At 72.1% G+C, this 56,313-nt stretch carries 54 protein-coding genes (1 of these 54 only partly in view); 13 read left to right on the top strand and 41 right to left on the bottom strand.

From position 1 onward, the window contains the following. From ACX6XY_RS01595 to ACX6XY_RS01555, 9 genes are all read right to left on the bottom strand, one after another. Positions 1–710: the 5' portion of an ABC transporter permease gene (locus ACX6XY_RS01595; protein WP_460325435.1), read on the bottom strand. The gene continues 223 nt to the left of window position 1, outside the view; 710 of the gene's 933 nt are visible here — the first part of the coding sequence; its start codon is at positions 708–710; the stop codon falls past the left edge of the window. Further along, a complete protein-coding gene (locus ACX6XY_RS01590) occupies positions 703–1,668 on the bottom strand; it encodes an ABC transporter permease (protein ID WP_460325771.1) in 966 nt (321 codons plus the stop codon). The genes ACX6XY_RS01595 and ACX6XY_RS01590 overlap by 8 nt, the downstream gene beginning before the upstream one ends. Before the next feature lie 47 nt (positions 1,669–1,715). After that, on the bottom strand, positions 1,716–3,317 hold the full coding sequence (locus tag ACX6XY_RS01585) for an ABC transporter substrate-binding protein (RefSeq protein ID WP_460325433.1): 1,602 nt from the start codon (positions 3,315–3,317) through the stop codon (positions 1,716–1,718). Between the two features lie 118 nt (positions 3,318–3,435). Then, positions 3,436–4,578 carry an acyl-CoA dehydrogenase family protein gene (locus ACX6XY_RS01580; protein WP_460325431.1) on the bottom strand — a complete coding sequence of 381 codons (1,143 nt, stop codon included), beginning with the start codon at positions 4,576–4,578 and terminating at the stop codon, positions 3,436–3,438. Next, positions 4,575–5,756 carry an acyl-CoA dehydrogenase family protein gene (locus ACX6XY_RS01575; protein ID WP_460325429.1) on the bottom strand — a complete coding sequence of 394 codons (1,182 nt, stop codon included), beginning with the start codon at positions 5,754–5,756 and terminating at the stop codon, positions 4,575–4,577. Before ACX6XY_RS01575 ends, ACX6XY_RS01580 begins: the two co-directional genes overlap by 4 nt. After that, complete coding sequence (locus tag ACX6XY_RS01570; RefSeq protein WP_460325427.1) at positions 5,753–6,721, bottom strand: NADPH:quinone oxidoreductase family protein; 969 nt, start codon at positions 6,719–6,721, stop codon at positions 5,753–5,755. Before ACX6XY_RS01570 ends, ACX6XY_RS01575 begins: the two co-directional genes overlap by 4 nt. 88 nt (positions 6,722–6,809) lie before the next feature. Further along, positions 6,810–7,406 carry a helix-turn-helix domain-containing protein gene (locus ACX6XY_RS01565; protein WP_460325425.1) on the bottom strand — a complete coding sequence of 199 codons (597 nt, stop codon included), beginning with the start codon at positions 7,404–7,406 and terminating at the stop codon, positions 6,810–6,812. Positions 7,407–7,451: 45 nt separating this feature from the next. After that, complete coding sequence (locus ACX6XY_RS01560; protein ID WP_460325423.1) at positions 7,452–8,183, bottom strand: PIG-L deacetylase family protein; 732 nt, start codon at positions 8,181–8,183, stop codon at positions 7,452–7,454. A gap of 81 nt (positions 8,184–8,264) precedes the next feature. Next, positions 8,265–9,569, bottom strand: coding sequence for an alpha/beta fold hydrolase (locus ACX6XY_RS01555; protein WP_460325422.1), 1,305 nt, complete (start codon positions 9,567–9,569; stop codon positions 8,265–8,267). A gap of 123 nt (positions 9,570–9,692) precedes the next feature. Between ACX6XY_RS01555 and ACX6XY_RS01550 the strand changes: the two genes are divergently transcribed. Next, on the top strand, positions 9,693–10,658 hold the full coding sequence (locus ACX6XY_RS01550; RefSeq protein WP_460325420.1) for a pirin family protein: 966 nt from the start codon (positions 9,693–9,695) through the stop codon (positions 10,656–10,658). A gap of 147 nt (positions 10,659–10,805) precedes the next feature. After that, the gene (locus tag ACX6XY_RS01545; RefSeq protein WP_460325418.1) at positions 10,806–11,231 is read left to right on the top strand and encodes a DUF6299 family protein; all 426 of its coding nucleotides are present in this window, start codon (positions 10,806–10,808) and stop codon (positions 11,229–11,231) included. 93 nt (positions 11,232–11,324) lie between these two features. On the opposite strand, the gene ACX6XY_RS01540 is transcribed toward ACX6XY_RS01545, so the two are convergent. Then, a complete protein-coding gene (locus ACX6XY_RS01540) occupies positions 11,325–12,764 on the bottom strand; it encodes a gamma-aminobutyraldehyde dehydrogenase (RefSeq protein ID WP_460325416.1) in 1,440 nt (479 codons plus the stop codon). 182 nt (positions 12,765–12,946) lie between these two features. Between ACX6XY_RS01540 and ACX6XY_RS01535 the strand changes: the two genes are divergently transcribed. From ACX6XY_RS01535 to ACX6XY_RS01495, 9 genes are all read left to right on the top strand, one after another. Next, positions 12,947–13,438 (top strand): Lrp/AsnC family transcriptional regulator, encoded by a 492-nt coding sequence (locus ACX6XY_RS01535; RefSeq protein ID WP_460325414.1) that lies wholly within the window; start codon positions 12,947–12,949, stop codon positions 13,436–13,438. Continuing rightward, positions 13,423–14,802 (top strand): aspartate aminotransferase family protein, encoded by a 1,380-nt coding sequence (locus ACX6XY_RS01530; protein ID WP_460325412.1) that lies wholly within the window; start codon positions 13,423–13,425, stop codon positions 14,800–14,802. Before ACX6XY_RS01535 ends, ACX6XY_RS01530 begins: the two co-directional genes overlap by 16 nt. A gap of 272 nt (positions 14,803–15,074) precedes the next feature. Continuing rightward, positions 15,075–15,881: an ABC transporter ATP-binding protein gene (locus ACX6XY_RS01525; RefSeq protein ID WP_460325410.1), complete on the top strand. Its 807-nt coding sequence runs from the start codon at positions 15,075–15,077 to the stop codon at positions 15,879–15,881. Further along, positions 15,863–17,029: a hypothetical protein gene (locus ACX6XY_RS01520; protein ID WP_460325409.1), complete on the top strand. Its 1,167-nt coding sequence runs from the start codon at positions 15,863–15,865 to the stop codon at positions 17,027–17,029. Before ACX6XY_RS01525 ends, ACX6XY_RS01520 begins: the two co-directional genes overlap by 19 nt. A gap of 146 nt (positions 17,030–17,175) precedes the next feature. Next, positions 17,176–18,066: an FAD binding domain-containing protein gene (locus ACX6XY_RS01515; RefSeq protein ID WP_460325408.1), complete on the top strand. Its 891-nt coding sequence runs from the start codon at positions 17,176–17,178 to the stop codon at positions 18,064–18,066. Next, the gene (locus ACX6XY_RS01510) at positions 18,057–18,635 is read left to right on the top strand and encodes a (2Fe-2S)-binding protein (RefSeq protein WP_460325407.1); all 579 of its coding nucleotides are present in this window, start codon (positions 18,057–18,059) and stop codon (positions 18,633–18,635) included. Before ACX6XY_RS01515 ends, ACX6XY_RS01510 begins: the two co-directional genes overlap by 10 nt. Before the next feature lies 1 nt (position 18,636). Beyond that, positions 18,637–21,021: a xanthine dehydrogenase subunit D gene (pucD, locus tag ACX6XY_RS01505; RefSeq protein WP_460325405.1), complete on the top strand. Its 2,385-nt coding sequence runs from the start codon at positions 18,637–18,639 to the stop codon at positions 21,019–21,021. Between the two features lie 73 nt (positions 21,022–21,094). After that, on the top strand, positions 21,095–22,294 hold the full coding sequence (locus ACX6XY_RS01500; protein ID WP_460325403.1) for an XdhC family protein: 1,200 nt from the start codon (positions 21,095–21,097) through the stop codon (positions 22,292–22,294). 93 nt (positions 22,295–22,387) lie between these two features. Next, entirely contained in the window at positions 22,388–23,467 is a 1,080-nt protein-coding gene (locus ACX6XY_RS01495; protein WP_460325769.1) for an LOG family protein, read from the top strand. A 68-nt stretch (positions 23,468–23,535) separates the two neighbouring features. On the opposite strand, the gene ACX6XY_RS01490 is transcribed toward ACX6XY_RS01495, so the two are convergent. The 10 genes from ACX6XY_RS01490 to rpsB all read right to left on the bottom strand — a co-directional run bounded on the left by ACX6XY_RS01490 (position 23,536) and on the right by rpsB (position 34,327). Beyond that, the gene (locus ACX6XY_RS01490; protein WP_460325401.1) at positions 23,536–24,330 is read right to left on the bottom strand and encodes a maleylpyruvate isomerase family mycothiol-dependent enzyme; all 795 of its coding nucleotides are present in this window, start codon (positions 24,328–24,330) and stop codon (positions 23,536–23,538) included. 110 nt (positions 24,331–24,440) lie between these two features. Beyond that, entirely contained in the window at positions 24,441–25,466 is a 1,026-nt protein-coding gene (locus ACX6XY_RS01485) for an ABC transporter ATP-binding protein (protein ID WP_460325399.1), read from the bottom strand. Further along, complete coding sequence (locus tag ACX6XY_RS01480; protein ID WP_460325767.1) at positions 25,466–27,073, bottom strand: ABC transporter permease; 1,608 nt, start codon at positions 27,071–27,073, stop codon at positions 25,466–25,468. Before ACX6XY_RS01480 ends, ACX6XY_RS01485 begins: the two co-directional genes overlap by 1 nt. 116 nt (positions 27,074–27,189) lie before the next feature. Next, positions 27,190–28,284, bottom strand: a complete 1,095-nt coding sequence (locus ACX6XY_RS01475; RefSeq protein WP_460325397.1) for a thiamine ABC transporter substrate-binding protein — start codon at positions 28,282–28,284, stop codon at positions 27,190–27,192. 210 nt (positions 28,285–28,494) lie between these two features. Further along, entirely contained in the window at positions 28,495–29,601 is a 1,107-nt protein-coding gene (rlmN, locus tag ACX6XY_RS01470; RefSeq protein ID WP_460325395.1) for a dual-specificity RNA methyltransferase RlmN, read from the bottom strand. Between the two features lie 124 nt (positions 29,602–29,725). After that, positions 29,726–30,835, bottom strand: coding sequence for a phosphatidate cytidylyltransferase (locus ACX6XY_RS01465; protein WP_460325393.1), 1,110 nt, complete (start codon positions 30,833–30,835; stop codon positions 29,726–29,728). Continuing rightward, positions 30,835–31,392 (bottom strand): ribosome recycling factor, encoded by a 558-nt coding sequence (gene frr, locus ACX6XY_RS01460; RefSeq protein WP_460325391.1) that lies wholly within the window; start codon positions 31,390–31,392, stop codon positions 30,835–30,837. The genes ACX6XY_RS01465 and frr overlap by 1 nt, the downstream gene beginning before the upstream one ends. Before the next feature lie 122 nt (positions 31,393–31,514). Continuing rightward, positions 31,515–32,270 (bottom strand): UMP kinase, encoded by a 756-nt coding sequence (gene pyrH / locus ACX6XY_RS01455; RefSeq protein ID WP_460325389.1) that lies wholly within the window; start codon positions 32,268–32,270, stop codon positions 31,515–31,517. A 185-nt stretch (positions 32,271–32,455) separates the two neighbouring features. After that, on the bottom strand, positions 32,456–33,292 hold the full coding sequence (gene tsf, locus ACX6XY_RS01450; RefSeq protein WP_460325387.1) for a translation elongation factor Ts: 837 nt from the start codon (positions 33,290–33,292) through the stop codon (positions 32,456–32,458). A gap of 138 nt (positions 33,293–33,430) precedes the next feature. Continuing rightward, positions 33,431–34,327: a 30S ribosomal protein S2 gene (gene rpsB, locus ACX6XY_RS01445; protein ID WP_460325385.1), complete on the bottom strand. Its 897-nt coding sequence runs from the start codon at positions 34,325–34,327 to the stop codon at positions 33,431–33,433. Between the two features lie 308 nt (positions 34,328–34,635). On the opposite strand from rpsB, the gene ACX6XY_RS01440 reads away from it, so the two are divergent. Then, positions 34,636–35,439, top strand: coding sequence for a peptidoglycan DD-metalloendopeptidase family protein (locus ACX6XY_RS01440; RefSeq protein ID WP_460325383.1), 804 nt, complete (start codon positions 34,636–34,638; stop codon positions 35,437–35,439). Here ACX6XY_RS01440 and ACX6XY_RS01435 read toward each other — a convergent pair. From ACX6XY_RS01435 to proS, 18 genes are all read right to left on the bottom strand, one after another. Continuing rightward, entirely contained in the window at positions 35,393–35,950 is a 558-nt protein-coding gene (locus ACX6XY_RS01435) for a TetR/AcrR family transcriptional regulator (protein ID WP_460325765.1), read from the bottom strand. The genes ACX6XY_RS01440 and ACX6XY_RS01435 overlap by 47 nt on opposite strands. 64 nt (positions 35,951–36,014) lie before the next feature. Continuing rightward, on the bottom strand, positions 36,015–36,851 hold the full coding sequence (whiG, locus tag ACX6XY_RS01430; RefSeq protein WP_460325381.1) for an RNA polymerase sigma factor WhiG: 837 nt from the start codon (positions 36,849–36,851) through the stop codon (positions 36,015–36,017). Between the two features lie 274 nt (positions 36,852–37,125). Next, positions 37,126–38,358 (bottom strand): DNA-processing protein DprA, encoded by a 1,233-nt coding sequence (gene dprA / locus ACX6XY_RS01425; protein WP_460325379.1) that lies wholly within the window; start codon positions 38,356–38,358, stop codon positions 37,126–37,128. Next, positions 38,355–39,977: a YifB family Mg chelatase-like AAA ATPase gene (locus ACX6XY_RS01420; protein WP_460325377.1), complete on the bottom strand. Its 1,623-nt coding sequence runs from the start codon at positions 39,975–39,977 to the stop codon at positions 38,355–38,357. Before ACX6XY_RS01420 ends, dprA begins: the two co-directional genes overlap by 4 nt. A 1-nt stretch (position 39,978) precedes the next feature. After that, on the bottom strand, positions 39,979–40,356 hold the full coding sequence (locus tag ACX6XY_RS01415; RefSeq protein WP_460325375.1) for a YraN family protein: 378 nt from the start codon (positions 40,354–40,356) through the stop codon (positions 39,979–39,981). 127 nt (positions 40,357–40,483) lie between these two features. Beyond that, positions 40,484–40,792, bottom strand: a complete 309-nt coding sequence (locus ACX6XY_RS01410) for a DUF2469 domain-containing protein (protein WP_355811750.1) — start codon at positions 40,790–40,792, stop codon at positions 40,484–40,486. Positions 40,793–40,847: 55 nt separating this feature from the next. After that, positions 40,848–41,375: an NUDIX hydrolase gene (locus ACX6XY_RS01405; RefSeq protein WP_460325372.1), complete on the bottom strand. Its 528-nt coding sequence runs from the start codon at positions 41,373–41,375 to the stop codon at positions 40,848–40,850. Further along, entirely contained in the window at positions 41,365–42,117 is a 753-nt protein-coding gene (gene lepB / locus ACX6XY_RS01400) for a signal peptidase I (protein ID WP_460325371.1), read from the bottom strand. The genes ACX6XY_RS01405 and lepB (ACX6XY_RS01400) overlap by 11 nt, the downstream gene beginning before the upstream one ends. A 96-nt stretch (positions 42,118–42,213) precedes the next feature. Then, positions 42,214–43,203, bottom strand: coding sequence for a signal peptidase I (gene lepB / locus ACX6XY_RS01395; protein WP_460325369.1), 990 nt, complete (start codon positions 43,201–43,203; stop codon positions 42,214–42,216). After that, positions 43,151–44,176, bottom strand: coding sequence for a signal peptidase I (gene lepB / locus ACX6XY_RS01390; protein ID WP_460325367.1), 1,026 nt, complete (start codon positions 44,174–44,176; stop codon positions 43,151–43,153). The genes lepB (ACX6XY_RS01395) and lepB (ACX6XY_RS01390) overlap by 53 nt, the downstream gene beginning before the upstream one ends. Next, entirely contained in the window at positions 44,169–44,888 is a 720-nt protein-coding gene (lepB, locus tag ACX6XY_RS01385) for a signal peptidase I (RefSeq protein WP_460325365.1), read from the bottom strand. Before lepB (ACX6XY_RS01385) ends, lepB (ACX6XY_RS01390) begins: the two co-directional genes overlap by 8 nt. A gap of 84 nt (positions 44,889–44,972) precedes the next feature. Next, positions 44,973–45,323, bottom strand: coding sequence for a 50S ribosomal protein L19 (gene rplS, locus ACX6XY_RS01380; RefSeq protein ID WP_460325363.1), 351 nt, complete (start codon positions 45,321–45,323; stop codon positions 44,973–44,975). 132 nt (positions 45,324–45,455) lie between these two features. After that, positions 45,456–46,277, bottom strand: a complete 822-nt coding sequence (gene trmD / locus ACX6XY_RS01375; protein WP_460325361.1) for a tRNA (guanosine(37)-N1)-methyltransferase TrmD — start codon at positions 46,275–46,277, stop codon at positions 45,456–45,458. Further along, complete coding sequence (gene rimM, locus ACX6XY_RS01370) at positions 46,277–46,861, bottom strand: ribosome maturation factor RimM (protein WP_460325359.1); 585 nt, start codon at positions 46,859–46,861, stop codon at positions 46,277–46,279. The genes trmD and rimM overlap by 1 nt, the downstream gene beginning before the upstream one ends. A gap of 93 nt (positions 46,862–46,954) precedes the next feature. Next, complete coding sequence (locus tag ACX6XY_RS01365; protein WP_460325357.1) at positions 46,955–47,194, bottom strand: RNA-binding protein; 240 nt, start codon at positions 47,192–47,194, stop codon at positions 46,955–46,957. A gap of 2 nt (positions 47,195–47,196) precedes the next feature. Further along, on the bottom strand, positions 47,197–47,628 hold the full coding sequence (gene rpsP, locus ACX6XY_RS01360; RefSeq protein WP_460325355.1) for a 30S ribosomal protein S16: 432 nt from the start codon (positions 47,626–47,628) through the stop codon (positions 47,197–47,199). A 204-nt stretch (positions 47,629–47,832) separates the two neighbouring features. Beyond that, positions 47,833–48,426 carry a hypothetical protein gene (locus tag ACX6XY_RS01355; protein WP_460325353.1) on the bottom strand — a complete coding sequence of 198 codons (594 nt, stop codon included), beginning with the start codon at positions 48,424–48,426 and terminating at the stop codon, positions 47,833–47,835. Between the two features lie 258 nt (positions 48,427–48,684). After that, positions 48,685–50,100, bottom strand: coding sequence for a proline--tRNA ligase (gene proS, locus ACX6XY_RS01350; RefSeq protein ID WP_460325351.1), 1,416 nt, complete (start codon positions 50,098–50,100; stop codon positions 48,685–48,687). A 119-nt stretch (positions 50,101–50,219) separates the two neighbouring features. Between proS and ACX6XY_RS01345 the strand changes: the two genes are divergently transcribed. After that, complete coding sequence (locus ACX6XY_RS01345) at positions 50,220–51,101, top strand: SAM-dependent methyltransferase (RefSeq protein WP_460325349.1); 882 nt, start codon at positions 50,220–50,222, stop codon at positions 51,099–51,101. Here ACX6XY_RS01345 and ftsH read toward each other — a convergent pair. The 3 genes from ftsH to ACX6XY_RS01330 all read right to left on the bottom strand — a co-directional run. Beyond that, on the bottom strand, positions 51,085–52,998 hold the full coding sequence (gene ftsH / locus ACX6XY_RS01340) for an ATP-dependent zinc metalloprotease FtsH (protein WP_460325347.1): 1,914 nt from the start codon (positions 52,996–52,998) through the stop codon (positions 51,085–51,087). The two genes, ACX6XY_RS01345 and ftsH, sit on opposite strands and share 17 nt — an antisense overlap. A gap of 145 nt (positions 52,999–53,143) precedes the next feature. Further along, positions 53,144–54,694: a signal recognition particle protein gene (gene ffh / locus ACX6XY_RS01335; RefSeq protein ID WP_460325345.1), complete on the bottom strand. Its 1,551-nt coding sequence runs from the start codon at positions 54,692–54,694 to the stop codon at positions 53,144–53,146. Between the two features lie 222 nt (positions 54,695–54,916). Then, positions 54,917–56,313: ACT domain-containing protein (locus tag ACX6XY_RS01330; protein WP_460325343.1), on the bottom strand; the 1,397-nt coding region annotated here is incomplete at its 5' end.

Raw genomic sequence — 56,313 nt, 5'->3', positions numbered from 1 at the left:
CAGATGGCGTGCGGCACCATCAGCACCGCGGCGAGCCCGGCCTGCGGCAGCACCCCCGGCACCAGGTGCCGTACGGTGACCCGCCACCGCGACGCGCCGCCGGAGACCGCCGCGTCGATGTAGGGCCGGGAGCGCAGCGAGAGCACTTCGGCGCGCACGATACGGGCCGTGGACAGCCAGTGGGTGAGCGCGACGGAGACCACGACGGGCCACACGCCGGGCTGGAACATGGCGACGATGAAGATGCCGAGCAGCAGGTGCGGCACGGACGCGAAGACGTCCACGAGCCGCATCACCACCCGGTCGACCCAGCCGCCGCAGGCCGCGGCGCAGGCGCCGACCGCGGTGCCGATGACGGTCGCGACCACCGCGGCCACCACGCCGACCAGCAGGGAGACCCGCAGCCCGTAGACGCATCGCAGCAGCAGGTCGCGGCCGACGTCGTCGGTCCCGAAGGGGTGCGCGACGGACGGCGGCAGCAGCTTGGCGGACAGGTCGACGGCCTGTTCGTCGAGTTGGACGAGCGGGGGTACGAGGAGGACGGCGAGCACCACGGCCGCCGTGATCGCGGCGGATCCGGTCACCCGCCACGCGCGCGTGGAGCGGCGTACGACTCCGGTGCGCCGCCAGCGCGGCGGCTCGGCGGCGGTGGCCGGGGCCCGCTCGGTCGTCGTCCGCTCGGCCTCAGCCGTCGGAGTCCGGTCAGCCATCGAACCCCACTCTCGGGTCGGCCAGGCCGTACAGCAGGTCGGCCAGGAGGTTGCCGAGCAGCACCGCGACGGTGGCGAGCGCGGTGAGCGCGGCCAGCAGCGGGAAGTCGACGGCGGTCGCGGCCTCGACGGTCGCGGCGGCGATGCCGGGCCAGCTGAAGACGGTCTCCACCAGCAGCGCCCCGGTGATCAGTTCGGGCACGCGGGAGCCGATCAGGGTGAGCACGGGCAGCATGCCGGAGCGCAGCGCGTGTCCGAGCAGCACGGTACGGGGCCGGAGGCCACGCGCGCGTGCCCCGCGTACGGGGTCCTCGTCGAGCGCGTCGGCGACTCCCTGGCGTACGTACAGCACGAACCACGGCAGCTGCGACACGGCCAGCACGGCGGCGGGCAGCATCAGGTGGCTCAGCACCTGGTCCGCGGTGACCTCGCTGCTCCCGGTGTCGGTGAGCCCGCCCGCGGGCAGCACGCCGAGTTTCAGCGCGAACAGCCACACGGCGAGCAGGCCGAGCCAGAACGGCGGCGCAGCTTCGAGGGTGTACGCGAGCGAGGTGACGGCCCGGTCGAGCCAGCCGCCGGTGCGCCGCGCGGCCAGCACGCCGAGCGCGGTGCCGACGAGCACCGCGACGGCGAAGGCGGTCGCGGCGAGCAGCGCCGACCAGCCGAGCCGCTCCCCGATGACCTGGGCGACCGGCTGCCGCAGCACGGTGGAGTCGCCGAGGTCGCCGCTGAGCGCGTGGGTGAGCCACTGCCACCAGCGTTCGACGAGCGGCTGGTCGACGCCGAGGTTGGCGCGCAGCTGGTCCAGGTTCTCCTGCGAGGCGGTGAGTCCGGCCGTGCCCGCGTACGCCTTGACCGGGTCGAACGGCGAGGCGGCGGCGATCGCGAAGGCCCCGAAGGTCACCAGGAGCAGCACCGGGACGGCGAACAGCGTCCGCCGTCCCGTCATCCGGGCCATCGGCCCCCACGGGAGTCCGCGGCGGGCCGTGGCGGTGGTGCCGGGTGTCACTTCGCGGGCTGCCAGTCCTCGATGTTCCACCACGGTCCGGCGGCGAGCCCGTGGTCGTGCGGCTCGACCTGGGTGGTGAGGTCGCCGAACTTCTTGTCGAGCACGTACAGGTGGTCGATGTGGGTGAGGAAGGTGTAGCCGGGGTCCTTCACCAGTTCGCGCTGGACGGTGTCGTAGGCGGCCTTGCGCTCAGCCGGGTCGTTCGTCTTGCGGCCCGCGTCGATCGCCTTGTCGACGGCCGGGTTGTCGTACCAGGCCATGTTGTTGAAGCCGTCGCCCGCGAGCTCGGACTTGAGCAGCGGGTACTGGTCGAAGTCGGGGTCGGCGGGCGCGCCGCCGCCCGCGAGCACGGCGTCGGTCTTCATCCGGGGCTCGATGACCTCCCAGGTGCCCGCCTGGACCTTGATCTCGATCCCGGCTTTCTTGGCGTCCGACGCGTAGGCCAGGGCGTGGTCCTGGCGGAGCTTGTCGCCGGACTTGTACCAGAGCGGGAAGCTGGCCTTGACGCCGTCCTTGACGCGGACGCCGTCCTTGCCGGGCTTCCAGCCCGCGTCGTCGAGGATCTTCTTGGCCCTGGCCAGGTCGTGGGTGCGCTCGGTGCCCTTGGTGAACCACTCGCTGTCGGTGGGCACCGGGCCGTAGGCCTCCTTGCCCGCGCCCTCCAGGATGGCGTCGACCATCGCCTCGCGGTCGACGGCGACGTCCAGCGCGCGGCGTACGGCGGTGTCGCCCGCGACCTTGTTGTGGGTCGGCAGGGTCACCACGCGGTAGTCGAAGCTGGTGGCCGCGTAGGTGGTGCGGTTCTTGTCACCGGCGAAGGTCTTGGCCAGGTTGGGCGGCAGGATCGCGCCGTCCAGGTCTCCGGCGCGCAGCCGGGTGGCGCGGATGTCGTCGTCATCGATGATCGCCATGGTGAGGTCCTTCACCTTCGGCGCGCCGCCCCAGTAGTCGGGGTTGGCCGTGAAGGTGAGCTTCTCGCCCTTGGACCAGTCGACGAGCTTGTACGGTCCGGTGCCGATCGGCTTGGTGGTGAAGTCGCCGGTGTTCACGTCCTGCTCGCCCGCGATGTGCGCGGGGGCGATGGGCAGCACGGTGCGCTCGGCGAACGGGGCGTAGGGGTACTTGAGGCGGAAGACGACGGTGTCGTCGCCCTCGGCCTTGACGCTCTTGACCGCGTCGAGTTCGGCCTTGGAGGCGTTGTTGGTCTTCTCGTCGAGGATCGTCTCGTAGGTGAAGACGACGTCCTTCGCGGTGAAGGGCGTGCCGTCGCTGAACTTCACGCCCTCGCGCAGCTGGTAGGTGTAGGTCAGCCCGTCGTCGCTCACCTGGGGCAGCGCCTTGGCGAGCGCGGGCCGCAGGTTCATGTCGGCGTCGTGGGTGAGCAGGCCGTCGAATATCTTGGAGTTGCCGTCCTTGCCGTAGCCGAGGAGCGGGCTGAGGCTCTCCGGCTCGTACGCGATCCCGACCACGGCCTCGTCGGCGACGCCGCTCCCGGAGCCCGCGGCGCCGTCATCGGGCGCCGAGCAGGCCGAGGCGGCGACCGCCAGTGCGGCGGCCGCCGCCAGTGCGCCGGTTCCCCGTATCGATCGGGCCCTCATGCTCCACACCCCTACTGAAGATCAACTGCTATTGCGAACAGCTCGCAATTATGCCGTAGGCAGTGAGCGTGTCAGACCAGGGGGCCGTACCGGAGGTTCCGGCTCCGCAGGACAGGGCCTAGGGCCCCTGGAGGTCCGCGAGTTCGGCGAGCGTCTCGCGATGGCGGCCCGCGGTGCCGAGCGCGAGGGAGTCGGCCTTGGCGCGCTTGAGGGCGAGGTGGGCGGGGTGCTCCCAGGTCATGCCGATGCCGCCGTGCAGCTGGAGGGCTTCCTCGGCGGCGCGTACGGCCATGGGGGCGCAGTAGGACTGGGCGAGCGCCACGGCCAGCGGCGCTTCCGCGCCGCCGGTCGCCAGGACGTCGGCGGCGTTGCGGGCCGCCGCTCGGGCGTGCACGACGGACAGCCACAGTTCGGCCAGCCGGTGCTTGAGCGCCTGGAAGGAGCCCACCGGGCGGTTGAACTGGTACCGCTGGCGGGTGTGGGCGACGGTCTCGGCCAGGCACCAGTCGGCGAGCCCGAGCTGCTCGGACGCCAGCAGCCCGGCCCCGGCCGTCAGGGCCCGGCGTACGGCGGTGTCCGCGTCGGCGGTCAGGACGCGGCCCCGGGCGTCGTCCAGGGTGACCGCCGCGAGGGGCCTGGTGAGGTCGAGCGGGGTCAGCGGGTCCACGGTGACGCCGTCCTGGGCGGTGTCCACCGCGTACAGGCCGCCGCCGTCCGCCGCGACCAGCAGGACGTCGGCCGCCGCCGCGTCCGCGACGCCGCTGATCGTGCCGTGCAGTCGGCCGCCCTCCTCCTGTACGACGCCGTACGGCGCGCCCGGTGCGAGGGCCAGCGGGAGGGCGAGTGCGGCGACGGTGCGGCCGGAGGCCAGCGCGCTGAGCAGTCCGGCGGCCTCGCCGCTCTCGCTCGCGCCCCTCTCGCCGCTCCCGTCGCACGCGAGCAACGCCTCGGTGGCGATCACCGCGCTGGTCAGATACGGCACGGGGGCGAGGGCCCGCCCCAGCTCCTCCAGGACCACGGCGGCCTCCCGGTGCGAGGCGCCCTGGCCGCCGCGCCGCTCCGGCACCAGGAGACCGGCCAGGCCCATGTCCGCGGCGAGCGTCTTCCACAGTTCCGTGTCGTGCGGCTGACCCGACTCGATCCGGGCCAGTACGGCACGGGCGTCGCAGCGGTCGGCGAGCAGGGCGCGTACGGCCGCGCGCAGGTCGTCCTCGGCCTCCGAGTAGAGGAGGTCGGCGGCCGCGGGTGCGGGTGCGGTCATCGGGCGAGGTCCTTCCAGGCGATGTCCTTGTCGGTGCGCGGCTCGGGCGGCAGGCCGAGTACCCGCTCGGCGACGATGTTCAGCAGGACCTCGCTGGTCCCGCCCTCGATGCTGTTGCCCTTGGAGCGCAGATAGCGGTAACCCGCCTCGCGGCCGGTGAAGTCGACGAGCTCGGGGCGGCGCATCGTCCAGTCGTCGTACAACAGACCCTCGTCGCCGAGCAGTTCCACTTCCAGGCCGCTGATCTGCTGATTGAGGCGGGCGAAGGCGAGTTTCATCCCGGAGCCCTCGGGGCCCGGCTGGCCCACCGCGAGCTGCTGGCGCAGCCGTTCGCCGGTGAGCCGGGCCACCTCGGCCTCGACCCACAGGCCGATCAGGCGCTGGTGCAGGTCGTGGGTGCGCAGTTCGGGGCGGGTGCGCCAGGTCTCGGCGACCGGGGCGATCATGCCGCCCTCGCGGGGCAGCCGCATGCCGCCGATCGCGACGCGCTCGTTCATCAGGGTCGTCTGCGCGACCTTCCAGCCCTCGCCGACCTCGCCCAGGCGGTGCGCGTCCGGGATGCGCACGTCGGTGAGGAACACCTCGTTGAACTCGGCCTCGCCGGTGATCTGGCGCAGCGGGCGGACCTCGACTCCGGGGTCGGTCATATCGCAGACGAAGTAGCTGATGCCGCGGTGTTTGGGCAGGTCCGGGTCGGTGCGGGCGATGAGGATGGCCCAGCGGGCGGTGTGCGCGCTGGAGGTCCACACCTTCTGCCCGTTCACCACCCACTGGTCGCCGTCTCGTACGGCTCTGGTGCCGAGCGCGGCGAGGTCGGAGCCCGCGCCCGGCTCGCTGAACAGCTGGCACCACACCTCGTCGCCGGTCCACAGCGGCCGCAGCCAGCGCCGCCGCTGCGCGTCGGTGCCGTACGCCAGGATGGTGGGCGCGGCCATGCCGAGGCCGATGCCGATCCGGCGCGGGTCGTTGTCGGGGGCGTCGGCGGCCTCCAGCTCGGCGTCCACGACGGCCTGCAGGGCGCGCGGCGCGCCGAGCCCGCCGAGGCCTTCGGGGTAGTGCACCCAGGCAAGACCGGCGTCGAAGCGGGCCCGCAGGAAGTCCGTGCGGTCGGTGCCGGACGGGGGGTTGGCGCGCAGGAACTCCAGGGTGCGGCTGCGCAGTTCGGCGGCGTCCGTCATGCGGTGACTCCCTCGGGGACTACGGCGACCCGGCCGGTGGTGGTGCCGTCGGCGACGCGCTGGACGGCGGCCGCGGCGTCCTTCAGCGGCACGCGTGCGCTGACCAGCGGCTTGACCGCGCCCTGGGCCGCGAGGCCGGTGAGCCGCTCGTGGCACTCTCGTACGGCCCGCGGGTCCTTGGTGTGGTACAGGCCCCAGTGCAGTCCGACCACGGAGTAGTTCTTCACCAGGGCGTGGTTGAGCGCGGGGGTCGGGATGACGCCGCTGGCGAAGCCGACGACGACGATGCGGCCCTCGAAGGCCACGCACTTGGCGGACTGGGCGTACGCGTCGCCGCCCACCGGGTCGTAGATCACGTCCGCGCCCCGGCCGTCGGTGGCGTCCTTGACAGCGGCCACCACATCGTCGGCGCGCCGGTCGATGACGAGGTCGCAGCCCAGCTCCTCGGCGACGCGCGCCTTGTCCGCGCCGCCGACCACGCCGATCACCTTCGCGCCCGCGGCCTTGCCGAGCTGGACGGCCGCGCTGCCGACGCCGCCCGCGGCGGCGTGCACCAGCAGGGTCTCGCCCGCCCTGAGCTGGCCCCTGCGGTGCAGGCCGAACACGCCGGTCTGGTAGCCGATGTGCAGCGCGGCGGCCTCCGCGTCGTCCAGCGCCTCGGGCGCGGGCAGCAGCGCGGCCTCGTCCGCGACGGTGTACTCGGCGAAGCCGCCGTAGGGCAGCGCGGGGGTCGCCAGCACCCGGCGGCCGTCCTCGGTCTCGCCGCAGATCTCCACGCCCGGTGTGAACGGCAGCGGCGGACGTACCTGGTACTGGCCGCGGCAGAGCAGCGCGTCCGGGAAGTTGACGTTCGCGGCCCGCACCCGAAGGAGCAGCTGCCCGTCGCCCGGCGTGGGCCGGTCCGTCTCTTCGAGCCGCATCACCTCGCCCGGCTCGCCGTTCTGGTGCACTCGCCATGCCTGCATGCGGGGCCTCCACGGAGGGGTCGGAGAACTGAGCTGGCCGCATACTAAGCGGTCGCTTGCCTCGCTGGGAACCGTCCCGCCGCGCGGATCACTCCGTCGTGCGCGTCCGGGACGGCCGGGCCCGTACATGCATCCGCTCACCCTGGGGCCCGAACAGGCTCATGAACTCCACCGGACCCTCGCCCGTGGACCCGAACCAGTGCGGTACGCGGGTGTCGAACTCGGCCGCCTCACCGGGTGTGAGCACCACATCGTGGTCGGCGAGCAGCAGCCGCAGCCGCCCGGAGAGCACGTACAGCCACTCATAGCCGTCGTGGACGCGTGGGTCGGGATCGGTGTCCTCAGCCGGGATGATCACCTTGTAGGCCTGGAGGCCGCCCGGCTGGCGGGTGAGCGGCAGCAGCGTCCGGCCGTTTCTGACGAGGGGCTTGGCGCGCACCCGCGGGTCGCCGACGGGCGGCGCGCCGACCAGTTCGTCCAGCGGGACCTGGTGCGCGCGGGCGATCGGCAGCAGCAGCTCCAGGCTGGGCTTGCGCAGCCCGGACTCCAGCCGGGACAGGGTGCTCACCGAGATGCCGGTCGCCTCGCTCAGGCCGGTCAGGGTCGCGCCGCGCTCCTTGCGGATCCGCCGGAGCCTCGGCCCGACGCCGACCAGCACCTCGTCGATCTCTTCTGTCTGGTTCATCCTCCCATTGCGGGATCGGCAAAGAGTTTTGTCAATCTGGCGGGCTCAGCGGGAGAAGACCTCGAAGGTGACGGCGAAGTCCCCCTTGAAGCGCGCGGCGGCCTGCTTTCCGGTACCCGTGAGGAAGGTGCGGACGTACGCTTCCGGGTCCTCGTCGGTCAGCGCCTCGATATACGAGCGGTGGGCCAGCAGCGACCGCACCGCGCGCTCGAACTCGGCGGTGGCGTCCACCGCGTGCGTCGGGGACGCGGACCCGGCGACGGCGACCCAGCGCACGCCGTCCCACGGTTCGAGTCCCTGCTCGACGAGTTCCGGGAAGATCCAGCGGTTGCCCGCGTCGGCCGCGGCGTCCAGAGTCGCCCGGCCGACCGCCACATGGTCGGGTGTGTTCCAGGTGACGCCGAACCAGGTGTCCCGGTGGTTGAGGGTGATCAGCAGTTCCGGCCGGTGCCTGCGGACGGCCGCCGCGATGTCGCGGCGCAGCCCGAGCCCGTACTCGATGACCCCGTCCTTGTGGTCGAGGAACTCCACGGTGGACACGCCGACTTCGGCGGCGCTGTCGATCTGCTCCCGCTCGCGCAGCGGCGCGCAGGCGGCGGGGTCGAGCGCGTCGATTCCGGCCTCGCCGCGGGTGGCCAGCAGATAGGCGACCTCGCGGCCTTGGGCGGTCCATCCGGCGATGGCGCCGGAGCAGCCGTACTCGAGGTCGTCGGGGTGGGCGACGACCGCGAGTGCGCGCTGCCAGTCTTCGGGCATGGGTTCGAGCTGATCCGTCATGCCCGCAGGGTAATCGCTGGTTCCCCCCGGACGCGCGGGAGTTGCCGGGCGGCGGCCGTGGCGCTGGTGGCTGAGCGGGCGTCAGGCCGCGTCTGTGACCAGCGTGAGGAGCCGGTCCAGGACGTGCTCGCCGCTGGCCCGCACCCCGTCGTGCTCGTACTCGTCGGTGACCCAGGTGCGCAGTCCGCGGATGGTGCGGGCGGTGCGCAGCGAGTGCGCGGTGTCGACGTACATGTCGTCGTGGTAGATCGCCGCGGCGACCGGGACCTCGTTGGCGGCGAGCCGCTCGGGCGCGTACAGCGGGGTGAAGCCGGTGTGCTGGGCGAGGAGTTCGGCGGTCTCGCGCAGGGGGCGCAGCGCCGGGTCGCAGTCGAAGGCCCAGGGGTGCACGGACTCGCCGGTGAACAGCAGCGGCGCGTCGGGCGAGGCCAGCGTCGCCGCCGCGTCGAACTGCGGGAACTCGGCGCGCACGCGCTCCGCCGCCCAGCCGGTGGGCCGCGCGTCCTGGGCGTAGATCGCCTCATGCAGGACGGCGTACAGCGGGCGGGAGGCGTAGGAGAGCGCGGCCTGGACGTTCTCCTGGAACGTGTCCGAGAGCGCGGGGCCCTGCGGGGTGCGGACGAACGCGTTCTCCAGGAGGTAGTGCAGCTGGTGGCTGCCGTCGCCGGTGCCGAGCAGGATGCCCAGGGACTGGAAGGCCTCGACGGTCAGCCGGTAGCCGCCGCTGAGGGTCACCCCGTCGCGCTCGGCGAGGTGGGCGGCGATCCGGCGGGCGCGCTCGACGTCCTGCGGGTAGCGGGCGTAGTGCGCGGCCACCTTGCGTGTGATGCGCGGATACGCCGCCCGGTACACGTCGTCCGCGTGCGCGTCCAGGGACGGCAGGCCGCCGGTGATCAGGGCCGCGGCCAGGCCTTCGGGGGCCGTGGACAGATAGTGGGTGACGCAGAAGCCGCCGAAGCTCTGCCCGAGCACGGTCCAGGGGGCGCCGCCGGTGACCTGGCGGCGGATCAGCTCGCAGTCGCGGACGATGGCGTCGGCGCGGAACCGGGCCAGGTAGTCCGCCTGCTCGCGCGGGCCGCCGCGCAGCGGGAGCGTCTGCCGGTCAGCGGGCGTGGAGCGGCCGGTGCCGCGCTGGTCGAGCAGGAGTACGCGGTAGTCGCGCACCGCCCGGCCCAGCCAGGCCTGTCCCCCGACGAAGCGGCGGGCCCCGCAGCCGGGCCCGCCCTCCAGGTACACCAGCCAGGGCAGCCCGGCGTCCGTCCGGTCGTGCGCGACGACCTCGCGCGCGTAGAGCTCGATCGTCTCGCCGTCCGGCCGGTGGTGGTCGAGCGGGACGGTGAAGTGCCGGTCGGTGAGGACGACACCGGGCTGGCGGTACGTGGTCACGGGTGCTCCTGAGCTGTGCGATTCCGCGCCCAGTTCACCACACGGCGCGTCGCACCGGCCCGCGCGGGGAACCTGTGGGCTACTCGGTGCATCTCCGGTACGAGCGACAGTAGGTTGTGCGTCATGAGCAATCTTGATCGTCAGGCAACGGTCTCCGTCTGCGGCGGCCGCGGATTCGTCGTCGCGGAGCCGGTACGCGAACTGCTGTCCCCGCGGCGCGTCACGCTGGGCGAGTCCACCGAGGTCCGGCGGCTGCTGCCGAACCTCGGGCGGCGCATGGTGGGCGGCTTCGCGTTCGTGGACCACTACGGTCCCGACGACATCGCGGACGAGCCGGGGATGCAGGTGCCGCCGCACCCGCACATGGGGTTGCAGACCGTCAGCTGGCTGCACGAGGGCGAGGTGCTGCACCGGGACAGCACCGGCGGCCTGCAGACGATCCGCCCCCGCGAGCTGGGCCTGATGACGTCCGGGCGGGCGATCAGCCACTCGGAGGAGAGCCCCAGGTCCCACGCCCGCTATCTGCACGGCGCGCAGCTGTGGGTGGCGCTGCCCGAAGCGCACCGCCACACCGCCCCGTCGTTCGAGCACCACCCCGACCTGCCGCAGGTCACCGCCCCCGGCCTGACCGCGACGGTCATCCTGGGCACCCTCGACGACGTCACCTCGCCCGGCACGACCTATACGCCCCTCGTCGGCGCCGACCTGGCCCTCGCCCGCGGCACGTCGACCGCCCTGCCCCTGGTGCCCGACTTCGAGTACGCCGTCCTGGGCATGTCCGGCGAGGTGCACGCCGACGGTGTGCCGGTGCTCCCCGGATCCATGCTGTACCTCGGCTGCGGGCGTGCCGAACTCCCGCTGCGCGCGGAGTCGGACGCGGCGGTGATGCTGCTCGGCGGCGAGCCCTTCGAGGAGGAGCTGGTCATGTGGTGGAACTTCGTGGCCCGTTCGCACGAGGAGGTCGAAGCGGCCCGCCGGGACTGGATGGAGGGCACCCGTTTCGGTGAGGTCAAGGGCTACGACGGCGCGCCGCTTCCGGCGCCCGAACTGCCGCCGGTGGCGCTGAAGCCGCGCGGTCGCGTGCGCTGAAGCCGCGCGGTCGCGTGCGCTGAAGCCGCGCGGTCGCCGCCTCGCCACCCGATTGGCGGATATCGGGGGACGCCCTGACGATCGGCGGTCCGATATATGTGGACCTTTCCGTCCGTTCCCCCTCCCCTCCCCCTTTGAGAGGTCCCCATGTCACTGCGCAAGGCCATCGGCGTCGGCGCGAGCAGCGCGCTGCTCCTGCTCACCGCGCCCGCCGCCGAGGCGTTCGCCGCCCCGTCCGAGTCGGTCACCGTGCACGCGACCGGCAGCATCGCCGCCGACGGCACCGTCACGGTCTCCGGCACCTACCGCTGCTGGGGCGGCACGGGTCCGGTGTTCGTCTCCTCCTCGCTGGCCCAGGGCGACTCCGGGGTCCGGCACGGCATCGGCGGCACCCGCGCGGTGTGCGACGGCCGGGTGCACTCCTGGTCCAACTCGGGCCGGGTGGACGCCTTCACACCGGGCGCGGCCCAGGTCGAGGCCACCGTGATGGAGCTGCGCAGCCGCGGGGGCGGCCTGCCGCTGCCGTACTTCCACGCGTCGCGGCAGCGGGACGTCGAGCTCGTACAGGACTGAGCGCCCGAGCGGCGCGGCGAGGGGGGGGGGGGGGGGGGGGGGGGGCGGGGCGCCCCCCCCCCCCCCCCCCCCCCCCCTCCTGGGGTTCCGTGATCAGCCCTCGAGCGAGGTCATCACGTGCTTCACGCGCGTGTAGTCGTCGAAGCCGTACGCCGACAGGTCCTTGCCGTAGCCGGACTTCTTGAAGCCGCCGTGCGGCATCTCGGCGACCAGCGGGATGTGCGTGTTGATCCACACACAGCCGAAGTCAAGGGCCTTGGACAGGCGCATGGCGCGGCCGTGGTCCTTGGTCCACACCGAGGAGGCCAGGGCGTACTCGACGTCGTTCGCGTACTGGACGGCCTGGGCCTCGTCCGTGAAGGACTGGACCGTGATGACCGGGCCGAAGACCTCCTGCTGGATGATCTCGTCGTCCTGCTTGAGGCCGGAGACGACGGTCGGGGCGTAGAAGTAGCCCTTGTCGCCGACCCGCTGGCCGCCCGCCTCGACCTTGGCGTGCGCCGGAAGGCGGTCGATGAAGCCCTCCACCTGCGCCAGCTGGTTCGGGTTGTTCAGCGGGCCGAAGAGCACGTCCTCGTCGTCCGGCATGCCGGTCTTGGTGTCGGCGGCGGTCTTGGCCAGCGCCGTCACGAACTCGTCGTGGATGGACTCGTGGACCAGCACGCGGGTGGCGGCCGTGCAGTCCTGCCCGGCGTTGAAGTAGCCGGCCTCGGCGATCGCCGCGACGGCCTTGGCGATGTCGGTGTCCTCGAAGACCACGACCGGGGCCTTGCCGCCCAGCTCCAGGTGGACCCGCTTGAGGTCCTTGGACGCGGACTCGGCGACCTGCATGCCGGCGCGCACCGAGCCGGTGATGGAGGCCATCGCCGGGGTCGGGTGCTCGACCATCGCACGGCCCGTGTCGCGGTCGCCGGTGACGACGTTGAAGACGCCCTTGGGCACGATGGAGCCGATGATCTCGGCCATCAGGACCGTGGACGCGGGAGTGGTGTCCGAGGGCTTGAGGACGACGGTGTTGCCCGCGGCCAGCGCCGGGGCGAACTTCCAGACGGCCATCATCATCGGGTAGTTCCACGGCGCGACCTGCGCGCAGACGCCGATCGGCTCGCGGCGGACGATGGAGGTCAGACCCTCCATGTACTCGCCCGCCGAGCGGCCTTCGAGCATCCGCGCGGCGCCCGCGAAGAACCGGATCTGGTCCAGCATCATCGGGATCTCTTCGCTGCGGGTGAGCCCGATCGGCTTGCCGCAGTTCTCGGACTCGACCGCGATCAGCTCCTCGGCCCGCTCCTCGAAGGCGTCGGCGATCTTCAGCAGCGCCTTCTGACGCTCGGCCGGTACCAGGTCCCGCCAGGCGGGGAACGCGGCGGCCGCGGCCGCCATGGCGGCGTCGACGTCCGCCTGTCCGGACAGCGGCGCGGTCGCGTACGCCTCGCCGGTAGCGGGGTTGACCACCTCAGTGGTCCGCCCGTCCGCGGCGTCCCGGAACTCCCCGTCGATGTAGTTGCGCAGCCGACGCAGTTCGGTGGTCACTGCTGCCTCCTGATCATGATGTCCAGTGGGTGAGATGCGTTGCCTACCCTAATCCGTCTACCGACGCTTTCGACACACCCAGACGGCCACATCTACGAAATCCGCGAGATCCGAGCGAGCAAACAACGAATTTCATCGATCTGGGGTTGCGGAACAGACGAGACCTCGTGCAGAGTGAGGACGTGGCCAGCCGAAGCGCAGACTCCAGGACCGGGAACGGGTCGACACCCACCGTCGACGCCGTCTCCCTTGCGATCATCGAGCAGCTCCAGGAGGACGGACGCCGTCCGTATGCCGCCATCGGCAAGGCCGTCGGCCTGTCCGAGGCTGCCGTACGCCAGCGCGTACAGAAGCTGCTCGACCAGGGCGTGATGCAGATCGTCGCCGTCACCGACCCGCTCACCGTGGGACTCAAGCGGCAGGCGATGGTCGGCGTCAACGTCGAGGGCGACCTCGACCCGGTGGCGGACACCCTCTCCGCCATGTCCGAAGTGGAGTACGTGGTCCTCACCGCGGGCTCCTTCGACCTGATGGTGGAGGTCGTCTGCGAGGACGACGACCACCTGCTCGACGTGATCAACAAACGCATCCGGGCCCTCCCCGGCGTGCGCTCCACCGAGAGCTTCGTCTACCTCAAGCTCAAGAAGCAGACCTATATGTGGGGAACCCGATAGCCGTGAGCAAGGACCTCTCGCAGACCGCGTACGACCACCTGTGGATGCACTTCACCCGCATGTCCTCGTACGAGAATGCCCCCGTACCGACCATCGTGCGCGGCGAGGGCACCTACATCTACGACGACCAGGGCAAGCGCTACCTCGACGGCCTCTCGGGCCTGTTCGTGGTCAACGCCGGGCACGGCCGTCACGAACTCGCCGAGACCGCCTACAAGCAGGCCCAGGAGCTCGCCTTCTTCCCGGTGTGGTCCTACGCCCACCCGAAGGCCGTCGAGCTGGCCGAGCGGCTCGCGCAGCACGCGCCCGGCGACCTGAACAAGGTCTTCTTCACCACCGGCGGCGGCGAGGCCGTGGAGACCGCCTGGAAGCTCGCCAAGCAGTACTTCAAGCTCAAGGGCCAGCCGACCAAGTACAAGGTCATCTCGCGCGCCGTCGCCTACCACGGCACCCCGCAGGGCGCCCTGTCCATCACCGGCCTGCCCGCTCTGAAGGCCCCCTTCGAGCCGCTGGTCCCCGGCGCCCACAAGGTGCCCAACACCAACATCTACCGCGCCCCGATCCACGGCGACGACCCGGAGGCCTTCGGCCGCTGGGCCGCCGACCAGATCGAGCAGCAGATCCTCTTCGAGGGCCCCGAGACGGTCGCCGCCGTCTTCCTGGAGCCGGTGCAGAACGCGGGCGGCTGCTTCCCGCCGCCGCCCGGCTACTTCCAGCGGGTCCGCGAGATCTGCGACCAGTACGACGTGCTGCTCGTCTCGGACGAGGTCATCTGCGCCTTCGGCCGCCTGGGCACGATGTTCGCCTGCGACAAGTTCGGCTACGTACCGGACATGATCACCTGCGCCAAGGGCATGACCTCGGGCTACTCCCCGATCGGCGCCTGCATCGTCTCCGACCGCGTCGCCGAGCCGTTCTACCAGGGCGACAACACCTTCCTGCACGGCTACACCTTCGGCGGCCACCCGGTCTCCGCCGCGGTGGGCCTGGCCAACCTCGACATCTTCGAGCGCGAGGGCCTCAACCAGCACGTGCTGGACCACGAGGGCGCGTTCTTCGCCACCCTGAACAAGCTCAAGGACCTGCCGATCGTCGGCGACGTCCGCGGCAACGGCTTCTTCTACGGCATCGAGCTGGTGAAGGACAAGGCCACCAAGGAGACCTTCAACGACGAGGAGACCGAGCGCGTCCTGTACGGCTTCCTCTCCAAGGCGCTGTACGACAACGGCCTGTACTGCCGCGCCGACGACCGCGGCGACCCGGTCGTCCAGCTGGCGCCGCCGCTGATCTCCGACCAGTCGACCTTCGACGAGATCGAGCAGATCCTGCGGAACGTCCTGACGGAGGCGTGGACGAAGCTCTGACGCGTCCGGTCGCCCTGTCGCCGACCAACGCCTCCAGCGCTTCCCGCACTTCCGGCGCTTCTGACACGCCGGGACACGCACACGGCCCGGATGGCCCGTTCGAGTGAGAACGCGGCCGTCCGGGCCGTGTGCTGTGCGCTGTGCCCGCCGCGGTCCCTACGTTCGTGACCGATCGGCCGCGCCCTCGTTCCCTCGTACGGGGGAGGCCTACAGGGGGACCGCCCACGGGGACGGCCCTCGTAACCGGAGCGAACGAACCGAGGTGTTTCCCCATGGCAGCCCCACCGGACAACGACGTGCTCTGGGCCCGCGGCCTGCACGTCTCGCACAACGGCTCGCCCGCGCTCACCGGTGTCTCGATCGGGGCGCGCGAGGGCGAGGTCCTCGCCGTCGCGGGCCCGCGCGGGTGCGGCAAGACGACCCTGCTGCGCTGTCTGTCCGGGCAGCTGCTCCCCGAGCGGGGCGAGGTGTGGTTCAACTCGGCGCCGGTGCACACCATGAGCCCCCTGGTACGCGAGCGGCTGCGCCGCGACCGGTTCGGCTGGATCGACTCCCAGCCGCATCTCGTCCCCGAGCTCTCCGCCTGGGAGAACGCCGCCCTGCCGCTGCTGCTGCGCGGCGAACCGCACCGCGCGTCCCGCAAGGCCGCCCTGGAATGGCTGGAGCGCCTGGACGTCGGGCCCTGCGCCCGCAGACGGCCGCACGCCCTGACGCAGTCCGAGCGGCAGCGCGTGACCATCGCCCGCGCCCTGGTCAGCGCGCCCACCGTGCTGTTCGCCGACGAGCCCACCGCGCCGCTGCACCGCGCCGACCGCGCCCATGTGCTGCGCACCCTCACCACGGCCGCCCGCTCGCACGGCATCACCGTCGTGCTCGCCACCCATGACCCCGCCGTGACCCAGGCCACCGCCGCGGCGGACGCCCCGCTCGCCGACCGTACGGTCTCGCTGCTCGACGGCCGCCGGGTGCACGCCGTACGCGTCGCCCCGTCCCCCGAGCGGACCGCCGGGCCCGCCGCCGGGCGGGCGGCCGAGCGGTCGGCCGGGGCGAAAGGGGCGGCGTGCTCGCTCTCCGCCTAGCCCGCGGCGGCCACCCCCTGGTGCAGATCCGCCGCCTGACCGTCACGGCCGCGGCCGCCGGAACGGGATTCCTGCTGCTGTGCGCCCTGGGGTACGCGATCGGCCATCCGGAGTCGCCCCGTGCCGCCCTGCTGCGGCTCGTCTGGTGCGCGGCCCCGCTCGCCGCCACCGTGCACCTCGCGGTGTCCGTGGCGCGTACGGATCCGGGGACCCGGCCGCAGCCCGGCCTGTCCGCGGTGGGGCTCGGCCCGGTCCGGCTGACGGTGCTGGCCGCGGCGACCACCGCGATGGCCTGCACCCTGGGCTCGCTTCTCGCACTGCTGTTCTTCCTGCATCTGCGCGGGGACCTGACCGGGCTGCCCTTCGACGGGGCCGCGGCCGGGCCGCTCGGCGGCGGGCGGTCGCTGCCGCTGGCCGCCGCGCTGACCCTGCTGGCCCTCACGCCGGTGATCGCCTCCTGCTGTGCCGCCCTGGCGCTGCGGGTACGGAGGCCGGGCCCCCGCGATGCGCAGGACCCCCGGCAGCCCGCGCCGCCCGCGCCCGCGCCGACCGGGCTGCCCTGGGGCGTGGCGCTGATCGCGGTGGGCCTGGCCGTCGAGACCTACGCGGCCACCGCGCCGGGTACCCCGAGCGGCCCGCCCATGCCCGGACGGCTGGCGGGCGTCCCGGCCGGGGTGCTCGCCGGGTGGGCGGTGACGGCGCTCGGGCTCGCACTGGCCGGGCCCGCGCTCACCGCGCTGTGCGGGCGGCTGCTCGGAGCCCTGCGGCCCGGTGCGACGCGGCTGCTGGCGGGCCGGGTGCTGCGCGCGGAGGCCCAGCGGATCGGGCGGCCGCTCGGCGTGGTGTGCGCGGTGGCGGCGGGCGGCGTCGCGGTGACCGCGCTGTACGGCGTCCGGCAGCCGCAGATCGGCCCGCTGACCGTGCTGGGCGCGGCACTGGTCGTCGGCTGTCCGCTGCTGACCCTGGCGAACGCGGCCGTGGAGGCCCGGCAGGCACGCGCCCACACCACGGAGACCCTGGTCAGGCTCGGCGCCCCGGTCTCCGTGCTGCGCGGCGCCTTTGCGCTCCGCGCGGGCGCGCTGCTCGCCGTGTTCGCCCCGCTGACCTGGGCGATCGCCGCACTGGCGGCGCTCCCGCTGGCCCGCTGAGACCCCGGAGGGGTTCGCCGCGGATCGGCGGGTGCCGACGACCGGCTCGACGACGACCGGCTCGACGGCGGCGTTTCGGTCGATACTGGGCGTGTGGCCCCACTCCCCCATCAGACACGGGGGTGCGACCCGAAGGTTGAGGACCGATGGACTTCCTTCGACCCGCCAGCTGGGAAGAGGCGCTCGCCGCCAAGGCGGCGCGCCCCCAGGCCGTGCCGATCGCGGGCGGCACCGATGTGATGGTCGAGATCAACTTCGACCAGCGTCGCCCGGACTGCCTGCTGGACCTGGGACGGGTCGGCGAGCTGGCCGAGTGGGACGTGGGCGAGCGCGCCGTCCGGCTCGGCGCGTCGGTCCCGTACGCGCGGATCATCGCGGAGCTGCGGGGTGAGCTGCCCGGCCTGGCGCTCGCCTCGCACACGGTCGCCTCGCCGCAGATCCGCAACCGCGGCAGCGTCGGCGGCAACCTCGGGACCGCGTCGCCCGCCGGGGACGCGCACCCCGCGCTGCTGGCGGCGGGCTGCGAGGTCGAGGCGGCGTCCCAGGCGCGCGGTGCGCGCCGTATCCCGATCGACACGTTCTTCACGGGCGTCAAACGCAACGCCCTGGAACCCGACGAGCTGATCCGGGCCGTGCACATCGACCGGGCCGATGGGCCGCAGCAGTTCGCCAAGGTCGGCACGCGCAACGCGATGGTGATCGCGGTCTGCGCCTTCGCGCTCGCCCTGCACCCCGAGAGCCGCACCATCCGCACCGGCGTCGGCTCGGCCGCGCCGACCCCGGTCAGGGCACGGGCGGCCGAGGAGTTCCTGACCGCGGCGCTCGACGAAGGCGGTCACTGGGACAGCGGGCGGGCCGTCGCGCCCGTGGTCGCCGAGGAGTTCGCCCGGCTCGCCTCGGACGCCTGCGCCCCGATCGACGACGTACGGGGCACCGCCGCCTACCGGCGGCACGCGGTGGGCGTACTGGCCCGCCGCACCCTGGCGTGGTGCTGGGAGTCGTACCGCGCGGGCGAAGGGAGCGCGCCATGCGCCTGAATCTGCGGGTCAACGGCCGTGCCCGGCGGGTGGACGACGTCTGGGAGGGCGAGTCGCTGCTGTACGTACTGCGCGAGCGGCTGGGCCTGCCGGGCTCCAAGAACGCCTGCGAGCAGGGCGAGTGCGGCTCGTGCACGGTCCGCCTGGACGACGTCCTGGTCTGCTCCTGCCTGGTCGCGGCCGGGCAGGCCGAGGGCCGCGAGGTCCTGACGGTGGAAGGGCTCGCGGGCACGCCCCCGCACGACGGCGGCGAACCGGCCCCGGCCCAAGGCGAACCAGCCCCGACCCAAGGCGAACCGGCCCCGATCCGACTGGCCCCGATCCAGCAGGCGTTCGTCGACGCGGGCGCGGTCCAGTGCGGCTTCTGCACCCCAGGGCTGCTGCTCGCGGCCGACGACCTCCTCAGGCGCGACAGCGATCCGTCGGACGCCGACATCCGTGAGGCACTCTCCGGCAACCTCTGCCGTTGTACGGGGTACGAGAAGATCCTCGACGCGGTCCGCCTGGCGGCTGCCCGGCGGGGAGCGGCGACCGACAGCGCGGTGACCAGACCGGGAGAGGGCGGCTGACATGACCGGCACCATAGGCGTCCCCACCCGCATCACCCAGGGCGCCCGGACCAGAGGCGGAGTCGGCGAGTCCACCCTGCGCCCGGACGGCGCGCTCAAGACCACCGGGGAGTTCGCCTACGCCTCCGACCTGTGGCACGAGGACATGCTCTGGGGCCACACCCTGCGCGCCCCGCACGCGCACGCCCTCATCACCCGGATCGACCTCACCGAGGCCCTGCGCCAGCCCGGTGTGTACGCCGTACTGGCCTACGCCGACCTGCCCGCCGCCAAGAAGTACGGCCTGGAGTTCCGCGACCAGCCGGTGCTCTGCGACGGCCGGGTGCGCTACCACGGCGAGCCCGTGGCGCTGGTCGCCGCCGACCACCCGGAGAGCGCGCGCCGCGCCGCCGCCAAGATCGTCGTGGAGTACGACGTCCTGGCGCCGGTCACCGACGAGGCGTCGGCCACCGGACCCGGCGCGCCCGTGCTGCACCCGGACCGGGACGACCCCCACGCCGCGCACGTCCCGCACCCGAACATCGTGCACCGCCAGCCGGTCAAGCGCGGCGACATCACGTCCGCACGCGCGCGTGCGGACGTGATCGTGCGCGAGGAGTACGAAGTCGGCATGCAGGACCAGGCGTTCCTCGGTCCGGAGTCCGGGCTCGCGGTCCCCGCCGATGACGGCGGCGTCGACCTGTACGTCTCCACGCAGTGGCTGCACGTCGACCGCGAGCAGATCGCCCCCGTGCTCGGCCTCCCCGAGGAGAAGGTGCGCCTGTCCCTGTCCGGTGTCGGCGGCGCCTTCGGCGGCCGCGAGGACCTGTCCATGCAGGCCCACGCCGCTCTGCTGGCCCTGCGCACCGGCAAGCCGGTGAAGATGGTCTACGACCGGTACGAGTCGTTCTTCGGCCATGTGCACCGCCACCCGGCCCGCATCGTCTACGAGCACGGCGCGACCCGCGAGGGCCGGCTCACCCATGTCGTCGCCCGGATCGTGCTGGACGGCGGCGCGTACGCGTCCTCGACCCCGGCCGTCGTCGGCAACGCCGCGTCGCTCGGCCTCGGCCCGTACGTCTGCGAGAACGTCGACATCGAGGCCGTCGGGCTCTACACCAACAACCCGCCGTGCGGCGCGATGCGCGGCTTCGGCGCGGTCCAGGCCTGTTTCGCGTACGAGTCCCAGATGGACCGGGTCGCGGCCGAACTGGGCCTGGACCCCGTGGAGTTCCGGCAGCGGAACGCCATGGAGCAGGGCTCGCCGATGCCCACGGGACAGCCGGTCGACGCGCCCGCCCCGGTCGCCGAACTGCTGCGCCGGGTCAGGTCACGGCCGCTGCCGCCCGAGCGGCAGTGGGAGTCGGCGGGCGCGGGCCCCGACCCGCGCGCGCTGCCCGGCGGCCGGTCCCACACCACGCACGGCGAAGGCGTCGTGCGGGGTGTGGGCTATGCCGTCGGCATCAAGAACGTCGGCTTCTCCGAAGGCTTCGACGACTACTCCACGGCACGGGTACGGCTGGAGGCCGTCGGCGGCGAGCCGGTCGCGACGGTGCACACCGCGATGGCCGAGGTCGGCCAGGGCGGCGTGACCGTGCACGCGCAGATCGCCCGCACCGAGCTGGGCGTCGCCCAGGTGACCATCCAGCCCGCCGACACCGCGGTGGGCAGCGCCGGTTCGACCTCCGCCTCCCGGCAGACGTACGTCACCGGGGGCGCGGTACGCCACACCTGCCAGGCCGTGCGCGCGCGGGTCCTGGAGCTCGGGCGGCGGAGGTTCGGCTCGTACCACCCGGCCTGGTCGAGCGCCGGCCTCCGCCTGGAGGGCGGGAAGGTCGTCACCGACGGCGGCGAGGCGCTGGCCGACCTGGCGGACGTACTCGACGGCGAGACGATCGACCTGGAGCTTCAGTGGCGGCACCGTCCGACCCGCCCCCTGGACCGGGAGACCGGCCAGGGGCACGGCCATGTCCAGTACTCCTTCGCGGCGCACCGGGCCGTGGTCGAGGTGGACACCGAACTCGGTCTGGTCAAGGTCGTGGAGCTGGCCTGCGCCCAGGACGTCGGCAAGGCGCTCAACCCGCTGTCGGTCACGGGCCAGATCCAGGGCGGTACGACACAGGGGCTCGGGCTCGCGGTCATGGAGGAGATCGTGGTGGACCCGGAGTCGAAGATCCGCAACCCCTCCTTCACCGACTATCTCATCCCCACCATCCTGGACACCCCGCCCATCCCGGTGGACGTGCTCGAACTGGCCGACGACCACGCGCCGTACGGCCTGCGCGGGGTCGGCGAGGCCTCCACGCTGTCGTCCACACCGGCCGTCGTCGCGGCCATCCGCCAGGCGACGGGCCTGCCCCTCACCCGCGTACCGGTACGCCCCGAACACCTCACGGGCACCGCCTGACGGCTCCCGCCCGGCTCCCGCCCACACCCACCTGACATCCATCTGACATCTGACATCCGCCCCGGAGGCCACCGTGCTGGACATCGCCGAAGAGTTGCACCGCTGGGTCGAGCAGGGGCGTGACTTCGCCGTGGCCACGGTGGTGGCCGTGAGCGGCAGCGGGCCCCGGCAGCCCGGCGCCGCCCTCGCCGTGGACGGTGCGGGCACGGCGGTCGGCTCGGTCTCCGGCGGATGTGTGGAGGGCGCCGTCTACGAGCTGTGCCAGCAGGCCCTGGCGGACGGCGCGTCCGTCGTCGAGCGGTTCGGATACAGCGACGAGGACGCCTTCGCGGTCGGCCTGACCTGCGGCGGCGTCATCGACATCCTGGTCACCCCGGTCCGCGCGGACGCGCCGACCCGGCCGGTGTTCGCGGCAGCCCTGGCCGCCGCGGCCTCCGGTCAGGCCACGGCGCTCGCCCGGATCATCGAGGGCGGCCCCGCCGAGCTGAGGGGCCGGGCGCTGTATGTGCGCGCGGACGGCTCGTACCAGGGCGGCCTCGGCGGCCGCCCCGAACTGGACCGCACCGCGGCGGGCGAGGCCGCCGCGATGCTGGACGCGGGCCGCACCGGCACCCTCACCCTCGGCGCGGACGGCTCCTGCGCGCTCGGCGAGGACGGCACGCGCGCAGGCGAACTCCGCACACTGCTGGTGGAGTCGAGCGCGCCCGCGCCACGGATGATCGTGTTCGGCGCGATCGACTTCGCCGCCGCGCTGGTGCGGGTCGGCAAGTTCCTCGGCTACCACGTCACCGTCTGCGACGCCCGCCCGATATTCGCCACCCGCGCCCGCTTCCCGGACGCCGACGACATCGTCGTCGACTGGCCGCACCGCTATCTGGAGCGGACGGACGCGGACGCCCGCACGGTGCTGTGCGTCCTCACCCACGACGCCAAGTTCGACGTCCCCCTGCTCCGGCTGGCCCTCACCCTGCCCGTCGCCTACGTCGGCGCGATGGGGTCCCGCCGTACCCACCAGGACCGCGACGCGCGGCTGCGCGAGGTCGGCGTCACCGCGCCTCAGCTCGCCCGCCTGCACTCCCCGATCGGCCTGGACCTCGGCGCCCGTACGCCCGAGGAGACGGCCCTGTCCATCGCCTCCGAGATCGTCGCGGCCCGCCGCGGCGGCACCGGCGTGTCCCTCACCGGCGCCCACACCCCGATCCATCACGACGGCGACGACTCGGCGCCGCCCCCATCGGCCATGACACAGGCCGTTCCGCCCGCGCGGTTCTAGCATGATCCCGTGCCCCAGGAACCCCCTCAGGAACCCCCTTCTGCCCCCGGCCGCGGCTCCAGTCCCGGCCCCGCCGCGTCCGCGTGGTGCGAGATCGAGAGCCTTGGCGAGTTCGACGCGGCGGTCGCCGCCCGCGGGACGCTCGCCGAGTGCCGGATCCAGGCCGTCGACCTGACCGGACGCACCGCCGCGCTGCTCGCCTGCGACACCGACGGCGCGGTGTTCCTCGGCTGCCCCATGCGGCCGGACGCGTCGGCCAAGGTACGGGCGAGCGGGGCGCTGGTCTTCCCGCCGGTGCCGGGGCTGCCCTTCGACCCGTACCGAGGGCGGCTCTACGCGCCGGACGAGCTGTTCGCCGGGCTCGCCGCCGGATACGACGCCACCCCCGACGCCCGCGCCTACGCCTGGTTCCAGCGGAGCAAGGCGGACGGTGACGTCTTCGCGTCGATGCTGCGCGCCATCCACGACGACGCGATCTCCGACGGCCTGGACGAACTCCTCGCCGACGCCCGCGTGGTGGGCGTCATAGGCGGCCATACGATGGCGCGCGGCTCACGGGACTACGCGGGCACGGCCCGCCTCAGCCGCACCCTGGCCCGCTCCGGCCTGACCGTCGCCACCGGCGGCGGCCCCGGAGCCATGGAGGCGGCGAACCTGGGCGCGTACGGCGCCCCGCACGAGGACGCGATGCTGGACGAGTCGCTCGAACTCGTCGCCAGGGCACCGTCCTTCACCCCCTCGGTCACCGACTGGGCGCGGGCCGCCTTCGCGGTGCGCGAGCGCTGGCCGCGCGGCGGCGGCTCGGTGGGCATCCCGACCTGGTTCTACGGCCACGAGCCGCCGAACGCGTTCGCCGGGCACATCGCCAAGTACTTCGCCAACGCCACCCGCGAGGACGGCCTGCTGGCCCGGTCCAACGCGGGCGTCGTCTTCCTTCCGGGCGCGGCCGGAACCGTCCAGGAGATCTTCGACAACGCCACCCCGAACTACTACGAGTCGCTGGGCGCGCCCACCCCCATGGTGCTGGTGAACCGCGCGCACTGGACGGAACGGCTGCCCGCCTGGCCGCTGCTGCGGGCACTGGCCCGCGACAGGGCGATGGAGTCCCGGATCGCCCTGGTCGACACGGTGGAGGAGGCGCCCGAGGCCCTGGCGCGCCTGGCCTCGGCCTGAACCGGGACCGCCGGACGGGCAACGCGGCGTCGGGACGGTCAGCATGTCGTCAGTCAGCGCGTCGTCGGTCAGCCGAAGGTCGCGCGCTCCAGCCAGAAGTCAAGCAACTCCCGCTCCCCCAGCACCTCCACCCGCTCGCTGTCGACCGGCAGCCGCCGGTAGAAGACCTGGAGCACATCGGTGAGCGGGCCGCGCAGCGCGACGGTCGCCTTGTCGTGCCCGCGCCGCCAGGTGAAGCCGTCGTCCCCGAACTCGATGAGCCACTCGGCGTCGAGCGCGGCCGTCGTGTCCGTGGCGTGCAGATGCAGGCTGCGGCCGCCGCCGCGCAGTTCCGCCGCGCTGTCCTCCGGTTCGGTGCGCTGGGCGAACCGTACGATGTCCAGCCATTCGTCGATCGCGTCGGCGGCGACCTCGGGGGCCAGTTCGTACCGGGCGCGCACCGTGTGCGCCGCGTCCGCGCGGTGCAGGGCCGTCTCATGGGTCATCCGCCGCGCCCAGAACGCGCTGCCGCGCTCCCACGCCCAGGTCCACACCTCGGTGTCGGGACCGGCCGCGCGCAGCGTGCTGACCAGCCGCTGGGCGCCGTCGGCCAGCCAGGCGTCCAGTGCGGCGGGGTCGTCGCCGTCCGGGCCGAGGAAGCCGGGCGTCTGCTCCTCGGGTATCTCGTCGGCCGCCTTCGTACGCACCATCATCTCGACCCACCGATGGGCCCCGCCCACATGCACGGCGAGCTCCCGCAGGCTCCAGTCCGGGCAGGTCGGCACGGTCGCCGCGAGGTCGGCGCCGCGCAGGCAGTCCCGCAGCAGCGCGGTCTGGCGGCCGATCTCAGCGCAGTATCGCTCATGATCGAGAGGAAGAGTCATGGGCGCACTCTAGGGCGCGGTACCGCCCCGCGCGCCACCGAGATTCGCCGCGCTCCGGGGCCGGGGGCTCGGGGCTCAGGGCTTGAGACGCAGGGCTCGGGGCTCGAGGCTCAGCCGAGTACGACGATCTCGTCCGGGTCGAAGGTCACCCCGACCGTCTCGCCCACCGCGGGGGCGTCCCGCAGGCCGCAGGCCGCCTCCAGGCGGGGCGCGTCGGCGGGCTGGAGGTGCACGGCGACGTGGGTGCCGCGGAAGGTGCGGGCCGCCACCCTGCACGGCAGCCCCGCCTCCTCCGGTACGAGGCGGACGCCCGCGGGGCGCACCAGCAGGTCGCGGGTGCCTTGCGCGGACCGCGCGGGGACGGGCAGCTTGCCCCAGGGCGTGTCCGCCGCCTCACCGCTGACCGCGGCCTCGACCACGTTGTCGAAGCCGAGGAAGCGGGCGACGAACGCGTCCGCAGGCCGCTGCCAGACCTCCAGCGGGGTTCCGGCCTGGGCGATGCGGCCGTCCCGCATCACCACGACCCGGTCGGCCAGCGCGAACGCCTCACCCTGGTCGTGGGTGACGGCGAGCACCGTGGTGCCCAGCTCCGCGAAGAGCTCCCGGAGTTCGACGACGAGGCGTTCCCTGAGCGACCGGTCGAGCTGGCCGAGCGGCTCGTCCAGCATCAGCAGCCGGGGCCGCGGCGCCAGCGCCCTGGCCAGCGCGACACGCTGCTGTTCACCGCCGGACAGCGAGCCGACGGCGCGCGCCGCGGCGCCCGGCAGCCCGACCAGCTCCAGCAACTCCCGCACCCGTGCGTCGCGCTGGGCGCGCGGCACCGCGCGCGTGGTCAGACCAAAGGCGACGTTGCCGCCGACGTCCCGCTGGGGAAACAGCTGATGGTCCTGGAACATCAGCCCGACGCCCCGCTGGTGGGCGGGGACGCGGCCCTGGTCGCGGCCCTCGAGGAGGACCCGGCCGCCGTCCAGCGGCTGGAGGCCCGCGACCGCCCGCAGCAGGGTCGACTTGCCGCTGCCGCTGGGCCCGAGCACGCAGACGATCTCGTGCTCGGCGACCTCCAGGTCCACGCCGTGCAGCGCGGGTGCGCCCGCGAAGCGGACGGTGGCGTCGGTCAAGCTGAGCAGGGCTGCCATCAGAACTCCCCGGTCCGGTCGGTGCGGATGCGTTCGAGCAGCAGCAGCGAGACCGCGCACACCAGCATCAGCAGGGTCGAGAGGGCCATGGCCTGGCCGTAGTTGAGCTCCCCGGCGCGGCCGAGCAGGGTGGCCACGGCGACCGGCAGCGTCGGGTTGTCGGGCCGTGCGAGGAACACCGTCGCGCCGAACTCCCCGAGCGAGACCGCGAAGGCGAAGCCCGCGGCGATCAGCAGGGCCCGCCGCACCAGCGGCAGGTCCACCTCGCGCCACACCCGCCAGGGCGATGCCCCGAGCACGGCGGCCGCCTCGCGCAGCCGCTCGTCCACCGCGCGCAGTACGGGCAGCATGGTGCGGACGACGAAGGGCACACCGACCAGCGCCTGGGCCAGCGGCACCAGAATCCAGGAGGACCTGAGGTCCAGCGGCGGCTCGTCCAGGGCGATCAGGAAGCCGAAGCCGACCGTGACGGCGGAGACGCCGAGCGGCAGCATCAGCAGGGCGTCGAAGCCCCGCACCAGGCGGCCCGCCCGCCGGGTGAGCGCGGTGGCGGCGAGACCGCCGACCACGACCGCGATGACGGTCGCGACGAGCGCGTACTGGAGCGAGTTGCCGATCGCCTCGATCGGCGGCACCAGGAACGCGCCGCCCTCCTGGGAGGTCAGCTCCCGGTAGTACGTGGTCGCGTACCCGGTGGAGGTGTCGAAGGACCGTTCGACCAGCACGCCGAGCGGCACCAGGATCAGCAGCACGACGGTGAGCAGGACACCGGCGAGCAGCGCCCACTGGCCCGCTCCGCGCGGCCTGCGCGCGGTGTGCGCCGCGTCCACCAGGCGCAGCGCGGTCTCCCTGCGCCGTACGGTCCAGGCGTGTACGGCGAGGATCGCGCCGACCGCGGCGAACTGCACCAGGGTCAGCACGGCGGCGGTGTCGAGGGCGAGCAGCTGCGCGGTCTGCCGGTAGATCTCGACTTCGAGGGTGGTGAAGGCGGGGCCGCCCAGGATCTTGACGACGCCGAAAGAGGTGAAGGTGAACAGGAACGTCATCAGCGCGGCGGCCGCGACGGCGGGCCCCAGCGCGGGCAGGGTGACCTTGCGCCAGGCCGCCAGCCGGGAGGCGCCGAGCATCCGGGCCGCCTCCTCCTGGCGGGGGTCGAGCTGTGCCCACAGTCCCCCGACGGTGCGCACGACCACGGCGTAGTTGAAGAAGACATGGGCGAGCAGGATCGCCCAGACCGAGGTGTCCAGGCGCAGGCCCGCCAGTTCGTCGAGCAGGCCGCCGCGGCCGACGACGGCCAGGAACGCGGAGCCGACGACGACCGTGGGCAGGACGAAGGGGACGGTGACGACCGCCCGCAGCACCTGCTTGCCGGGGAAGTCGAAGCGCGCGAACACATACGCGCCGGGCAGGGCGATCAGCAGGGTGAGCGCGGTCGACGCGAGCGCCTGCCAGGTGGTGAACCACAGGACCGCGAGAATGTCGGGGTCGCTCAGCACATCGGCGAAGCGGCCGAAGCGCCAGCCGCCGTCGGCGTGCAGCCCTCGGGTGACGATGGCCGCGACCGGGTAGCCGAAGAAGACCGCGAAGAACGCGACGGGCAGGGCCATCAGGCCCAGCCGCGCCGCGCTCCCGCGCCAGGTGTGCCGCGCCGCGTTCCCGCTCCGGCCGGGCGGCGTACGGCCGTCCGCCGGCTGACCGGCCCGGCGCTCGCCTGCCTCAGCGCCTACTTCAGGACCAGTGACTGCCACGACTTGGTCCAGGCCTCACGGTTGTCGGCGATCTTCTCGGGGGCCATGGTCCGCGGGTCGTCGGCCTGCGCGCCGAACTCGGTGAACACCTCGGGCAGCTCGGCGTCCTCGACGACGGGGTTGACGAACATGTTCAGCGGCATGTCCTCCTGGAACTTCTTGGAGATCAGGAAGTCCAGCAGGGCCTTGCCGCCCGCCTCGTTCTTCGCGCCGTCCAGGAGACCGGCGAACTCGGTCTGCTGGAAGCAGGTGCCGGTGGCGACCCCGGTCGGGGCCTGCTTCGGCTGGGGGTCGGCGAAGTACACCTCGGCGGGCGGGCTGGAGGCGTACGACACGACCAGCGGTCTGTCTCCCTTGGCCTTCTTGCCGCCCGCCGAGCCGGAGAACTCCTCGTTGTACGCCTGGTCCCAGCCGTCGACGACCTTGACGCCGTTGTCCTTCAGCTTCTTCCAGTAGTCCTGCCAGCCGTCGTCCCCGTACTGGGCGGCGGTGCCGAGCAGGAAGCCCAGGCCGGGTGACGAGGTCGCGGCGTTCTCGGTGACCAGGAGGTTCTTGTACGCGGGCTTGACCAGGTCGTCGAAGGTCTGCGGCGGGTCGAGCTTCTTGTCGGCGAAGTACTTCTTGTCGTAGTTGACGCAGATCTCGCCGGTGTCGATGGGGGTGACACGGTGCTTGTCCCGGTCGAGCTGGAGCGCGTCGGGGACCCGGTCCAGGCCCTTGGCCTCGTACGGCGTGAACAGGTCGTTGTCGAGGGCGAGGGACAGCAGGGTGTTGTCGACGCCGAAGAAGACGTCGCCCTGGGGGTTGCCCTTGACCAGGACGGCCTTGCGGACTGCCTCGCCCGCGTCGCCGCTCTTGAGGACCTTGACCCGGTAGCCGGACTCCTTCTCGAACTCCTTGAGCACGTCCTTGGACGCGGCGAAGGAGCTGTGGCTGACCAGGGTCACGGTCTGGGAACCCGAGTCGCTCGCGGAGCCCGAGTCGCCGTCGCCGCTCCCGCAGGCGGAGAGGGTGACCAGGCCGAGGCCGGTGACCGCGGCCAGCGCCGCGGCTTTCCTGATGGTGCTCACTGGATTTTCCTCCTGGGTGTCCAGGAAGAGACGCGGCCCTGCCCGAAGCCTCGCGGGGCTTCGGGCAGGGCGCAACAGCATGAGGTGATGACCGAACTTCCTACCTCGAATGACCGAGGCGAGGTTCAGAGGGTCTGCGGCCTGGACGGTGCCGCACTCTCAGCGCTGTGGCGCTCCCCTGTCGGAATATGAAGATGTACGCGGACCAGACTACCGCTCGGCCGCGGCGAGCTGACCGCACGCTCCGTCGATCTCCTGGCCTCGGGTGTCCCGGATGGTGACCGGCACCCCGTGGGCGGCGATCGCCTCGACGAAGGCCTTCTCGTCCTCCGGCCTGGAGGCCGTCCACTTGGACCCCGGCGTGGGGTTCAGCGGAATCAGGTTCACATGCACCCGCTTGCCCTTGAGCAGGCGGCCGAGCCGGTCGCCTCGCCAGGCCTGGTCGTTGATGTCGCGGATCAGCGCGTACTCGATGGAGATCCGGCGTCCGGACTTGTCGGCGTACTCCCAGGCCGCGTCCAGCACCTCCCGCACCTTCCAGCGCGTGTTGACGGGGACGAGGGTGTCGCGCAGTTCGTCGTCGGGTGCGTGCAGCGAGACCGCGAGGCGGCACTTGAGGCCCTCGTCGGCCAGCCGCAGCATCGCGGGGACCAGGCCGACCGTGGAGACGGTGATGCCGCGCTGGGTGATGCCGAGGCCGTCCGGCTCGGGGTCGGTCAGCCGCCGGATGGCGCCGACGACGCGGTTGTAGTTGGCGAGCGGCTCGCCCATGCCCATGAAGACGATGTTCGACAGGCGCGCGGGCCCGCCGGGGACCTCGCCGTCCCGCAGCGCCCGCATGCCGTCCACGATCTGGTGCACGATCTCGGCGGTGGACAGGTTGCGGTCGAGGCCCGCCTGGCCGGTCGCGCAGAACGGGCAGTTCATGCCGCATCCGGCCTGCGAGGAGATGCACATGGTGACCCGGTCCGGGTAGCGCATCAGCACGGACTCGACGAGTGTGCCGTCGTGCAGCTTCCACAGGGTCTTGCGGGTGGTGTCGTTGTCACAGCTGATGTGCCGCACCACCGACATCAGGTCGGGCAGCAGGGCCTCCCGGAGCCGCTCGCGGGACGCCGCGGGGATGTCGGTCCACTCGGCCGGGTCGTGCGCGTACCGCGCGAAGTAGTGCTGCGAGAGCTGCTTGGCGCGGAAGGGCTTCTCGCCGGCGGCGGCGACGGCCTCCTTGCGTTCGGCGGGCGTGAGGTCGGCGAGGTGCCGCGGGGGCTTCTTGGCTCCGCGGGGCGCGACGAAAGTGAGTTCTCCGGGCTTGGGCATGGTCCCTCTTTTGCGGCTAAACCGCCGCCGCTCTCGCGGACCTGGTTACTCGCCGTCGTGGTTTCTCAATTGATGGTTGCGGTGTGTGTGGCCTCGCCAATTTTCGCACAGCGAGGCCACACGCTCAGGTCCCGACGAAGAGGACCAGCAACAGCCACACCACCGGCGCCGTCGGCAACAGCGAGTCCAGGCGGTCCATGATGCCGCCGTGGCCCGGCAGCAGGGTGCCCATGTCCTTGATGCCGAGGTCGCGTTTGATCATCGACTCCCCGAGGTCGCCGAGTGTGGCGCTGGCCGCGACGGCCAGTCCGAGCAGCAGCCCCTGCCACCAGACGCCGTCGTCGATCATCAGCTGCATGCACAGTGCACCGGCCGCCATCGCGAAGGTGACCGCGCCGAGCAGCCCCTCGCGGGTCTTTCCGGGGCTGATGCGCGGCGCGAGCTTGTGCTTGCCGAAGCGCCAGCCGACCGCGTACGCGCCGGTGTCGCTGACCACGGTCAGCAGCAGGAAGGTGAGCACCCGCTGCGGGCCGTCGTCGGCGGTGAGCATCAGCGCCACGAAGGTGGCCAGGAACGGCACGTAGAACGCGGCGAACACCCCGGCCGTGACATCCTTCAGATAGCCGTCCGGCGGCTCGGCCATCCGCCAGACCAGCACCGCGAGCGCGGTGAGCGCCATCGCCACCCAGGCGCCCTCGGGGCCGCGTACGTACCCGGCCACCACCATCGCCGCGCCGCCGACCGCGAGCGGCACCAGCGGGGCCTTGATCTCCTTGCGCTCGGCGAGCCGCGAGGTGAGCTCCCACAGGCCGACCACGACGGCGAGCACTATGACGCCGACGAAGACGGCCTTCACGATGAACAGCGACGCCACGATCACCGCGCCGAGGCCGACGCCGACCCCTATGGCCGCGCGCAGGTCGCGGCCCGCGCGCTTCTTCCGCGGGGCTTTGTGCGGCTGCGCGGGCTGCTGCGGGGACGGCGTACTGGGCGTGGGGACGCCGTCCCGGTCACGGCTCGCGTCATGGTTCGCGGCATGGTCACGGTCCGCGTCGCGGTGTCCGTCACCGCCGTCGGCGTCCGGCACCTCGGGCACGATGGGCATGGGCCGAGTCTGCTGGGCCGCGGGCTCATCGTAGGCGGGACCCGCCGACGCAGACCCCTGGACAGGCCCCGGCTCGGGCGGTCTCCAGTGGCCGGCCTGCGGCGGAGCCCCCCAGGAAGAGTCGTTCATCAGACCTCGAGGAGCTCGGATTCCTTGTGCTTGAGCAGCTCGTCCACCTGCGCGACGTACTTCGCGGTGGTGTCGTCGAGCTCCTTCTCGGCACGGCGGCCCTCGTCCTCGCCGACCTCGCCGTCCTTGACGGCCTTGTCGATGGCTTCCTTGGCCTTGCGGCGCACCGCGCGGATCGAGATCTTGGAGTCCTCGGCCTTGCCCTTGGCGACCTTGATGTAGTCCCGGCGGCGCTCCTCGGTGAGCTCGGGGAAGTTCACTCGGATGATGTGCCCGTCATTGCTCGGGTTGACGCCCAGGTCCGAGTCGCGGATCGCCTGCTCGATGTTGCGCAGCGCGGACTTGTCGAACGGCGTCACCACGGCCATCCGCGGCTCGGGGACCGAGAACGACGCCAGCTGGTTGATGGGCGTCAGCGCGCCGTAGTAGTCGGCCACGATCTTGTTGAACATCGCCGGGTGCGCACGGCCGGTGCGGATCGCGGCGAAGTCCTCCTTGGCGACCACGACGGCCTTCTCCATCTTCTCCTCGGCCTCGAGGAGGGTCTCTTCGATCACCACTTGCTCCTGCGTGTCTTGAGTGGGCCCGGCATGCACGGGGCGGCCGGCTGCGTCGCGTCTCTTTCCTGCACGGTGTCCGACCGGCAGGGCTTTGTCTATCCCTCGGGGAGGCCCCCGGATCAGCTCCGGGTGCCCTGGTCGCTCACGAGCGTGCCGATCTTCTCACCCTTGACCGCGCGCGCGATATTGCCTGCGGCCAGCAGTTCGAAAACGAGGATGGGCAGCTTGTTGTCCCGGCACAGGGTGATGGCGGTCATGTCGGCGACCTTCAGGTCGCGGGTGATGACCTCGCCGTACCCGAGAGCGTCGAACTTGACGGCGTCGGGGTTGGTCTTGGGGTCGGAGTCGTAGACCCCGTCGACGCCGTTCTTGCCCATGAGCATCGCCTCGGCGTTGATCTCCAGAGCGCGCTGGGCGGCCGTGGTGTCGGTGGAGAAGTACGGCATGCCCATGCCCGCGCCGAAGATCACGACGCGGCCCTTCTCCAAGTGGCGTACGGCGCGCAGCGGGATGTACGGCTCGGCGACCTGCCCCATGGTGATGGCGGTCTGGACCCGCGAGTCGATGCCCTCCTTCTCCAGGAAGTCCTGGAGGGCCAGGCAGTTCATCACGGTGCCGAGCATGCCCATGTAGTCGGAGCGGGCCCGGTCCATGCCGCGCTGCTGCAGCTCGGCGCCGCGGAAGAAGTTGCCGCCGCCGAGCACGACCGCGATCTGGGCTCCGTCGCGCACGACGGAGGCGATCTCCCGCGCGATGGTGTGCACCACGTCCGGGTCGACACCCAGACCGCCGCCGCCGGCGAACGCCTCGCCGGAGAGTTTCAGGAGATAGCGGCCGGTCTTTTTGCCGTCGCCGCTGCTGTCGGACTTGGTCATGGGAATCTCCTAGTGGTGCACATACGAAGAGGCCATTGCCGGTGGGATGTCAATCGTCCCTCAGCGGCAATGGCCTCCTCGTCAGATCTGCGGTCGTCCGGCGCGTACGAGGGTCCGTACGAAAGGTCGTCGCCGGACGGCTGCTGTAGACCCTAGCGGGGTCTACAGTCGATCGCGGTACGGACTCAGATGCCGACCTTGATGCGCGAGAAGCGCTTCAGGGTGACACCGGCCTCGTCCAGGACCTTCTGGACGGTCTTCTTGTTGTCCAGCGCGTACGGCTGGCCGAGCAGGGTGGCGTCCTTGAAGAAGCCGTTGACGCGACCCTCGACGATCTTCGGGAGGGCGGCCTCGGGCTTGCCCTCGGCGCGGGTGGTCTCCTCGGCGACGCGGCGCTCGGCCTCGACGACCTCGGCCGGGACGTCCTCGCGGGAGAGGTACTTGGGCGCGAAGGCGGCGATGTGCTGGGCGATGCCCTTGGCGACCTCGGCGTCGGCCTTGTCGAGCTCGACGAGGACACCGATCTGCGGGGGCAGGTCGGGCATCGTGCGGTGCATGTACGCGGTGACGAAGCCGCCGGCGAACTGCGCGAAGCGGTCCAGGACGATCTTCTCGCCGAGGTTGGCGTTGGCCTCGTCGACGTACGCCTGAACGGTCTTGCCGGGCTCGATCTCGGAGGCGAGCAGCGCCTCGATATCGGCCGGGGAGGTCTTGGCGACGTGCGCGGCGAGGGAGTTCGCGACGGCCTGGAACTTCTCGCCCTTGGCGACGAAGTCGGTCTCGCACTTCAGCTCGACGATGACGCCGGAGGTGTTGTCGTCGGCGATGAGGGAGACCACGGCGCCGTTCTCGGCGGAGCGGCCCTCGCGCTTGGCGACGCCCTTCTGGCCCTTGATGCGCAGGGCCTCGACGGCCTTGTCGACGTTGCCCTCGGCCTCGTCCAGCGCCTTCTTGCAGTCCATCATGCCGGCGCCGGTGAGCTCGCGGAGCTTCTTGACGTCAGCGGCGGTGTAGTTCGCCATGATTCTCGGAATTCTCTCTCGAAGCGAAGTCTGAAGATCTACGGGTGGACAGAGCTACGGGTGAACGGCGGGGGCGGCATGCCGCCCCCGCCGTCAACTACCGCGTCTGTGACCGGTTCCCCGGTGTCCCTGGGGAGGTCAGGCCTGCTTGGCGGCGTCGTCCGCGGCCGGGGCCTCGGCGGCGGCCTCGGCCGGCTTCTCGGCCTCGGCGGCCGGGGCCTCGGCGGGCTTCTCGGCGTCGGCCTTCTCGGCGTCGGCCTTCTTCTCGCCCTCGAGCAGGTCGCGCTCCCACTCGGCCAGCGGCTCACCGGCGGCCTTCTCGCCCTTGCCCTCACCGGCACCGCCGGAGCGGGCGATGAGGCCCTCGGCGACGGCGTCGGCGATCACGCGGGTGAGCAGGGTGACGGAGCGGATCGCGTCGTCGTTGCCCGGAATCTTGTAGTCGACCTCGTCGGGGTCGCAGTTGGTGTCGAGGATGGCGACGACCGGGATGTTCAGCTTGCGGGCCTCGCCGACCGCGATGTGCTCCTTCTTGGTGTCCACGATCCAGACGGCGCTGGGCACCTTCTGCATCTCGCGGATACCGCCGAGGGTCTTCTCCAGCTTGGCCTTCTCGCGGGAGAGGACCAGCAGCTCCTTCTTGGTGAGGCCGGAGGCGGCCACGTCCTCGAAGTCGATCTGCTCGAGCTCCTTCAGGCGCTGCAGGCGCTTGTAGACGGTCGAGAAGTTGGTCAGCATGCCGCCGAGCCAGCGCTGGTTCACGTAGGGCATGCCCACGCGGGTGGCCTGCTCGGCGATGGCCTCCTGGGCCTGCTTCTTGGTGCCGACGAACATGACCGTGCCGCCGTGGGCGACGGTCTCCTTGACGAACTCGTAGGCGCGGTCGATGTACGACAGCGACTGGAGCAGGTCGATGATGTAGATGCCGTTGCGCTCCGTGAAGATGAAGCGCTTCATCTTCGGGTTCCAACGACGGGTCTGGTGACCGAAGTGGACGCCGCTTTCCAGCAGCTCCCGCATCGTGACGACGGCCATGGCCGTACTCCTTGGTGTTCTAGGTTCTCGGTTAAGTCCTGACACCCCTGCGCGTGCCGTGCCACATATGCGGGCCAGCCGGGGGCAGGCCGCATACGGGACCGAGGGACGCTGGCGTCGATGCTGGTGAGCGGGGCTCATGGCCTCGACGTCGGGGCGTGCGAAGTCGACCCGGTGACCCGGATCGCCACAAGAAGTGTACGGGACCCGCGAGGTACCGGGTGACGCCGCTGTCCACAACCGGGGAGTTGTCCACAGATCCGGGCCATGATCAGCGCGGTGGGGGCGGCTGGTGCCACGGTTCCGGAATGAACGAGACGAAGAGAGCGCTGCTGTGCGCCGTCCTGTTTGTGGTGCTGGGCGCGGCACTGGTCGCGGCCGGGACCGGGGGGCGCGTGGGATCGGGGGTGGGCGTGGGCATGGGCATGGGCGTGGGCGTGGGCGTGGTGGGGGCTGCCGTGGCCGCGGAAGACGAGGAGCGGGTCCAGTCGGCCAGGGAGCAGCCGGCCGAGGCCCGGCCGGGCGGAGAACGGCCGGGCGGAGAACGGCCGGGCGGAGAACGGCCGGGCGGAGAACGGCCGGGCGGAGAACGGGGACGGCCGGGCGGGCGGCGGGGGTGGCCGGTCGGCGAGCGGCCCGCGGTGCTGCGGGGCTGGGAGCCGCCCGCCTCGCCGTACGGGCCCGGACACCGTGGGGTGGATCTCGCGGGCTCGCCCGGCGCGGCGGTACGGGCGGTGGCGGCCGGGCGGGTGGCGTTCGCGGGGCGGGTCGCGGGGCGCCCGGTGGTGTCGATCGAGCTCGCCGGGACCGGGGAGCCGCCGCTGCGCACCACCTACGAGCCGGTGCGCGCCCAAGTCGAAAAGGGCGACGCGGTCGAGGCGGGCGAGGTGGTCGGGGTGCTGTCGCGGGAGGCGGCCCACTGCGCGCCCACCTGTCTGCACTGGGGGCTACGCCGCGCCCACCGCTACCTCGACCCGCTCTCGCTCCTCCCGCCGCGCGGCCCGTCCCGTCTGCTCCCGGTGTTCGGGGTGCCGGAGCCGCCCGCGGTGGGAGAGGGGCCGGACGTCAGCCCCGTACCCCGCGCAGCGCGAGCGACACCGCCGCGTCGGTGATCGCCGCCGAATCCTCCGCCGCGCCCGCCTCGACGCGGCGGACCGCCGCGTCGACGATGCCCTGCAGAAGCATCGCCGCCAGCCGCGGCTGCGCGTGCCCCAGCGTGTCGAGTGCTTCGACGATCATCGCGACCAGGCCGCCGTGCGCGGCCCGGATCTTCTCGCGGGCGCCCGCGTCCAGCTCGCTGGAGGAGATCGCGACCACCGCGCGGTGCCGCCGGTCACCGACCAGCGCGAGCTGTGCCCTGACATACGCCTCGACCTTGTCCTCGGGAGCCGAGACCTGCTCCATCGCGGTCTGGACCTCCGCCGCCCACACGGGGAAGTCGACCTCGCAGAGTTCCTCCACGACCGCCGCGCGGGAGCGGAAGTACTCGTAGACGGAGGACCGGGCCAGGCCCGTGCGCTCGGCCAGCGCGGGAAACGTCAGGGCGTCCGTACCGCCTTCGGACAGCAGGGAACGCGCGGCGTCCAGCAGGGCGCCGCGCTGCATCGACCGGTGCTCGGCCACGGAGGCCGCTCGAATCCTTGGCACGTTTCCACTTTACGGAGCCGACACCGGGGGCAGGACCGATTCACCGGCCGAAGCTCGCCAGCTTCGCCCTGAGCTGGAGCACCGACTTGGTGTGGATCTGGCTGACCCGGCTCTCGGTCACCCCGAGCACATGGCCGATCTCGGCGAGCGTGAGTCCCTCGTAGTAGTAGAGCGTGACCACGGTCTTCTCGCGTTCCGGGAGGGTGTTGATGGACCGCGCGAGGAGTCGGCGCAGCTCGCGGCCTTCGGCGACCTCAACCGGGTCGTCCGCCGAGGTGTCCTCCAGCGTGTCCATCAGGCTGAGCCGGTCGCCGCCCTCGCCCCCGACGTGCAGCAGTTCTTCCAGGGCCACCACGTTGGCCAGCGACAACTGACTGAAGACCGTGTGCAGTTCCTCCAGTCCGATGCCCAGCTCGGCGGCGACCTCGCCTTCGGACGGCGTGCGGCGCAGCTGCGCCTCGAGTGTGGCGTAGGCGCGTTCGACGTTGCGCGCCTTCTGCCGCACCGAGCGCGGAATCCAGTCCAGGGCGCGGAGTTCGTCGATCATCGCGCCGCGGATGCGGGTGATCGCGTACGTCTCGAACTTGATCTCCCGCTCGATGTCGAACTTCTCGATGGCGTCGATCAGTCCGAACACCCCGGAGGAGACGAAGTCCGCCTGTTCGACGTTGGGCGGCAGCCCGACGCTCACCCGGCCCGCGACGTATTTCACCAGCGGTGAGTAGTGCAGGATCAGCTGCTCGCGCAACCGTCCGTCGCCCGTCGCCTTGTACGAGCGCCACAACTCGTCGAGCGACGAGGGTGCGGGCGGCCGCACGCTGCCGCGGGCAGCTGGCGGAACAGCCGCCCGGTCAGACCCGGAGGTGTGCTGGGGCATTCGTCGCCTTGCGTCGTCCAACTGGGGCACTGGGGTGAACTGGAGGGAGTGAGGGCGGAATTGAGGGACCGAGGGGGACCGAGGGGGACCGAGGGGGGAGGCTGAGAGGGGATACGTCGCGGTCGGGGGCCGGGAGCCATGTGAGCGTAGCGTGACTGCGGCGTCGCAGTCTGCGAAGAGTAGGGGATCGGGTATGGGCAGATACGTTCAGCCGGTCGGCCCACCGTGCCGTTTCACCCGTCGGCGGCCGCGGCCGGGCGGCCGTCCGCCAAGGTCATCGGGGATCACCCGGACGGCGGAAGCCCTCTGACCACCTCCGTTCATGAGACGAAAAGACAGTCTGCGTCGTCTGGCGTGTCAACTTCCAGTTGTCGCCGTGTCGTTCGACGAACCCCAGGGACTGGAGTTCGTACAGCCTGCCGACGGCGTCATCCGGCGTGGTCGCCGCGCCGTGCGCGATGTCCCGCACCGCCATCTCCCCGCCAGCCGGCAGCACGGCGAGCACCCGCGCCGCCTGCGGCCCGAGCAGATCCCTGGGCACCACGGGACCGCGCCGCTCCGGAGCGAGGTCACCCATGGACCCCACCAGCTCCACGATCTCGGCGGCGCTGGTGACCAGCACCCCTTCACCCCGCAGGAGTTGGTGCACTCCGTCGGACAGGCCGCTGGTGGCCGGACCGGGTACCCCTATCGTGTGACGGCCGAGCGACCGCGCCCTGCGCGCCGTCACGAGGGCTCCGCTGCGGCACGCCGCCTCGACGACGACCGTGCCCCGAGTGAGCGCCGCGATGACGCGGTTGCGCTGGATGAAGCGGTATGCCGTGGGGTGGTCGCCGGGCGGTAACTCTCCTACGAGCAGCCCCTGTTCGGCGATCCGGTCGAGCAGTCTGAGGTGCCCGCGCGGGTAGGGGACGTCGACTCCGCTGGCGAGCACCGCCACGGTGGCCCCGCCCGCGCCCAGGACTCCCCGATGCCCGGCGCCGTCCACACCGTAGGCTCCGCCGGACGCCACGACCCAGCCGAGCTCGGCGAGCCCCGCGCCGAGCCGGGTCGCCATCCGGGCTCCGTACTCCGTGCAGGCTCGGGAGCCGACGACGGCCACGGACCGCAGCGCCCACAGCCGCAGCGAGGCCCGGCCGCGGACCCAGAGCCCTACGGGCCGCGCGCACCCCAGGTCGTCCAGCTGCGCGGGCCATTCGGCGTCTCCGGGACAGACGAACCGCGCCCCGGCCGCGGCCGCCGTCTCCAGGTCGCGTTCCGGGCGGGCCGCGGCGGCCCGCCCGCGCAGCCCTTCCCTACGGGCCGCCGTCACCCGCGGAAACAGCTCGGCCCCCGCTCTGAGCCGCTCCATCAGGCCGCGCGCCCCGTATGAGCGCAGCCACTGGCCGCCCACGTCGTCGCCGGGTTCCAGGACTCGGGTCAGCGCGACCCTGGCCGTCCGCTCCCCCTCCCCCAGGGCCACCGCGTCCGTACCCTGGCTGCCGTGTGTCTCCTCCGGGCCTGTCACGCCCCGCCTCCGACCGCCATCGGCACTCCGCGTGACACGCCCGTGCGCAGCTGAAGCGCCAGCATCACGTCCTGTTCGTCCGGTCTGGCGTGCGCGGCCAGGTCGGCGATCGTCCATGCGATCCGCAGCACCCGGTCCAGGCCACGGGCGGTGAGCAGCCCCCGCTCCAGGTCCCGCTCGGCTTCGGCGAGCGCGCCGGGGGCGGCCTGCCAGCGGGTCCGCAGCTCATGGCCGGGCACTTCGCTGTTGGTCTGCCAGGGCGTGTCCGACAGCCGGGCGGCGGCCCGCTGTCTGGCCTCCCGCACCCGGTGCGCCACGGTCTCGGTGGACTCGCCCTGTCCCGCCTGGCCGGTCAGCTCCGAGCGGGTGACCGGCTCGACGGCGACCTTGAGGTCCACCCGGTCCAGCAGCGGCCCGGACAGCCGGGCCTGGTAGCGGCGGATCACGAAGGGCGGGCAGTCACAGGACTCTCCGACCAGGCTGTACCTGCCGCAGGGGCAGGGGTTGGCCGCCAGGACCATGAGGAACTTCGCGGGCAGCCGGACCACGCCCGCCGCCCGTGCGACGATGACATGTCCGGCCTCCAGGGGCTGTCTGAGCGCGTCCAACGCCTTGGGGCTGTACTCCGGCGCCTCGTCCAGGAACAACACTCCGCGGTGCGCCAGCGAGACAGCCCCCGGACGTGGCAGGCCGTTCCCGCCGCCGATCAGCGACTGCATGGTGGCCGAGTGGTGCGGGGCGCAGTACGGCGGGATCTCGATCAGGGGGCGGCCTGGCGGGAGTATGCCCGCCACCGAGTGGACCGCGGTCACCTCCAGGGACTCCTGCCGGGTCAGCGGGGGCATGACGGACGGCAGCCGCTCCGCGAGCATCGTCTTGCCCGCGCCGGGCGGCCCGGACAGGAAGAGGTGGTGCCCGCCCGCCGCGGCGACCTCGATCGCCGCCCGAGCCGGGCCCTGGCCCACCACGTCGGCGAGGTCCTGCTGGTGTTCCCGGTTCGCCGCTTGGGCGCTGAGGCCCGTGCCCGCCCCGGCGCCGGGCACGGTGAGCGCGGCCAGGGACGGATCGGGGCGGCCGGGGTCGTCGGGCTCCTCCTCGGGCACCGGCTCGTCCGTGAGCACCGCGATCAGCTGTCGCAGGCTCCGTACGCCCAGCACCGAGACGCCGGGCACCAGGGACGCCTCGGCCGCCGTGCGCTCCGGAACGACCACCTTGGCGTAACCCGCCTCGGCCGCCGCCAGCACCGCGGGCAGCACTCCGGGCACCGGGCGCACCCGGCCGTCCAGGCCCAGCTCGCCGATCATGACGATGTCGGCCAGCACCCGCGGGTCGATCCGCTCGGCCGCGCCCAGTGTCGCCGCGGCGATGGCGAGATCGAATCCGCTGCCCGCTTTGGGCACGGCGGCGGGGCTGAGACCGACCGTGAGTTTCTTCTGGGGCCACTCGGCGTCGGAGTTCACCACGGCCGCGCGCACCCGGTCCCGGCTCTCGGTGAGGCTCTTGTCGGGCAGCCCGACCAGAGTGAACGCCGCCACACCCGGCTCCAGGTCCGCCTGCACCTCGACCACGACGCCCTCGACGCCGACCAGCGCCACCGAGCAGGTGCGTGCGAAGCCCATCTCAGGCCACCCCCCGCACATGGTCGACGACGGGGGCCCCGCGCCATGGCAGCAGGACGCCCACCAGGTCGATTCGCACTCCGCCCGCGGGCGGCCCGCCGTGCCTGGCCAGCCAGCGCTCGGCCAGGTCGCGCAGGCGGTCCGTCTTCACCGGTGTGACGGCCGCCATGGGATCTTCAAAGGGCCGCCGCTCGTCGGGGCCGGCTCTTCGGGTCTTGACCTCGCAGATGACCAGTACATCGCGGTCCAGCGCGACGATGTCGACCTCGCCGCCCCGGCCGCTTCGCCAGTTGCGGGCCAGGACGGTCATTCCGCTTTCGACCAGCCGCCGGGCGGCGAGCTGCTCGCCGTACTTGCCGAGTGCCCCCTGTGCGTTCATACGGCACCACCTCCGGCACCGAATGTGACGCATCTCCGCCCGACGAGTGGATCTTGGTGGACAACCCGTCAGTTGTGGATAACTCCGTCACGCCCCAGCGGGCGGGACGCCGGCCGAGGTGCGGATGTCAGCTGCTCGGCAGTTCGAGGTCGCTTTTGTTGAGCTCCTCGATATTCACGTCCTTGAACGTGAGGACGCGGACCTGCTTCACGAATCTGGCTGGCCGGTACATGTCCCATACCCAGGCGTCGGCCATGGTGACCTCGAAGAACACCTCACCTTGCACCGAGTGCACCTGCATCTCGTAGTCGTTGGTGAGGTAGAAACGCCGCTCGGTCTCGATCACGTATTTGAACAGACCGACGACATCGCGGTACTCGCGGTAGAGCTTGAGCTCCATCTCGGTCTCGTACTTCTCGAGGTCCTCGGCGCTCATGGCATGTTCCCCTTCAGCCGTGCGTCCCCCTATTGTGCGCCAGCCTCGCGCGCCCCTAGACGATTTCGGTGTCAAGGACCACGGGACTGCTCGGAGGACCCTCGTCAAGCAGCCTGCGCAGCAGCTCGGCGAGCCTGGTCGGATACACCGTCTCATGGCAGGCCGCCAGTTCCCGCCACGTCCACCACCGCAGCCCGGCGACGCTGCGCCGCTCAAGCTCGGTCAGCCCACCGCCGACCGTCGCGGGTGTCGCGGTCGGCGCGTCCTGTGCCGTATGGGCCAGGAAGTACCACTCGTCCTGGTCCCAGCGCCGCCCGGCGAACGGGAAAGAGCACACCCGCCGCCAGAGCACGGGGCCGAGCTCGGCATCCGTGATGCCGGTCTCCTCGGCGAGTTCCCGCAGCGCGGCCTGCTCGCGGGTCTCGTCGCCCTCGACGCCGCCGCCCGGCGTGAACCACCAGTCGTCGGCGGGGTCGCCCGGCTCGTGTCCGTGCAGCAGCAGGACGCGGTCCCGCGGGTCGAGCAGCACTACCCGCGCCACCTTGCGCAGGGCCCGCGCGGGCCCCTCGGGTTCAGCGGCCACGCGAGCGCACCCCGTCGCGATCGCCCCGCCGACGGCCGAGGAACCCCGCCACCGGCCCGTACGCGGCCCCGCCGAAGATCAGCACCGCCCCGGCCAGCACCGTGCCGAGTACCAGCCGCAGCGGCCCCGGCGAGGACAGCGCGCCGAGTTCCCCGAAGCCGCTGGGCCGCTCCAGCATCCCGCCCATCGGCCAGGCCACGGCGTCGACCCTGGCCGTCACTGCGTCGCGCGGCACCGAGCCCTGGCCTGCCTCGTCCAGATGTGAGCGGGAGTCCAGTGAGCCGCCGCGCTCGTCGCCGAGCAGGAAGAGCCGCCCTTCGGGCACGGTCGTCGCGGGGATCGGTGTGGCGTCGGACGGGTCCGTGGCACGCAGATACGGTTCTTCGATCGATGTGCCGTTGACCGAGAGCCGACCGTCCGCGTCACAGCACGCGACCGTGTCACCGCCGACGCCGACCACGCGCTTGACCATCGGCACGCCGCTGCCCCAGCTCTGCTCGGTGAACACCACGACATCGCCGCGGCGCACCTCACCGCCGTCGATCCGCTCGGCCAGCACCCGGTCGCCACTGTCGATGGTCGGCGCCATCGACTCCGTGGGCACCGTGTACGGCTGATAGAGGATCGCGCCCCAGACGAAGCCGCCGAGGAAGAGGACGCAGCCGAGCGCCACCGCGACCGACGACAGCACGCCGCCGAGCCTGCCGCGACTCTCGTCCGTACGTGGTGCTGCTCTGCTCATCCCGTCCCCGTGTCTCAGAGGCGACCCCGGACGCGCCGGCGCGGACGGCCCGTCCGCGCCACACCCCAGGGAAGATCGGCGATCTGGGACGGCACCCTACCCGGCGGTACCGCCGCCAGAAAGCCTCCGCCTGCGCCAGAGCACCAGCGGCACCGCACCGGCGAGCCCCAGTGCTCCGGGCGCCGCGGCCGCCGTCACGCCCGCGGCGTTGATGCCGGACTGGTCGAAGGTGCCGGGCACCGGCAGGGTGCCCCAGCGGTTGACCGGCCAGGCCTTCACGAACGCGCGACCCACCACGTTGTCGACCGGGACGAAGCCGCCGCCCGGTTCCTGTCGGTGGTAGCGCGAGTCGCTGGAGTTCTGGCGGTTGTCGCCCATCACCCAGAGGTTGCCCTCGGGCACCGTGACCTTGAAGATGCCGCCGTCATTGATGTCGGTGCAGGGCGTGCCCATCGTGACGTACGACTGCTCGTCCAGCGGCTTGCCGTTGACCGTCAGCGGCCCGGTCCCCTTGCACTCCACCGTGTCACCGGCGACCCCGACGACCCGCTTGATCAGGTCCTTGTCCTCGGCCGACGGCATCAGGCCGATGAAGCTCAGCACCGTCTGAAACGCGTTGGGATCAGGGGTCGGCTCGCCCTGGAGCCAGTCCCCCGGATCACGGAAGACCACGACCTCGCCGCGCTCGGGCTCCGCGCCGAACCACGGGGTCAGCTTGTCGACCAGCACCCGGTCGCCGCGCTCCAGGGTGTTCTGCATCGAGTCCGACGGGATCGAGAAGGCCTGGACCAGGAAGGTCTTGATCAGCAGTGCGAGGATCAGGGCGATCCCGATGAGCAGCGGCAGCTCCTTCCAGAAGGAGCGTGGCTTCTTGGGCTGGGACTTCCTGGATTCGGCGTCCCCGGAGGCCGAGTCACCGCCTGCCGAATCATCGGATGCCGAGTCCCTGGAGTCCCTGGATTCGGCGTCCGCGGACTCGGAGCCCCCGGCCTGGGGGCCCTCGGGTTCGGAACCGCCGCTGCTCACTTCGCGTTCACCTTCGGGTTCGTCGTGTCCTGATCGTGCACCGACGGCCAAGTCCCCCACATCCACTCCTCGTTCCGTGCCACTGCCTGTCCCATGCGCGACGCAGGCCTACCACTCCCATAACGAGCGGGAGTTCCGCAGGAGTCGGGAGGGGGATCCTCGTGGTCAAATCATTGGAGACCACCCTATGCGACACGCCGATCGCCGTGGCCGACTCGCCACGCGCGTCCCCGGCGTCCGGAACCGAGGCGTATGTCTCACGCTCCTCAAGGGTGCGCCAGTGCCCGACCGGCCAGGCGATGACCTTCGCCGTGCCGACGACGCCGTCCTCGGAGACCGTGCCGTTGAACGCCTCGTCCAGGTGGAAGCGGGAGTCCGCCGAGTTGTCGCGGTGGTCTCCCAGGACGAACAGACGGCCCTGTGGCACGGTCACGTCGAAGGTGCGGGGCGGTGCGTTCTGCTTCAGGTACGGCTCGTTGAGCGCGACACCGTTGACGGTGACCTGGCCGCTGTCGTCACAGCACGTCACCCGGTCACCGCCCACCCCGACGACCCGCTTGATCAGGTCCTGTTCGTCGTCGGACGGCAGCAGCCCGATGAAGGCCAGGGCCTTCTTGGCCTGCTTGACGCCGATCGGGTCGTCCTGCCGTCGTCCCGGCGACTCGTCCGCGAGCCAGTCACCCGGATCCTTGAAGACGACCACGTCGCCGCGCTGTGGCCTGGAGCCGAACCACGGAGTCAGTTTGTCGACCAGTACGCGGTCGCCGATGTTGATCGTCTGTTCCATCGACCCCGAGGGAATGACGAAGGCCTGGACCAGGAAGGTCTTCAGCACCAGGGCGATCAGCGCCGCGACGCCGATCAGCAGGGGTATCTCCTTGAACACGGAACGCCGTCGGCGCCGCCGCACCTTGCGGGCCAGCTTGCGCCGCTCGGCCCGCCCGGCCGGTACCGGGGCGCTGGTCGGCCGGGTCCCGGTGGGCAGCCGGGTGTCGACGCCGCGGTCCGCCCGTGGCCGTCCACGGCTACCCATGCGCGCCGTCCGGCGCGGGCACGCGCGCGAAGCTCGACGGGCGGTCCAGGGACGTCCAGCGGTTCAGCGGCCAGCCGATCCAGTCGGCCCTGCCGATCACGGTGTCGACGGGCACCATGCCGCCGCCGGGCTTGCCGAGCCGGTCGCGCGAGTCACTGGACCTGGCGCGGTGGTCGCCGAGAACGAACAGGGTCCCTTCCGGCACCACGACGTCGAACGGCACCGCCGACGGTTCGTCTCTCGGGTAGAGGTACGCCCGCTCGTCCACCGGCTCGCCGTTCACCGTGAGGCTCCCCTCCTCGCCACAGCAGACCACCCGGTCACCGCCGACCCCGACGACGCGCTTGATGTAGTCGGAGTCACCGAACGCGTCAGTGCCGTCGAAGACGACGACATCACCCCGCTGAGGCTCGGAACCGAAACGGTACGCCAACTTGTTGACCAGCACCCGGTCTCCGGCCCAGAGGGTGGGCTCCATGGAGCTGCTGGGGATCTGGAACGGCTGCACCACGTAGCTGACGAGCAGCAGGAACGCCAGGCAGGCGGCGCCGACCGCGGCGACCGCGCGCCAACTGAGCCACGTCCGCCGCCGGGCGATCCGGCACGACAGATACGGCGACACACGCACGGAGCGCGACCCCTCGCCGTCCCCCGCGTGGTCGGCGGGTTCGGGAGAGTGATCGCGCTCCGTGTGCTGTGCTCGGCTGTCCATCAGGGCCTGAGCCTAACCGGCCGCTCCGGCCGACGGCCCTGACGGGTCCGGGGCCCGGCCAGCGGACCAGGCCCCGGCGCGAGATCAGTTCTCGCGCTTCTCCTTGATCTTCGCGGCCTTGCCGCGCAGGTCACGGAGGTAGTACAGCTTGGCGCGGCGGACGTCGCCCTTGGTGACGAGCTCGATCTTCTCGACGATCGGGGTGTGCACCGGGAAGGTGCGCTCGACGCCGACGGAGAACGAGACCTTGCGGACCGTGAAGGTCTCGCGGACGCCAGCGCCCTGGCGGCGGATGACTACGCCCTTGAACTGCTGCACACGGGAGCGGTTGCCCTCGATGACGCGCACGTGGACGTTGACCGTGTCACCCGGACGGAAGGCCGGGACGTCGGTCCGCAGCGACGCGGCGTCGACGGAGTCGAGCAGGTGAGCCATGATCGTCTACTTCCTCGCCGATGCCACAGGTCATCGGCGGAATATCGTGAATGAGTCTCGGGGTGCTGACGGCGTCAGGCGGGCGTCGTGTCCCCCTGTGGCAGGGGCGCACGCTGGACGTACAGCAGCGGCCTATTCTTCCACGTCCTGGACCTTGCGCCAAAATCGGCCGCCGGGCTCGGGCGCCCAGCCGAGGATGGACAGCGTCTCGCGGTCCTTCTTGTCGAAGTCGGCCGCGTCGCAACGTTCCAGCAGGTCGGGCCTGTTGAGCGCGGTACGCCGCAGCGCCTCGTCCCGCCGCCAGCGCGCGATCTTGCCGTGGTGGCCGCTCAGCAGGACGTCCGGGATGCCGCGGCCGCGCCACTCGGGCGGCTTGGTGTACACCGGCCCTTCGAGCAGGTTGGCCATCGCGCCGGGCGCGAAGGAGTCGTCACGGTGGGATTCGGCGTTGCCGAGTACGCCGGGCAGCAGCCGGGCCACCGCCTCGGTGATCACCAGGACCGCGGCCTCGCCGCCGGCCAGCACGTAGTCGCCGATGGACACCTCGTACACCGGCATCCGGGTCGCGTACTCGTCCATGACGCGGCGATCGATGCCCTCGTAGCGCGCGGGCGTGAAGACCAGCCAGGGGCGCTCGGAGAGCTCGACGGCGAGCTCCTGTGTGAACGGGCGGCCGCTCGGGGTCGGCACGACCAGGGCGGGCCCGGCGGCGCCTGCCTCGTAGCCGTCGGCCAGGAGGGCGTCGAGGGCGTCGCCCCAGGGGTCGGTCTTCATGACCATGCCGGGGCCGCCGCCGTAGGGCGTGTCGTCGACCGTGTGGTGCCGGTCGTACGTCCACTCCCGCAGGTGGTGCACATGGACGTCCAGCTGCCCACGCGCGCGTGCCTTGCCGACGAGGGAGACGCTCAGGGGCTCCAGGTACTCGGGGAAGATCGTGACGACGTCGAGCCGCATCAGTCCTGGTCCCCCGGCTCGCCGCGCCCGGCCCCCGCGTGCCCGGACTCCTCGCGCGCGGACGCGATCTCCGCGCGGTCGTCGATCAGTCCCGGCGGCGGGTCGATGACGGCCCGCTGCTCCGCCAGGTCGATCCCGGTCACGATCTCCTCAACGAAGGGGATCATCACCTCGCTGCCGTCCGGGCGCTCCACGATGAACAGGTCCTGCGCGGCCAGGTGCGAGATCTCGGTGATCCGGCCGACCTCGGTGCCGTCGGTGAGCACCACGTCCAGGTCCACCAGCTGGTGGTCGTAGTACTCGTCCGGGTCTTCGGGCCGCTCGTCCGGGTCGACCTCGGCGATGAGCAGGGTGTTGCGCAGCGCCTCGGCGGCGTCGCGGTCACGGACGCCCGCGAAGCGCAGCAGCAGACGGCCGCTGTGCACCCGGCCGGTCTCGATGGTCAGCGGCCCGGCGGTCGCCGGGTCGGTGGCCAGTACGGCGCCGGGCGCGAGCCGCAGTTCCGGCTCGTCGGTGCGTACCTCGACGGTGACCTCGCCCTTGATGCCATGGGCGCGGCCGATCCGCGCGACTACCAGCTGCACGTGCGTTCTCTCCTGTCAGAGCCTGCTCTCCTACGACGTCGGGCCGGGGACGGCTCGAAAGCCCTCCCCGGCCCGAGCCGGTGCTGCGATGGTTCAGCGAACCTGGTCGACGTCGACGAGGTCGACGCGGACACCGCGGCCGCCGATAGCGCCCACGACGGTACGCAGGGCGCGTGCGGTGCGGCCGTTGCGGCCGATCACCTTGCCGAGGTCGTCGGGGTGCACCCGTACCTCGAGGACGCGCCCGCGGCGCAGGTCACGCGAGGCGACCCGCACATCGTCGGGGTTGTCGACGATGCCCTTCACGAGGTGCTCGAGAGCCTCCTCGAGCATGCTCAGGCCTCGGTCGACTCGGTGGATTCGGCCTTCTCGGCCTCGTCCGCCTTCTTGTCGGACTTCTTCGCCTTCTGGGTGATGGCCTCACCCTTCGGCTCGTCGGCGACGGCGACCGCGTCGAAGCTCGGGCGCTCGGCCTTCGGCTCCGGCTGCAGCAGCGGCGCCGGGGCCGGCAGGCCCTTGTGCTTCTGCCAGTCGCCGGTGAGCTTCAGGATGGCCATGACCGGCTCGGTCGGCTGGGCGCCGACGGACAGCCAGTACTGGGCACGCTCGGAGTCGACCTCGATGCGCGAGGGGTTCTGCACCGGGTGGTACAGGCCGATCTCCTCGATGGCCCGGCCGTCACGGCGGGTACGGGAGTCGGCGACGATGATGCGGTAGTGAGGCGAACGGATCTTGCCCAGACGCTTCAGCTTGATCTTGACTGCCACTGGAGTGGTGTCTCCTGGTCTTGACGTGGTGGGGCACAACGAGATGCCACGTGGGGTTGCGGTACCCGAGTGCCCGATGGACGCGTCAGCCGGAGGATGAGAGGGTTCCTGTGCGGCTGTCGAGTACAGCTAGTCATTGTGCCATACGCCATCGAGGGCGGCCGACCCCGGTGCCGGGCCGCCTCCGGGGTCCAGCCGCGTGCGTCATCTCCCGGCGGCCACCACCTCGGGGATGCGGAAGGGCTTGCCACAGCCGCCGCACACGATCGGCGCCTGGGCGAGCACCGACGGCACCACGCGGACGTTGCGTCCGCAGTCGCAGACCGCCTTGACCCGTACGCCGCCGCCGGACGAGCCGTGCCGCGCGGCGGGCCCCCGGAAGCTGCGTGCGGTGTCGTCGGACGTCGCGACGTCGTGTGCCTGGACGGCGCGCTGCAAGCGCTCGATCGTCGGGCGGTAGCGCTTCCTGGCCTCGGGGTTGAGCGAGACCAGGGAGAAGCCGCTGCTCGGGTGCGGTTCCTCGGGATGGTCCAGGCCCAGCTCCTCCGCGATCGCCAGGAAGCGGCGGTTGTGGTAGCGGCCGGCGCGTGAGGTGTCCCGGACGCCGCGCGCGGCGGCGATGCCGTGGACTGCCTCGTGCAGCAGTCGCTCGAAGGAGAGCTCGGCGCCACAGGCGGACGACGACTCTCCGATCAGGGATTCGGGCGCGGCAAGGTCCGGCAGCTCGGGGTGGTGCCGCTGAATGTCGGCCCACGCCTGTGCCAGCTCTGCGGCGAGAACAGGTGGTGTCGTGCTCACGTCGTGATAACGAGCCGGGGGCCCTCGGTGTTCCTATTACGGGGCATCTCAAATAATTTGCACGTACCAGTCGGTTGCTACTCATGCGTCACGACGACGGCGTGTGCGCTGATCTGCGGAGAAGCCACGCGTTCGCAGCAAGGTGGTACGTAGTGGCGCGTACGCCCCAGCGCGTAACCCCGGTCCGCGCGCCGGGTAACCCGTTCTCATCAGTTGCGCAAGAGACATTTCAGCCTGGTAACTCCCGGCGTGCGCCCCTCAGTACGCGCGGGCGACCAAAGCGACGTTACCGGGTGCGCCGTCCGCGTCCGGCACCGCCCCGTCCTCAGCGACCAGACACCGTACGGACACCGCGTGCTCGGCGAGCTTCGCCTCGCCCTCCGCGCCGAGCGTGGCCCACGGGATGCGCGCCCAGCCCCCGGCGGCCGTGGCCTCCAGGGCCTCGTCGAGCGTGGTGACGTCCGAGGTCCGGGACTCGCGGCGGGCACGGGCCTGGCTGAGGAGCAGCTTCTGGTCCTCTTCGAGGACCGTGGGAAGCAGCGCCGCCAGGCCGTCGACGGCGACGGCCTCCTTGCCGCCGGGAATGCGGCGGGCCAGCATCGCCGTGCCGCTCTCCAGGTCGCGCGGGCCGACTTCGACGCGTACGGGCACGCCCTTGAGCTCCCAGTCGACGGCGCGGCGCCCGAAGGGGACGTCGGTGCGGTCGTCGACCTGGACCCGGACGCCCGCGGCCCGCAGGGCGTCGCCGATCTCGCGGACCCCGGCGCGGACGGCGTCGTCGCCCTTGACGGCCAGGACGACGGCCTGCACGGGCGCGAGGCGGGGCGGGACGCGCAGCCCGTCGTCGTCGCCGTGCATCATCACCAGGGCGCCGATCATGCGGGTCGTCGTCCCCCAGGAGGTCTGCCAGACCAGTTCCTGGGTGCCCTCCTTGGACAGGTACCGGGTGTGGAAGGCCCTGGCGAAGTTCTGGCCGAGCTCGTGGCTGGTGCCGAGCTGGAGGGCCTTGCCGTCGCCCATCATGCCTTCGAGCGTGCGGGTGTTGAGCGCGCCCGCGAAGCGCTCCCTGGCCGTCTTGCGGCCCAGGACGAAGTCCATCGCCAGCACGTCGCGCATGAAGGCCCCGTAGACGTGCTCATGGATGCGGGCGGCGAAGTCGCGCGCCTCCTCGTACGTGGCGTGGGCGGTGTGCCCCTCTTGCCACAGGAACTCCGACGTGCGCAGGAACAGGCGCGGGCGCAGCTCCCAGCGGACCGCGTTCGCCCACTGGTTGATCTGGAGGGGCAGGTCGCGGTAGCTCCGCACCCACTTCGAGAAGTACTCGTTGATGATCGTCTCGGAGGTGGGGCGGACCACGACGGGCTCCTCCAGCTCCTTGCCGCCGCCGTGCGTGACGACGGCGAGTTCGGGCGCGAAGCCCTCCACGTGCTCGGCTTCCCTCGTCAGGTAGGACTGCGGGATGAACAGCGGGAAGTACGCGTTCTGGGTGCCCGTCTCCTTGATGCGGGCGTCCATCTCCTGTTGCATCCGCTCCCACAGGGCGTAGCCGTACGGCCGGATGACCATGGTGCCGCGTACCGGACCGTTGTCGGCCAGCTCGGCCTTGTTGACCAGATCCTGGTACCAGCGGGGGAAGTCGTCGGCACGGGGCGTGAGAACGGGAGCCTTCGCCATGGGCGCATGGTACGGCTCGGCCCGACCCCCTGGACGCCGTGGCGGATGGGGAGTTCTCTGGCATACGGGGGGCAGCGAGCGTCACCACTCGTCACCTCGCGTCGATTGGGGCACTGTCGATGACACCCACGCTCGTCCACACAGACCGAACGGAGCGGACGGAACGAACGGACGCGCGCGTACGCGCGCGGGACTGGGCGGAGATCCAGGAGCGGATGCTGGTGCCGCTCTACGAAGCCGTATACGAGCGGCTCGGAGTCGGCGCGGGCACCAGACTGCTCGGCCTCGGCTGCGGTTCCGGGCTCGCGCTGCTGCTCGCGGCGTCCCGAGGCGCGACGGTGACCGGTGTCGAGCCGGACGCCCCCGAACAGCTCGCGCTGGCCCGTGAGCGGCTGTCGCCAGGGCCTGAACCGGCCTCGCGGGGCCCGGCCGCCCGGCTGCTCGGCCAGACCCCCGACCGGGCGGAGGAGGCGGCGACCGCGGCGAGCCGACCCGCGTACAACCTGGTGACCGCCTTCCAGCCGATCGGCCGCGCGGCCGGGGACGGCGCGGGCCTCGTCGCCCTGCTGGAGCGGGCCGTGCCGCTCGCCGAGCACCGCGCCCCGGTGGTGCTGACGGGCTGGGGACCGCCCGAGCGCTGCGCCACCGCGTCAGTGCTGCGGGCGGCGGCGCGGCTGGCCGATCCGTCGCCCGCGACGGCCGGTCGGCGTCCCGCGCCGCGGGACGGCCTGGAGGGTGTGGCCCGGCGGGCCGGGCTGCGGGCGGCCCGCCAGGGGCATGTGGCCTGCCCCTTCGGGTACGCCGATGCAGGCAGTGCGGTGCGCGGGCTGCTGTCGACCGGGCTGTGCGACGCGGCGATCGAGGCGACGGATCCGGAGCGGGTGGCGAAGGAGCTCACGGAAGCGCTGCGGCCCCATCTGCGGCGGGACGGGACGGTGTGGATGGCGAACGCCTTCCGTTACCTCATCGCGCACACGCGCCCGTTCACCCGTCCTTCGTGAGCCGGGTGATGCCCGCCGCGCGGTACGCCTCCGCCTCCTCCAGCGTCTCGTTCTCCAGCAGCGCGGCCGCCAGCGCGTCCAGCTTGTCGCGATGCTCCCGGAGCTGGTCGCAGGCGCTCTCGTAGCACTCGTCGACGATGCGCCGCATCTCGTGGTCGACCACGTCGAGCGTCGCCGGGGCCGCCGCGAGCCCGTAGGGCTGCTGGCCGTCGTTCGGCAGCGCGGACAGGCGGCCGACCCGCTGGCTCATGCCCCAGCGCGCCACCATCCCCCGCGCGATGCCCGTCACCTGTTCGAGGTCGTTCTCGGCGCCCGTCGTGATGACGTCGAAGACGACGTGCTCGGCCGCCATCCCGCCCAGCGCGCCGATGATGCGCCCGCGCAGATACTCCTCGGTGTACGCGTACTTGTCGGCCTCGGGCGTCGACAGCGTCACGCCGAGCGCCCGCCCGCGCGGCACGATGGTGATCTTGCGGACCGGGTCGGCGCCCGGCTGGAGCATGCCGAGCAGCGCGTGGCCGCTCTCGTGGTACGCGGTACGGCGGCGGTCCTCGTCGGTCATCACGAGCGGACGCTCGGCGCCGAGCTGGATCTTCTCCAGGGCGTCGGAGAGGTCTGACTGGGTGACCGCGGGCTGGCTCCGCTTGACCGCGATCAGGGCCGCCTCGTTGGCCAGGTTGGCCAGGTCGGCGCCGGTCATCCCCGGTGTCGTACGGGCCACCTGGGCGAGGTCGACGTCCTCGGCCAGCGGGATCTCGCGGGTGTGAATCCGCAGGATGGCCTCCCGGCCGCCCCGGTCCGGCGGGCTGACCTGGACGGTACGGTCGAAGCGGCCCGGCCGGGTCAGGGCCGGGTCCAGGACGTCGGCGCGGTTGGTGGCCGCGATGACCACCACGCCCTCGGAGCCGGAGAAGCCGTCCATCTCGGTCAGGATCTGGTTGAGGGTCTGCTCGCGCTCGTCGTGGCCGCCCATCCCGGAGCCGCCGCCGCGGGCCCGGCCGATGGTGTCGATCTCGTCGATGAAGATGATGGACGGCGCCACCTTGCGGGCCTCCGCGAACAGCTCCCGCACCCGCGACGCGCCCACCCCCACGATCATCTCGATGAACTCCGAGGCCGAGGCCGAGAAGAACGGCACCTGAGCCTCGCCCGCGACCGCCCGTGCGAGCAGCGTCTTGCCGGTACCGGGCGCACCGGCCAGCAGGACTCCGCGCGGCATCTTGGCGCCCATCCTGCGGTAGGAGTCGGGGTTCTTGAGGAAGTCGACGACGTCGTTCAGCTCGCCCTGCACCTCGTCGATGCCCGCGACGTCCGCGAAGGTGGTGCGCTGGCCCGCCTCCAGCTCGACCGGCTTGGGCGGGGCCTTGCGGCCGAGCATGCCGCCGGCCCCGCCCAGGCCCGCCGCCATCCGCCGGGCGATGAACAGCCACAGCGCCACCAGCAGCAGGATCGGCAGCAGCGAGATCAGCAGGTTGCTGAGCAGGCTGGGCTCCTCGAACACCGGCTCGGCGGTGACCTCGACCTTCTGCTCGGTCAGCTCGTCCCAGAGCTTGTCCTCGGCGAAGCTGGGGCGCTGGGTGGTGAACCTGTCGTAGGTGCCCTTGTCCCCGTCGGGCACGTCCGCGGCCTTCTTCAGGTTGCCCTGGATCTGGTCGCCCTTGGCGTAGATCTTCTCGACGTTGCCGCCGGTGACCTGGCTGCTGAACTCGGTGTACGAGATCGTCGTGGGCTCGTCGTCGCCGAAGAAGGACAGCACGAGGTTGGTGGCCAGATAGACGAGCAGCGCCGTCAGGATCAGGCCGGTCCAGCGCATCTTCCGCTTGGGCGGTGGCGACGGCGCTCCCTCGGAGCGCCACGGCTGGTCGGTGCGGTCGCGTGGAGGCACGGGACTGGTCACGCTGGCCATTATCGACGCACGGGACAATCCCGGCATTCCCGGTGGGTCATGACAACGAGTAAGGGGCGCCCTCCAGGGAGGACGCCCCTTACCGGCCGTGTCACCGGCCGCGCTGCCGACCGACTTACCGGCCGTGCTGCTGGGCTCAGCCCATGAACTTCTTGAACTCGTCCGGCAGCTCGAAGTCCTGCGCCTGCTGGCCGCCCGGCATCCCGAACGCGCCGCCCTGCTGCGCCTGCTCCTCGCGGCGCTTGGCCGCCTCCAGCTCCTGCTGCTTGCGCTTCATCGGGTTGCCGGAGCGCTGCTTGCCCTTGGCCTGCTTCTGCTTCTTCTTCTGCCGACCGGGACCGCCGCCCATGCCCGGCATGCCGGGCATCCCCGGCATGCCGCCGCCCTGGGCCATCTTCGACATCATCTTGCGGGCCTCGAAGAACCGCTCGACGAGGTTCTTCACGGCGCTGACCTCGACGCCCGAGCCCTTGGCGATACGCGCGCGCCGCGAGCCGTTGATGATCGTCGGCTCGTTGCGCTCGGCCGGGGTCATCGACTTGATGATCGCGGCGGTGCGGTCCACGTCCCGCTCGTCGAGATTGTCGATCTGGCTCTTCATCTCCCCCATGCCGGGGAGCATGCCGAGCAGCTTGCTGATGCTGCCCATCTTCCTGACCTGCTCCATCTGGGCCAGGAAGTCGTCGAGCGTGAACTCCTTGGGGCCCTTTTGGAGCTTGGCCGCCATCTTCTCGGCCTCGGCCTGGCTGAAGGTCTGCTCGGCCTTCTCGATGAGGCTGAGCATGTCGCCCATGCCGAGGATGCGGGACGCCATGCGGTCCGGGTGGAACGCGTCGAAGTCGTCCAGCTTCTCGCCGTTGGAGGCGAACATGATCTGCTTGCCGGTGACGTGCGCGATGGAGAGCGCGGCGCCGCCGCGGGCGTCGCCGTCGAGCTTGGAGAGCACGACGCCGTCGAAGCCGACGCCGTCGCGGAAGGCCTCGGCGGTGTTGACCGCGTCCTGACCGATCATCGCGTCGACGACGAAGAGGACCTCGTCCGGGCTGACGGCGTCACGGATGTCCGCGGCCTGCTGCATCATCTCCTGGTCGATGCCGAGGCGGCCCGCGGTGTCGACGATGACGACGTCGTGGACCTTGGTCCTGGCGAACTCGATGGAGTCCTTGGCGACCTGCACCGGGTCGCCGACGCCGTTGCCCGGCTGCGGCGCGTACACCGCGACGCCCGCGCGCTCGGCGACGACGCTCAGCTGGTTCACCGCGTTCGGGCGCTGGAGGTCGCAGGCGACGAGCAGCGGCGAGTGGCCCTGACCCTTGAGCCAGCGGCCCAGCTTTCCGGCCAGCGTGGTCTTACCGGCGCCCTGCAGACCCGCGAGCATGATCACGGTGGGCGGGTTCTTGGCGAAGCGCAGGCGCCGGGTCTCGCCGCCGAGGATCGTCACCAATTCCTGGTTAACGATCTTGACCACTTGCTGGGCGGGATTGAGGGCCTGCGAGACCTCGGTCCCCGCTGCCCGTTCCTTGACCTGCTTGATGAAGGCCCGGACGACGGGGAGGGCGACGTCCGCCTCAAGGAGCGCGATACGGATCTCACGCGCCGTGGCATCGATGTCCGCCTCGGACAGGCGGCCCTTGCCCCTGAGGTTCTTGAAAGTCGCTGCGAGGCGGTCGGAGAGAGTATCGAACACGGCGGTCGCGAGTCCTCGGGTCGGGGGCGGGCGGGCAGATCGCCTTCCAGGGTATCTGGCCGCGGAAGTGCAAAGCCCTCGCCCACCTGATCTGGCGGGCGAGGGCGAAACCCCGCGCGGGCGGGGACGAGGCGTTGCCGATCTTCACGACCTGTTGCGCCGGGGGACCATCCCCGCGTCGGCGGGGACCACATCAAACAAACGTCGGAGATGACCCTGGGGTCACGCCCGCAGGCCCTCCTCCAACGCCCGTGCCACCGTCGTCGCCTCCTCCCTCGGCAGGGGTGCCCCGTCAGGGCCTGTGACGTAGAAAGCGTCCACGGCGTTGGCGCCCAACGTGGACGCGTGCGCGCTCCGCACCCGCACGTCCGCGTCCTCCAGCGCCCGCCCGATCCGGTGCAGCAGGCCCGGTGCGTCCTGGGCGCGTACCTCGATCACCGTCGCCAGCCGGGAGCCGGTCGGGGCGACCGTCACCCGCGGCGGCGGGGCCGGGACGCCGCGGCGGCGCGGATACGCGGCCTCGCGCTCGGCCAGCCGGGCCGGGATGTCGAGGGAGCCGTCCAGGGCCCGTACGAGATCCGCCCGCAGCCGGGCGGCCTGCGGCAGCGAGCCGTACTCGGCCGCCACCCGCCAGTCGAGCAGCAGGACCTCCCTGCCCAGGTCCTCCGGCAGCGCCAGGCCGCGCACCTCCGCGGTGCGCACGGTCAGCCGGTGCAGCGCCAGCACCCCGGCGACCGCGGACAGCACGCCCGGCTGGTCCGGCACCGCGATCAGCAGCTCCACGCCGAGCGGCTCGGGGTCGCCGACCGCGTCGCCGTCCGGCACCGGCTCCGGCTGGGCCCGCAGCGCGAGCACCGGGCCGCCGGTACGGAAGGCCTCCACGGCCAGCCGCTCCTGTTCCGCGGTGGGCGCCGCGGGCTCCGGTTCGTCGGGCGCGTCCCCGGCCAGTACCGCCGAGGCCCGCTTGACCAGGTCGGCCACCAGGGACCCGCGCCACGACGACCAGGCGGCGGGCCCGGTGGCCAGCGCGTCCGCCTCGGTCAGCGCGTGCAGCAGCTCCAGGGTCGACACGGAGCCGACGGCGTCCGCGACCGCCCGTACGGTCGCCGGGTCGTCCAGATCGCGCCGGGTGGCCGTCTCGACGAGCAGCAGGTGGTGCCGTACGAGGCAGGCGAGCTGGGCCGCGTCGGCGCGGTCGAAGCCGATCCGGGTCGCCATGTCGCGCGCGATGGTCTCGCCCGCCAGGGAGTGGTCGCCCGGCCAGCCCTTGCCGATGTCGTGCAGCAGGGCCGCGACCAGCAGCAGATCGGGGCGTCCGACGCGGCGGGTCAGCTCGGACGCGCGCACCGCCGTCTCGACCAGGTGCCGGTCGACGGTCCAGGTGTGCACGGGGTTGCGCTGGGGGCGGCAGCGCACCCGTTCCCAGTCCGGCAGCATCCGGGTGATCAGGCCTTCGGCCTCTAGCGCCGTCCATACGTCGACCGTGCTGCGGCCCGCGCCGAGCAGCGTCACCAGCTGTTCCCTGGCCTCGGCGGGCCAGGGCGCGGGCAGCGGGCATCCGGCGCCCGCGAGGCGGCGTACGGCGTGCGGGGACAGCGGCAGACCGGCCTGCGCGGCGG

Source organism: Streptomyces sp. O3 (assembly GCF_054788135.1).
The sequence above is the reverse complement of the archived record's forward strand: the minus strand, read 5'-3'. Positions and strand labels throughout refer to the sequence as shown.

Excerpts from the sequence above, each read along its gene's own strand:
- ACX6XY_RS01560 (WP_460325423.1), bottom strand. The coding sequence starts at position 8,183 with ATGACGGATCAGCTCGAACCCATGCCCGAAGACTGGCAGCGCGCACTC.
- ACX6XY_RS01480 (WP_460325767.1), bottom strand. The coding sequence starts at position 27,073 with ATGGCCCTGCCCGTCGCGTTCTTCGCGGTCTTCTTCGGCTACCCGGTC.
- lepB (WP_460325371.1), bottom strand. The coding sequence starts at position 42,117 with ATGAGCAGAGCAGCACCACGTACGGACGAGAGTCGCGGCAGGCTCGGC.
- ACX6XY_RS01365 (WP_460325357.1), bottom strand. The coding sequence starts at position 47,194 with ATGCTCGAGGAGGCTCTCGAGCACCTCGTGAAGGGCATCGTCGACAAC.
- rplS (WP_460325363.1), bottom strand. The coding sequence starts at position 45,323 with ATGGCTCACCTGCTCGACTCCGTCGACGCCGCGTCGCTGCGGACCGAC.
- pucD (WP_460325405.1), top strand. The coding sequence starts at position 18,637 with ATGACCGGCACCATAGGCGTCCCCACCCGCATCACCCAGGGCGCCCGG.
- trmD (WP_460325361.1), bottom strand. The coding sequence starts at position 46,277 with ATGCGGCTCGACGTCGTCACGATCTTCCCCGAGTACCTGGAGCCCCTG.
- ACX6XY_RS01545 (WP_460325418.1), top strand. The coding sequence starts at position 10,806 with ATGTCACTGCGCAAGGCCATCGGCGTCGGCGCGAGCAGCGCGCTGCTC.
- ACX6XY_RS01440 (WP_460325383.1), top strand. The coding sequence starts at position 34,636 with ATGAACGAGACGAAGAGAGCGCTGCTGTGCGCCGTCCTGTTTGTGGTG.
- ACX6XY_RS01510 (WP_460325407.1), top strand. The coding sequence starts at position 18,057 with ATGCGCCTGAATCTGCGGGTCAACGGCCGTGCCCGGCGGGTGGACGAC.
- ACX6XY_RS01345 (WP_460325349.1), top strand. The coding sequence starts at position 50,220 with ATGACACCCACGCTCGTCCACACAGACCGAACGGAGCGGACGGAACGA.
- ACX6XY_RS01580 (WP_460325431.1), bottom strand. The coding sequence starts at position 4,578 with ATGACCGCACCCGCACCCGCGGCCGCCGACCTCCTCTACTCGGAGGCC.
- whiG (WP_460325381.1), bottom strand. The coding sequence starts at position 36,851 with ATGCCCCAGCACACCTCCGGGTCTGACCGGGCGGCTGTTCCGCCAGCT.
- ACX6XY_RS01410 (WP_355811750.1), bottom strand. The coding sequence starts at position 40,792 with ATGAGCGCCGAGGACCTCGAGAAGTACGAGACCGAGATGGAGCTCAAG.
- ACX6XY_RS01515 (WP_460325408.1), top strand. The coding sequence starts at position 17,176 with ATGGACTTCCTTCGACCCGCCAGCTGGGAAGAGGCGCTCGCCGCCAAG.
- lepB (WP_460325367.1), bottom strand. The coding sequence starts at position 44,176 with ATGGGTAGCCGTGGACGGCCACGGGCGGACCGCGGCGTCGACACCCGG.
- lepB (WP_460325365.1), bottom strand. The coding sequence starts at position 44,888 with ATGGACAGCCGAGCACAGCACACGGAGCGCGATCACTCTCCCGAACCC.
- ACX6XY_RS01525 (WP_460325410.1), top strand. The coding sequence starts at position 15,075 with ATGGCAGCCCCACCGGACAACGACGTGCTCTGGGCCCGCGGCCTGCAC.
- proS (WP_460325351.1), bottom strand. The coding sequence starts at position 50,100 with ATGGCGAAGGCTCCCGTTCTCACGCCCCGTGCCGACGACTTCCCCCGC.
- tsf (WP_460325387.1), bottom strand. The coding sequence starts at position 33,292 with ATGGCGAACTACACCGCCGCTGACGTCAAGAAGCTCCGCGAGCTCACC.
- ACX6XY_RS01565 (WP_460325425.1), bottom strand. The coding sequence starts at position 7,406 with ATGAACCAGACAGAAGAGATCGACGAGGTGCTGGTCGGCGTCGGGCCG.
- pyrH (WP_460325389.1), bottom strand. The coding sequence starts at position 32,270 with ATGACCAAGTCCGACAGCAGCGGCGACGGCAAAAAGACCGGCCGCTAT.
- rpsB (WP_460325385.1), bottom strand. The coding sequence starts at position 34,327 with ATGGCCGTCGTCACGATGCGGGAGCTGCTGGAAAGCGGCGTCCACTTC.
- ACX6XY_RS01415 (WP_460325375.1), bottom strand. The coding sequence starts at position 40,356 with ATGAACGCACAGGGGGCACTCGGCAAGTACGGCGAGCAGCTCGCCGCC.
- ACX6XY_RS01420 (WP_460325377.1), bottom strand. The coding sequence starts at position 39,977 with ATGGGCTTCGCACGCACCTGCTCGGTGGCGCTGGTCGGCGTCGAGGGC.
- ACX6XY_RS01490 (WP_460325401.1), bottom strand. The coding sequence starts at position 24,330 with ATGACTCTTCCTCTCGATCATGAGCGATACTGCGCTGAGATCGGCCGC.
- ACX6XY_RS01465 (WP_460325393.1), bottom strand. The coding sequence starts at position 30,835 with ATGAACGACTCTTCCTGGGGGGCTCCGCCGCAGGCCGGCCACTGGAGA.
- ACX6XY_RS01485 (WP_460325399.1), bottom strand. The coding sequence starts at position 25,466 with ATGGCAGCCCTGCTCAGCTTGACCGACGCCACCGTCCGCTTCGCGGGC.
- ACX6XY_RS01585 (WP_460325433.1), bottom strand. The coding sequence starts at position 3,317 with ATGAGGGCCCGATCGATACGGGGAACCGGCGCACTGGCGGCGGCCGCC.
- ACX6XY_RS01575 (WP_460325429.1), bottom strand. The coding sequence starts at position 5,756 with ATGACGGACGCCGCCGAACTGCGCAGCCGCACCCTGGAGTTCCTGCGC.
- rlmN (WP_460325395.1), bottom strand. The coding sequence starts at position 29,601 with ATGCCCAAGCCCGGAGAACTCACTTTCGTCGCGCCCCGCGGAGCCAAG.
- ACX6XY_RS01570 (WP_460325427.1), bottom strand. The coding sequence starts at position 6,721 with ATGCAGGCATGGCGAGTGCACCAGAACGGCGAGCCGGGCGAGGTGATG.
- ACX6XY_RS01590 (WP_460325771.1), bottom strand. The coding sequence starts at position 1,668 with ATGGCCCGGATGACGGGACGGCGGACGCTGTTCGCCGTCCCGGTGCTG.
- ACX6XY_RS01550 (WP_460325420.1), top strand. The coding sequence starts at position 9,693 with ATGAGCAATCTTGATCGTCAGGCAACGGTCTCCGTCTGCGGCGGCCGC.